This window comes from Kurthia gibsonii, assembly GCF_006539985.1.
GTDB classification, from domain to species: domain Bacteria; phylum Bacillota; class Bacilli; order Bacillales_A; family Planococcaceae; genus Kurthia; species Kurthia gibsonii.
The window spans coordinates 57,672-111,826 of record NZ_BJOB01000003.1 but is presented as its reverse complement, the minus strand read 5'-3'; the positions used below and the strand labels follow the sequence as shown (position 1 = coordinate 111,826).

Genomic DNA, 54,155 nt, shown 5'->3' with positions numbered 1-54,155 from the left:
AAAAGACATAAAAAGAGGTCTTGAAAATCCGTAGATTCTCAAGACCTTAGGATTCAAAGAGAAGCCTATTCTTCTTCTTTTAATTGCTCATCTAATGCATCTGCAAATAAGCCATACACATAGCGCTCTGGGTCAAATGGTTGTAAATCGTCCATCTTCTCACCAAGTCCTACGAATTTTACTGGAATATGCAGTTTATTACGAATAGCAATTACGATACCACCTTTAGCTGTACCATCTAATTTTGTTAAGACAATTCCTGTAACATTCGTTGCTTCTTTAAAAGTTTGCGCTTGAATTAATGCATTTTGTCCTGTTGTTGCATCAAGTGCTAATAACACTTCATGCGGTGCATTTGGCACTTCACGTGAGATGACGCGATGTACTTTTTCAAGCTCCTTCATTAAGTTTACTTTATTTTGTAGACGACCTGCTGTATCGCAAATTAATACGTCCACACCGCGGTTCTTCGCTGCATGTACAGCATCGTACATAACAGCCGCTGGGTCTGAACCTTCCGATTGCTTAATCACTTCAACACCGACACGATCGCCCCATACTTGTAATTGGTCGATTGCACCTGCACGGAATGTATCACCAGCAGCTAACATAACTGAACGTCCTTCTGATTTTAAACGGTGTGCTAATTTACCGATTGTCGTTGTTTTACCAACACCATTTACACCTACGAATAGAATCACCGTTAATTCGCCCTTTGGTTGTAAATTCAATTCAATATGGTCGTCTCCAGCTTTTTCATAAATCTCTACTAATTTTTCAGAGATTAATGCTTGGATTCCATCTGTTGATTTGATATTTTTCTTCTGTACTTCATAGCGTAGAATTTCTGTTAATTCCATAACTGTTTCAAAACCAACGTCGGCTTGTAAAAGTACTTCTTCTAATTCTTCAAAGAAATCTTCGTCTACCGTACGATAACGTGCAACTAAGTCATTTACTTTTGATGTAAATGAGTCGCGTGTTTTCGTTAATCCTGATTTGAACTTTTCAGTAATTGAGAAAGCTGAACGGAACCAACCTTTTGATTCTTTTTCTGCCTCTGGTTCGTCTTTTACTTCTTCAACAATGGCAACTTCTTGTTTTTCTTCTTGTACAGTTTCAACCGTTTCTTCTTCAACAGGTTTTGTTGTTTCTTCAACAGGTTTTGTCGTTTCTTCAACGACTTCCTGCTCTTTTACTTCTTCTACAACAGGTAATTCCGCTTTAGCCGGTTCTTCTATTTCAACAACTTCTTCTACCTGTTGTTCTGATTCTTTCACTTCTTCTTTTGATGGTCCACCCATCAATTTTTCTTTCATACGCTTTAAAAAGCTCATGTTTTATTCGCTCCTTTAGGACACTGTTTCTTGTTCTAACTTAACGGATACTAATTTAGATACACCTTGTTCTTGCATCGTGATACCATATAAGACATCCGCGCCTTCCATTGTTACCTTTTTATGTGTAATCACAATGAATTGTGTATCTTCACTGAATTTTTTCAAATATTGACTGTAGCGCGATACATTCGCTTCATCTAACGCTGCCTCTACTTCATCTAAAATACAGAATGGAACTGGGCGTGTGCGCAAGATGGCAAATAATAAAGCGATAGCTGTTAATGCACGTTCGCCACCTGAAAGTAAACCTAGATTTTGCAGTTTTTTCCCTGGTGGTTGTGCAACAATCTCAATACCTGATGTTAATAATTGATCTGGTTCTAGCAAAATTAAATCTGCTTTTCCCCCGCCAAATAATTCTTTGAACACTTCCTGGAAGTGCATGCGAATTTGTTTAAATGTTGTTCCAAAGCGTGTCGTCATCTCTTCATCCATCTCACGAATTGCTTCATACAATGTGTCTTTCGCTTCGAGTAAATCATTACGCTGTGATGTTAAAAATTCATAACGCTCTGCAACAGCCTCGTATTCTTCAATCGCAGAAATATTGACATCTCCTAGCTCCTTAATGGATTGAGATAGCATATTTACTTTACGTTTCGCTACTTCTAAATCCACTTCTAATGCCGGTTCTAGTTGCGCTTCTTCAAACGTTAAATCATAGTTTTGCTGTAATTGTTCAACAGCGTTTGCGCGCTTTACTTCTAGTTTTCCAAGTTGAATTTTCACTTGGTTTTGTTCATTGACAAATTGTTGGTGAATTCGCTGCATCTCTTTTAATGTAGTCGTTTCTTCATCAACGCGTTGCTGTAAGCTAGCACGTTTTTCAACGGATTGTTCAATCGCTGTTTCGAGTTGTTGCTTACGTTTTAATTGTTTTGCAATCTCTTGTTCGAACTGTTCTTCAGAAAGCCCCGTAGTTGCATCACCTTTTGTAACAAATTCGATTTCACGTCGAATTTTAGATACTTCTTCGGCTGCTTCATTAAAGTAACTTCTTGTTTCTTCTGTAGAAGTTTGAATACTTTCGAATTTACCCATTGCTTGTGCATGGTCTTCACGCTGATTCGCTAATTCATTTAATAATGTATCACGCGCTGTTTTCATTTGAACTTTCAATTCGTTCAAACGCTCAATTTCTTGTTCTAAGTGCTGAATTTCTTTCGCTGTTTGATCAAGTTGTTGTACTAAAGCTTCTTGCTTTGTTACAAGCATCGCATGGCGTGACGTTGTATCTTGTTGTTCAGAACCATAAATCGATAGGCTTTGTTGTAACATCTTCTCTTGCGTCACAGTCGCCTGATACGTAGCTTCTAATTCATTCTCTTGAACACGTAATTGCTCACCATGATCACGTTGTACGTCAAGTAGTGTTGCAGCAGATTGTGCTTTTTGTTGCCATTCAGCCACAACCTTTTCAGCTTGCTGAATGGTTGCTTCCATCTCGACTAAATTTGCTTGTAATGTTTCCAGTTCTGCTTTACGACTGAATACGGTATTTTGTTGCTTATTCGCACCGCCACCAGACATCGAACCACCCGCGTTCACAACATCACCATCTAATGTCACAACACGATAGCGATATTGTAAAAACTTCGCAATTTGCGTTGCACCATCTAAGTCTTTTACAACTAGAATATGCCCTAATAAGTTTTCTGCAATACTACGATAACGTTCATCAACTTGAACAAGTTCATCAGCTGTTTGAATAAATGAAGGGTGATCAAGGATTGGTTGTAGCGCTGCTTTTGATAGCTTACGCGATTTCATAATATTCATCGGTAAGAATGTCGCACGTCCTGCACGCACTTGTTTTAAATAACGAATGGCCCTTTTTGCATCTTCATCGGTTGCCGTTACAATATGCTGCATCGCTGCCCCAAGCGCTGTTTCAATCGCTTGTGTATAAGCTCCTTTTGCGTGAATCAATTCAGCAACTGCACCTTGTACACCTTGTAATTGGTTTTGTTCACGCGCCTTTAATACCGCTTTAACGCCTTGATAAAACCCTGCAAAATCAGCCTCTAGTTCAGCTAATGTATCGCGTCTTGAACGCAATTGTTGTACGTGATTATAACCTTCATAAAGCATTTTTTGCTTTTCAGCTAATTGGGTATTCGCTTTTTGTAATTCGGCTTGTGTCGCTTCATAGTCTTTTAAATGCTCTGCAATTTCTAATCGAATTGCATCTAACTTCGGCTCTACTTCTGCTAACGTTGCTTGTGCTTGTTGCAACTCAGCGGTTAATTCACTTGATTTTGATGTGATTTTTTCATCGGACTGACGCTGCTGTTGAATTTGTTGCTCGATACTTTTCAGTTCATTATTCGTTGCCGCTTGTTCATTTAAACGTTCGATATATGTACTTTTTTGATCTTCAATTTCTGCATCTAATTCATCTGTTGAGCGGTTTAAATCCGTTTCTAATTGTTTCACATGTTTTCGTAACTTGTGTACATGATTTTGCGCCTCTTTTAAAGCATGCTCTTTTTCAATAAGCGACTTCTGCCACTGATCTCTTTTAGACTGTGCTTGTTTTAAAGATTCTTTTAGCTTACTTAATTGTGCAGAAGCATTTTTTTGCTTTTCTGCAAATAGATTTTGTTCGCCCTGTAGTCGTGCGTAGTTTTCACTTACTTCTACAACTGTTTTTTGATCTGCATCTAGTTTTTGACCAACTTGAAGTAACTCGTCTTTCATTGACGCAATATGCTGCTCCAACTTTTGAATTTCGACAAGTTTTTCTTGTTGCGACGTATTCCACTGATGTTGGTCTTGTAATAACTTCGCAACGGTGTGATCGATTTGTTCAATATCATGAATTAATACACCAATATCAAATTGGCGGAGTGTGTCCTTCATCTCTAAGTAGTCTTTAGCAGTTGAAGCTTGTAATTGAAGTGGTTCAATTCGCTCATCTAATTCATGTAGAATATCAAGTACGCGATTCAAGTTATCATCTGTTTCAAACAATTTATGCTCTGCTTTTTTGCGGCGTTTTTTATACTTTAAAACACCTGCAGCCTCTTCAAAAATAGCGCGACGATCATCAGGTTTACTATTTAAAATTTCATCGACGCGACCTTGTGAAATAATCGAGAAAGCTTCTTTACCTAAACCAGAATCTAAAAATAAATCCGTAATGTCTTTTAAACGGCAAGTTTGCTTATTTAATAAATATTCACTTTCGCCTGAACGATAAACACGACGCGTTACACTAACTTCGTTATACGAAATTGGTAGACGCTCGTCTTCGTTATCAAGGATTAATGTAACTTCTGCAAAATTCAGTGCTTTTCGCGATTCACTTCCTGCGAAGATGATGTCTTCCATCTTGGCACCACGAAGTGATTTAGCTGATTGTTCACCTAATACCCAACGAATTGCATCGGTTACATTACTTTTCCCACTACCATTCGGACCAACTACCGCCGTCACACCTGGTACAAAATCAATCCCAATTCGTTCAGCAAATGACTTAAATCCAATCACTTCTAATCGTTTAAGATACACCGTAATTCACCTACCCTTTTGGGAACTGCTCTTTTAGCGCGCGCATCGCTGTTTGTGCGGCTTTTTGTTCAGCTTCCTTCTTCGATTTACCATTACCCTCTCCAAGCGTCTCACCGTTTAATGTAACACGTGAAATGAATGTACGATTATGGGCTGGTCCTTGCTCTTTAATAATCTCATAAGTCAACACACCCGAATTCGCTTGTTGAATCATTTCTTGTAGCTGACTTTTAAAATCTACAACATGAGAAAATGTGCCGAGCTCAACTTTTGGGAAAACAACTTTTTCCAAAAATGCAACAACTGTTTCTAAACCTTGGTCTAAATAAAGTGCACCAATGAATGCCTCAAAACAATCGGCTAATAATGCCGGACGTTCACGACCACCTGTCAGTTCCTCACCTTTTCCTAAAAGGACATAATGACCAAAGGATAACTCATTTGCAAAAGTTACTAATGATGGCTCACAGACAATCGCAGCACGCAATTTCGTTAGTTCACCCTCTGTCATCTTAGGAAACATTAGGAATAAAAACTTAGAAACAGTTAGCTCTAATACAGCATCTCCTAAAAACTCTAATCTTTCATTATCTTCAAATCCTTTACGTCGATGTTCGTTTACGTAAGATGAATGTGTGAAAGCATTATATAGTAGGTTTTTATTGTGAAAGCTGATTTTTAAATTCTTTTGTAATTCTTCAAACTTCTTTTTCGCATGCTCAGAAATCGCACTGTTTTTCTGAGATAATTCTTCTATTCTCATTTTATCAACCTCTTATTTTTTAGCTTTACGTACATAGTCAATTTTACTCGTTTATGCTCAATAGTGCAAAATTATTTAGCAATCTGCATAAAAAAAGCCCCCGTTCAGAAACGGGGACTTTATGATAAGTATACATACTTCTAAAGTATGTAAAATCGAATTAGCCAATTTTGCTTTCGATGAAGCTTACTGCTGATCCAACTGTAGAAATTTTTTCAGCATCCTCATCGTCGATTTGCATATCGAATTCTTCTTCAAGTTCCATTACTAGTTCAACAACATCTAGTGAGTCTGCACCTAGGTCCTCTTTGAAAGAAGCTTCTAATGTTACTTCGCTTTCGTCAACACCAAGACGGTCAACGACAACTTTTGTTACGCGTTCAAGTACTGTAGCCAAAATACTCACCTCCCCTCAATAAATTTGCATATTCATCACAACTGGTATGACCACTTTTTGTAGTATACCTTACTCTCTTGATTTTGAATATATTTTTTCGTGCATTTAATGCAAAAGTTACATTACCATACCGCCATCGACATGTAAAGTTTGACCTGTCATATAGCTTGCTTCATCTGATGCAAGGAAGGCAACAACATTTGCAATTTCTTTTGCTTGCCCTAATTTTGCAAGTGGAATTTGTGTTAACATTGTTCCTTTTACATCTTCTGGTAGTACATCTGTCATTTCTGTTTCGATGAATCCAGGCGCTACTGCATTTACACGAATATGACGCGCTGCAAATTCTTTTGCAGTTGTTTTAGTTAAACCAATTACACCTGCTTTAGATGCTACATAGTTCGCTTGACCTGCATTACCAGCCACACCTACGATAGATGCAACGTTTACAATACTACCTGAGCGTTGTTTCATCATTTGACGACTTACTGCTTTTGTACATAAGAATACTGATTTTAAGTTCGTATCAATTACTGCATCCCAATCTTCTTCTTTCATACGCATAATCAGGTTATCACGTGTAATACCAGCGTTATTCACTAAAATATCTACAGAGCCAAAAGCAGCCATTGTAGCATCAACTAAACCTTTTACTTCATCCGCATTGGCAACATTTGCTTGGTGTACGATTGCTTCGCCACCTTTTGCAATAATTTCTGCTGCTACTGCTTCTGCTTTTTCTTTTGAACCGCTATAGTTTACAACTACTTTAGCGCCTTCTTCTGCTAATTTAAGTGCGATTTCGCGTCCGATTCCACGCGATGCCCCTGTTACGATTGCTGCTTGTCCATTAAACTTCACTTGTATTCCACTCCTTCGCTGCTTCTACAACTTGTTGTAATGATGCTTCATCAAATACACAGTATGTTGTTAATTTACGATCTACTTTTTTCACTAATCCACTTAATACTTTACCTGGACCACATTCAATGAATGTATCCACACCTTCTGCTACGAGTTGACGTACTGTTTCTTCCCAACGAACAGGTGAGTATAGTTGTTCGACTAATAGTGAACGAATTTCTGTAGCATCCGTTACTGCTTTTGCTGTTACATTTGCGATAACAGGTGCTTTCGCATCATTCATCTGAATGTCAGCTAACATCTCTTGTAATTTCGAAGCTGCTGGACGCATTAATTCTGAATGGAATGGTCCACTCACAACTAATTGTAAAACACGGCGCGCACCTGCTTCTTTTGCTTTTTCACTTGCTACTTCTACTGCTTTCGCTGTACCCGAGATAACAATTTGTCCTGGGCAGTTTAAGTTTGCTAATTGTACAACTTCTCCCACTTCTTCTGAAGCAGCATCTGTTACAGTTTGTAATGCTTCTGCATCTAAACCAAGTACAGCTGCCATTGAACCTTGTCCTGCTGGAACTGCATCATTCATAAAAAGACCACGTTTATGTACGGCTACAACCGCATCTTCAAAACGCATAACGCCTGAAGCAACAAGTGCAGCGTATTCACCTAAACTGTGTCCCGCTGTGAAGTCTGGATGGACACCATGATCCATTAATTGCTGTGCAACCATTACACCTGTTGTTAATAAGGCTGGTTGCGCATGATATGTTAATGTTAATTCTTCTTGCGGTCCTTCTAACATTAATTTTGATAAGTCAAAACCTAATAATTGATCTGCTTCTGTGTAAAACGCTTTACTTGATGCATTCGCTTCGATTAATTCTGCACCCATTCCAACTGTTTGTGAACCTTGTCCTGGGAAAATAAACGCTACTTTTGTCATTATGCATTCTCCTTTGAAATCGTTTGGTCAATTGTTTGGCATACGCGGTGTTCGACCATAATATGCGTTTGACGAATCGCACTGTAGATGGCCTGTGCTTTCGATGAACCGTGCGCTTTAATAACAGGTGCTTTTAAACCGAATAATGGTGCGCCACCATATTCCGAGTAGTCCATCTTTGTTTTTAAATTCTTTAAATTATTTTTCATCATCATAGCTGCTACTTTTGTTTTTGTCGATGATAAAAACTCTTCTTTTAACATCGCAAAAATATTTCCTGCAACACCTTCGATTGTTTTTAATACCATGTTGCCCGTGAAGCCATCTGTTACAACGACATCTGCTGCGTGGTTTAATAATTCACGTGCTTCCACATTGCCGATAAAGTTGATGTCATTTTGTTCTTTTAATAATTTGAACGCTTGTTTTGTTAAGTCGTTCCCTTTTTTATCTTCTGTACCGATATTTAATAGACCAACTGTTGGTTGTTCAATACCGCGTACTTGTTTCGCATAAATACTCCCCATAATGGCATATTGTAAAATGTTTTCTGGTTTAGCATCGGCATTTGCACCTAAGTCGAGCATATCAAAACCTGCACCATCTAAAGTTGGTAGTGTCGTTGCTAGTGCCGGACGGTCAATGCCATCAATACGGTGGATAATGAATAATCCTGCTGCCATTAATGCACCTGTATTACCTGCTGATACACACGCATCTGCTTCGCCATCTGCTACAGCTTGTGCCATACGCACCATCGATGCATCTTTTTTACGACGAACTGCACGTACTGGTTCATCTGTTCCTTCAATTACTTCTGAACAATGGATGACTTTTACGCGTTCATGTTGTTTTAAATAAGGTGCCATTTTCACTTCGTCACCATATAGTAAGAACTCTACATCTTTAAAATCTTCTACTGCCTGAAACACACCTTCAACGATTTCCTTTGGTGCATGGTCGCCACCCATTGCATCAACTGCTATTTTCATTCGTTTCCACCCTTACCTTTCGTACGGAACATTTCAAAATTCCCGATAAATACCGTTTTTCCTTCAACTGTTGATGTCACAGTTACATACGTACGGTTCGTATCTGCATCCTGCTTCGTAACAACTGCTTTTGCTACAACACGGTTTCCAGCGTGTACAGGTTTTGTGTACGTTAAGTCTGATTTTACCGTTAAGGCTAAATCATCGTCAATGACCGCAACTGCTAGTGAGTTGGCTTGCGCAAAAAGATGATGTCCTCTCGCAATACCATTTCGTTGAAAAACATGTTCTTCCTTTACATCAAAAATCGAAATCGCTCGGTCATCTAAATCAATATCAATAATCTCACCAATGACTTCATCAATCGGCAATGTCTTGACTTCATTTTCAAAATTATGTGCTGCTACATCTTTAATCCGTTCGCGTAGCTCTGGGATGGATAATTCCATACGGTCCAAACGAATTGTCTGGACACTGACGTTAAATTTACTCGCCAATTGATCATCCGTAACGAATGGATTATCTTCAATGGTTTGCTTCAACAATTTTTGTCGCTCTTTTTTTGAATACTTCATTGTTTTTTCCGCCCCTTATTTTAGCACTTGGTACTAATATCAGTATATAAATATAAAAAAGAGAATGCAAGTGTTGTTTTTTAAACACCTAACATTCTCTCGCTTAATCAATTCGTTCGCCTTCTAAAATACCAGATGATTCAATCACTCGACGTAATGGTGCATAAGCTTCTTCTTGCCAAAAAGCTTCAGAAGCTACAAAGTTTGCTGCGTCTTGTCTTGCCGTTTCAAGCGCACGATAGTCATGTACCAAGTCTGCTACTTTGAATTCTGGTAAACCACTTTGTTTACGTCCGAAGAAATCCCCTGGTCCACGCAGTTCCAAATCTTTTTCAGCTAATCTAAAACCATCTGTCACTTCAACCATGGAAATCATACGTTCTTTACCCTCTTCGCTTTTTGGATCAGCAAGTAAAATACAATAGGATTGATGTTCTCCACGCCCTACACGTCCTCGCAACTGATGGAGTTGTGCTAAACCAAACCGTTCAGCATCGTAAATGACCATAAATGTTGCGTTTGGAACATTCACACCAACTTCGACAACGGTTGTAGAAACTAATACATTAAGTTTTCCTTCACTAAACTCACGCATAACAGCATCTTTTTCTTCTGATTTCAAACGCCCATGCATGAGCCCTACTTTGTATTGTCCATGGAATACCGTTGCAAGTTGTTGATAGACATCCATCGCATTTTGCACATCAAGCTTATCTGATTCTTCGATTAAGGGACAGATGACATATGCTTGTCTTCCCGCTCGTAATTCATGTGCCATCTTTTGTAGGACTTGATTAAATTGTTCATGCTTCACCCAATTGGTCTCAATTTGTTTTCGACCTGCTGGCAATTCATCAATAATCGATACATCCATCTCGCCAAAAGCAGTAATCGATAATGTACGTGGAATTGGTGTTGCTGTCATAAAGAGAACATCGGGATTGTCACCCTTCTCTTTTAAAATGCGACGCTGTTCCACACCAAAACGATGTTGCTCATCTGTAATGACTAAGCCGAGACGATTAAAAATAACAGTTGGTTGAATTAACGCATGCGTTCCCATAAGAATGTCAATTTCTCCATTTTCTAAACGACTTAAAATCTCACGACGCGCTTTCGCCTTAGTAGAGCCTGTCAATAATGCCAGTCTTACACCGAAAGGTTCCAGCCACACCGCTAAATTCTCTGCATGCTGTTCTGCCAAAATTTCAGTTGGAGCCATTAATGCACCCTGGAAACCTGCTGTAACAGCGGCATAGAGCATGGCTGCTGCTACGACTGTTTTACCCGAACCAACATCACCTTGAAGTAAACGATTCATTCGATGAGGTGCACGTAAGTCGGTACAAATCTCATTAACAACGCGTTTTTGTGCGCCTGTTAATTCATATGGTAGTGCATCAAAAAAATCACGTAATTTTTCTACATCATACGCAATAGCAATACCTTTTTCGTCTTCTTTACGCGTTTTACGAAGTGCTTGGATTTTCAATTGAAAATGAAGTAATTCCTCGTAAACAAAACGTCGTCTCGCTTGTTTTGTATCTTGGAGTTGTTTTGGAAAGTGAATACCTTCGAGTGCTTGTTGAATTGTTTGTAAACGATACTGTTCTAATAATTCAATAGGTAGTGTTTCTTCTATATAACAGCCATATTGGTCGAGTGCCTGTCGCATGAAATGTCTAAATTTCGTTTGCGATAATTTGCCCTTTACGCTATAAACGGGTTCAAAATCAGCTTGTTCATCTTTTGTACCGAATGTAATCTTTGTACCATTAATCACTTGGCGACCTCGGTCCCATTTTCCCGTTACAGTGACCATCATACCTGGCTCTAATTTGTTTTTCAAATAACCTTGATTGAAAAATACGACCTTAATTAAATGTCGCCCTGCTAACATTTGTACTTGTAGCCGCGATTTTTTATGACCTAAAAATAAGACAGTTGGGACGCTTTCAATACGCCCCTCTACTGTCACACGTTCATTATGCGGTGTTTCTGCTAGGTCTTTTAATCGAAAATCTTCATGACGATAAGGGAATGTCCAAATCAAATCTTCAATCGTATGAACATTCATTTGTTCTAGTTGTTCAGCTACTGCCTTTCCGACACCATTCAATTCAGTAACTGGTTGTGTTAATTCGTTAGCCACGACTCGCTGTTGCTGTTCCAAAAATACGTTTTTCTAACCATTTACCTGTTGGTGTCGCTGCTAATCCGCCCTGTGCTGTTTCACGTAAAGCGACAGGCATCGTTTGACCGATTTTATACATCGCATCAATGACTTCATCTGTTGGAATTCGACTTTCAACACCTGCTAAAGCCATATCGGCTGCGACCATCGCATTCGCTGCCCCCATCGCATTACGTTTAACACATGGTACTTCAACTAAACCTGCTACTGGGTCGCAAACAAGACCAAGCATATTTTTTAAAGAAATTGAAAATGCGTGTGCACTTTGTTGTGGTGTACCGCCAGCCATTTCCGTAATTGCTGCTGCTGCCATCGCTGCCGCTGAACCTACTTCAGCCTGACAACCACCTGCTGCACCTGAAATCATGGCATTATTGGCAACCACTTGACCGAATGCTCCTGCAGTAAATAAGAAGCGAATCATTTCTTCACGTGTTGGGTTTAATTTATTTTTTACCGCAAAAAGTGTACCTGGTACAACACCAGCTGATCCTGCTGTTGGTGTTGCACAAATTGTTCCCATTGCTGCATTTACTTCATTTGTTGCAACCGCTTTACTCACTGCATCTAATAAAAAATCACCTGAAAGTGCTTTACCTGTCTTCATGTAATTTTGAATTAAGACTGCATCATTTCCTGTTAAGCCTGTTACAGATTGAACACCTTTTAGTCCCCGTTCAACTGCAGCTTCCATAACTTCTAAATTACGGCTCATTTGTTCCATGATTTCTTCACGTGTACGTTCTGAGACAATTATTTCTTGCTCGATCATAATTTCAGAAATCAATTTATTTTCTTTTTCTGCGCGCTCAACTAAATCACGCACATTACGAAATAGTACTTCCATTATGAACGCCTCCTAATTTTTAATTCTCGTCACTTTTGTGATGTTTGGTAATAGTTCAATTTCAGCTAATATTTCTGGTGATACATTTTGGTCTACTTCAATGACCATTAAAGCCATATTGCCACGCTCTTTACGAGATACTTCCATATGTCCAATATTAATCGCATATTTTGCTAAACATACTGCAACATTTGCTACTGTACCTGCTCGGTCTTCATGTACAACTAAAATTGCAGCCATCCCGCCTGACATGCGTAATGGGAAACCATTCAGTTCAGCAATCTCAATCGAACCGCCACCAATAGATACACCGACCATACTCATTTCTTTTTCACCATCACCAATTTCGATGCGTGCTGTATTGGGATGTTCCACACTGCCTGTTTCAGGAATAAATTCAAACGTTAAACCTAAGCGCTCAGCTTCTTCAAATGATGTTTTAATGCGCTCATCATATGTATCATAGTCAAGCAAACCACCAATAATCGCAACATCTGTTCCATGTCCTTTGTATGTTTCAGCAAATGATCCATAAAGATGGATTTTTGCCCATGTTGGCTGTTTGCCAAATAAATCTCTTGCTACACGTCCTATGCGAGCTGCTCCTGCTGTGTGTGATGAGGACGGTCCAATCATAACGGGTCCGATTACGTCAAAAACCGATGTGAACTTCATAATTTTTCCTCCTTACATGTCTATTCTCTTACTCATATTACAACATATGCACTTAAAACCCAAACAATTTAGACAAACCCGATATTAAAAATCCGTTTTTTTCTATAGTTTTCGCTATTATGTGCAGTTTTTTTACTTTTTCAGATTATTCAGTCACAATTTTTAATTTTTAAATATAACTTATTTTTGCGCCGAATAAAGAATTCAAAGGAGGAATCGCACAATTGCACGATTCCCCCTCTGATTTCGTTCATTTTATTCTACTGAGAAAATAAATGGATAAAGTGGTTGTTTTCCATCATGTACTTCCACTTCAACATCTCCATAATTTTCTTCAATGTATGAAACAACTGCTTCTAGTTGTTCTTCATCTACATCTTCACCATGAATAACTGTAACGATTTCAGCATCTTCATCTACCATTGTATCAATGATATGTTGTGCTGCCTCTTGTAAAGAAGGTGTTGCTTTGACAATCTTACCTTCTTCCATAGCCATAAAGTCATCTTTATGGATTTCCACACCGTCAATTGATGTATCACGTACAGCAAATGTGATTTGACCTGTTTTTACTTCTTTCATTGCTTGAGACATTGTTTGTTGGTTATCTGCCACAGAAGCTTCTGGATTAAATGATAGTAACGCTGTTAATCCTTGTGGAATTGTTTTTGTTGGCACAACAGCAGCTTCAATCTCTAATAGCTCCGCCGCTTGTTCTGCTGCCATGACAATATTTTTATTGTTCGGTAAGATTAATACTTTTTCAGCACCAATCTCTTGAACTGCTTTTACGATATCTTCCGTTGAAGGGTTCATCGTTTGTCCGCCTTCAATTACATAAGAAGCACCCATACTTTCGAATAAAGCTTTAATTCCCTTACCCATCGCTACTGTTACAACAGCATAAGGCACTTTTTTAACGGCTTTATGTTCTTCGCCTACAATCGCTGTATGTTGTAAACGCATGTTATCTACTTTAATTTTTACAAGGCTACCGTATTGGTGACCATATGAAATGACTTCACCAGGTGTTTCAGAATGAATGTGAATTTTCACAACTTCATCATCTGCAATCACAAGTAAAGAGTCTCCGAAGTGACTCATATCTTCTCGGAATTTTGCTTCATCAAATGGTTTTTTATCATCTTCAAAACGAACCATGAATTCAGTGCAATAGCCATAAACGATTTCAGATGTATCCATGAAATCTTGTACTGTATGATGTTCTGCATTAATTAGGTCGTCCATTGACTTCATTTCTGTTTTAGCTGGTAGCGCTTCACCTTTTAAGCTTGCCAAAAAACCTTCATAAACGAATAGAAGACCTTGACCCCCACTATCAACTACGCCTACTTCTTTTAAAACAGGTAGTAATTCTGGTGTTTGGTTTAAAGCATCCTGTGCAGCTACAACGATTTCTTCCATTAACTGAATTAAATCATCTGTTTGTTCAGCAGATTTGACTGCTTGTTCGGCTGCTAAGCGTGCTACCGTTAAAATTGTACCTTCTACAGGCTTCATAACAGCTTTATATGCCGTATCTACACCCTGTTGGAATGCCTGTGCAAATTGTTTTGCATCTAGCACATCCTCTTGTTCTACTGCTTTACCGAATCCACGGAAAAGCTGTGATAAAATCACACCAGAGTTACCACGAGCGCCCATTAATAAGCCTTTTGATAATGCTTGTGCAGTTTTTCCAATACTTGCATTTACTTTTGCGGCTGTTTCTTTTGCACCAGATGTCATCGATAGGTTCATATTTGTACCTGTATCACCATCTGGTACTGGGAATACGTTTAGTGCATCTACATAGTCTGCATTTTGAGATAAGTGATGCGCGCCCATTTGTACCATTTCCGCAAATTTTATTCCGTCTAATGACTTCATTTGAATAAGTTCCTCCTCTTACACGTTCGCTACACGAACACCTTGCACATAAATATTAACTGAGCTTACTGACATACCAATTGTTTGATCGAGCGTATATTTTACTTTTGATTGCACTTGATATGCGACCTCAGAGATTTTTGTTCCATAACTAACAATGACATACATATCTACGTGTAGTTCTTCTCCTGATTGACGCACAACTACACCTCTAGCAAAATTCTCTTTACGCAAGATATCTGTTAAGCCATCACGTATTTGATGTTTACTAGCCATTCCTACAATTCCATAACACTCGATTGCTGCGCCGCCTGCAATTTGTGCCACAACGTCATTTGAGATCTCGATGTTACCGAATTCATTTTGTAATTCTACTGACATGATTTTGCCCCCTGAATTAAAAATTAATTAATGTTATTGTACCCTTTTTTTCAATCATTCAACAACTTCTAGACATACAGTGACTATTATACATCACTAAATACTATATATTAAGCTTATTCATACAGAACGTAAAGTAATTTCTAAAAAAACAAGACGTTCGTCACAATTTATGCTACAGAAAATGGATATTGCTTGGAAAAGGGAAGAAGTTTTGAATTTTTTTTAGGTGTAAAGGTTTTTTTCTTGAAAGGCTGCGAAAATCAGTTGCAATGTAATATCGTGTATGTTAAATTATTAAAGTATGTGAAATATCGAAGTGAAACATGAACTTTCAACTTCTTATAATAGGAGGGAAATAATATGCCAAAACAATGTGTAATTACTGGACGTAAAGCGCGTACTGGTAACAACCGTTCTCACGCTATGAACTCTAGCAAACGTACTTGGGGTGCTAACCTACAAAAAGTTCGTATCTTAGTTGATGGTAAACCGAAAAAAGTATGGGTTTCTGCTCGTGCTTTAAAATCTGGTAAAGTAGAACGCGTTTAATTCTATTTAAAAAAGGAAGTCACTCTGCTGAGCGACTTCCTTTTTTGTGGTCTTTTTAAGCATCTTTACTTTGAATCATCAAACAAGTCCCTTTTGTGAACGTTGCTGTCGCAAAGTCTGCTAAAATTTCGTTACTTGTAAAACGACTTGAACCAATCGGGATATCTAAATCTGTCGTTTCATACTTTACACCACGTAAAGTCATTTTTTCAACTGCTTCTCCAAATGGATAGAAAGATAAATAATCATATGATGCATCTTTTGTAATTTGATGTGTACCTGCAAATAAAAACTGTAAACGATTCGTTTTATTCATAATATAAATCGGCGTTTGTGGAAATTGTTTTTGCATACGATATACTGTGTGTAGATTCGATTCATAATGATCTAAACGTCCACCTGTCACACCTGTTACGTAAATACATGTTGGTGAAAATTCTAACGCTTTTAAGATGGCTAGTTCAGTATCTGTTTCATTCTTTTCAGCTTGAAAACCCTCTATCTCCTGAACACTCTCTTTTACAGTAAGCCACTCTTCTTTCGTCATCGAATCAAAATCCCCTACTGCTGCGTATGGCGTAATTCCTGCTTCTAATAAAGTGATGGCCCCATGGTCTGCACCGATGTATAATATATCTTCATGCGCAAAAAGGAAACCGTCTAAAACGATTTCCTCTGTTGGACCACCCGCTACAACATAGACAATGGTCATTTGATTGCGTCTTCTCCTGCTTTTAAAATTGATTGTAGCGCTGTTTGACGGTCTTCTTTACCGAAAATAGCCGAACCTGCTACAAAGATTGTTGCTCCCGCTTCTGCACATGGTACAATTGTTTCTGCAGTGATTCCACCATCAATTTCAATTTCTACATCTAAATTACGTTGTTTAATCATATATGATAATTCAGCAATTTTCGGAACAACTGAATCGATGAACTTTTGACCACCAAAACCTGGGTTTACAGTCATCAATAAAACAAGGTCAATATCTTCTAACACATGTTTAATTGTCTCAATTGGTGTATGTGGGTTTAAAACAACGCCTGGCTTTACGCCGTATGAACGAATTAATTGAATCGTACGGTGTAAATGACGACAAGCTTCTACGTGTACTGTAATATATTCTGCTCCTGCTTTTGCGAACTGCTCAATATATTGGTCTGGGTTCTCAATCATTAAATGTACATCTAATGGTAAGTTTGTATAAGGTTTGATTGCATCCATAACAAGCGAACCAAATGAAATATTCGGTACGAAATGTCCGTCCATTACATCAATGTGTAATAATGTTGCTCCTGCTGCTTCTACTTCTCTTACTTCTTCACCTAACTTCGCAAAGTCTGCTGCTAAAAGTGATGGGGCGATTTTAATCATCCTTAATACCTCGGCTTTCTATCGATAATTTCTTGTAAAAATTGAAGGTAATGCTCATAACGGCTTGCTTCAATTTCTCCAGATTCTACTGCGTCTTTTACAGCACATTTTGGTTCTTTTACGTGTAGACAACCTCTAAACTTACATGCTTCTGATGTACGTTGAATCTCAGGGAAGCATCCTGTTAACTCTTCCTTCTCAATTGTATCAAAATCGAATGAACTAAATCCAGGTGTATCCGCAACTAACCCACCAGCTACTTCAATTAACTCAACATGACGCGTTGTATGCTTACCACGTCCTAGATGTTCTGAGATAATCCCTGTCTTTAAATCCAACTCTGGCATAAGTGTATTTAATAACGTAGATTTTCCTACCCCCGACTGACCTGCTAAAACCGTTGTACGATTTGCTAGTAAAGGCGTAATCTTATCCAATAATGAAGAATCATCTTTAAATGTCGTCATCACATCATAACCAATAGCCTCATATTGTTTTTGATAACTTTGAATTGCAGCTATTTCATCTTCTTCTAATAAATCCATCTTTGTTAAAAGAATAACGGGTTGCACGTGGAAAGACTCAAGTACAACTAAAAAGCGATCTAATAAAATCGTATTGAAATTAGGTTCTTTAACCGAAAAAACAAGGATTGCTTGGTCGACATTCGAAATGGGCGGTCGTACAAGTTCATTTTTTCGTTCTTCAATTTCCATAATTACCCCGTCATTGTTACCTTCTACTTCGTATGTGACGAAGTCTCCAACAAGAGGAGTAATTCCACGCTTACGAAATACACCACGTCCTCTTGTTTGAATGACTTGTCCATCATCATACACATAATAAAAACCACTAAGTGCTTTTCGAATTTGGCCTGTTGCCATACAGCACCTCCCTATTTTTTATACATCATCATATTCAATTGTTTCTTCATATTCAACTTCACCGTCAATTAATACTTTATACGATGCATTTTTACCTTCTTCAATTTCAAGTGTAATGCGTTTTTCCATATCATCTTTAATACGGAATTCTTGCGCTACCTTATCTCCATTATGTGTACGATCTTGTAAATAGATTTGAACAACTTGATAACTCGCTTCCTGTCCGTTCGCATCTTCTTCAGGGTCAAAATCAAGATCGAGTTTCTTCATGTAAAGTTTTACTGGTTTTTCTTTTTGACCTTTCGAAAGTACTACATTGATTGTTGAACCTACTTTTAACGTCGTACCCGCTTCAATATTTTGCGACATCACTTTTCCAGCTTCTAGATTTTCTGAATAATCTTCACCAGTGATTTTAATATTAAAGCCTGATGAATTTGCATAGGTTTTAAGTGCCGCTTCATCAAATCCAATGAGATTCGATACAACATTTTGTTTTTCACCTTGACTAATTGTTAAAACAACATTTGTTGCACTTGGTACAATTTTTTTACCTGCTGCAGGTGTATGTTTAATAACGTCATCATATTCCTCTGTTGAATATGCTTTTTTAATCGTTACTTGTTTAAAGCCTTTTTTCTCTAGTAATGTTTTCACTTGATCTACATTTTTACCTGTATAATCTTGCATCGCTACTTTTTCTTTGCCCGAACTTACGATTAAATTAACCTCTGTGCCCTTTTTAAGCTTTGAACCTGCTTCTGGATCTGTTCCGACAATGTCACCCTCTTTGACAATATCAGAGGTTTGCGCTGTTTGTGTGCCAATTGTAAAACCAGCAGTTTGTAGTGAATCAATCGCTTCATCTAGTGTTGCATTGTGAACATCAGGTACTTCAACATTTTTACCTGTTATAATACTCGGATTCATGAATAAAACGAGTCCAATTGCAACAATAAGAGCAAAAATAGTTAATATAACATACAAACCTTTTTTCTTTTTCTTCTTTTTCAGAGGTACTTCTTGCGTTGGTTCAGGTGATACAGCGATTGTTTTTTCTAAATCTTCTTCTTGTGGAATAGGACGTTCTTTAATCGCAGGCATCGCACGTGTTGCATCATGATCTTCTGGAATCATGAATTTTGGTTCGTGTATACGCTCAGGTGATAAAACTGTTTCTAAATCTTCGTGCATCTTTTCCACTGTAAAATAGCGATGTTGTGCATCTTTAGCGGTTGCTTTTAAAACAACATTCTCTAAACTTTGTGGAATCGTCGGTACAATCGCTCGTACAGACGGTGTTTCAGACTGTAGATGTTTGAGTGCAATCGATACTGCTGACTCACCAGAGAACGGTAATTCACCTGTTAATAATTCATACAATACAATACCAAGTGAATAAATATCCGATTTCTTTGTTGCAATACCACCACGTGCTTGTTCAGGTGATAAGTAATGTACAGTTCCTAAAACTGAATTTGTCTTTGTAAAGGATGTAGCAGTTAATGCCATCGCAATACCAAAGTCAGTAATTTTCACATTACCTTCTTCATCCATCAAAATATTTTGCGGTTTAATATCACGATGAATAATTTGATTTTGATGTGCCATCGCAATTGCTGACGTCAATTGCTTCATAATTTCAACGCTGCGTGCTGGCTCTAACGGTGCATATTGTGTAATGTATTGCTTCAATGTCATTCCTTTAACATACTCCATCACAATATATTGAAGACCTTCTTCTTCACCCACATCATAAATACTAACAATATTTGGATGATTTAAGCTTGTAGCAGATAATGCTTCACGTTGAAAACGTCGATGTGCTTCTTCTTCATTACTAAAGTTATTATGTAGAATCTTAATTGCTACATCTCGATTTAAAATCATATCGTGTGCTAAATACACATTCGACATACCGCCGCCACCAATTACTTCTAGAAGTTTATAGCGACCATTAATTCTCTTACCTATCAGCAACTTCGGCACCTCCATCTCCTAGAGGCTGTGCAAGGATAACAGTAATATTATCTTCACCACCATGATCGTTTGCCAGCTGCACTAATTCTTTTCCTTTTTCGTCGATTGATTGCCAAGAGGTAATGACTTTATGTAATGCTTGCTGATTTACTTTATTCGTTAAGCCATCTGAACAAATGAGTAAATATTCATTTGGCTTAAATGTATATTCATAAAAATCAGGTTCAATTACATCTTCTGTTCCTAATGATTTAATAATATAGTTTTTTTTCGGATGCGTTTCAGCTTCTTCTTCACTAATTTCACCACTATCGACTAAAATATTCACATACGAGTGATCTCGCGTAATCATTTCAATCGTTTCGTCATCAATATGATAGGCACGACTATCGCCAACATGACAAATAGACGCTTCATTTCCTACAATTACAGCAGCAATTAGCGTCGTTCCCATACCTGTACAATTTTCATGTGTCATCGCATATTGATATACGTGACGGTTCAAATCAACAACTGTTTCAAAGAGCCAATCTTTACGATTTGCTGCGGTTGAAAATTCCTCGTCATCGACTTGTTCAAATCTTTCTTTAAAACCTTCTACAGTTAATGTACTGGCAACATCCCCAGCATTATGTCCACCCATTCCATCTGCTACGATGGCTAGGTGGATTTGATTATTGCTGCGGGAAATGACAGTTGCGCGATCTTCATTGACTGACCTTCTTTGCCCGATATCACTTTCAACGGTATACCTCACAACTTTCACCTCATTTAGTGTGCAGTTTCTTCTGTACGTTCTTGTGCACGTAATTGACCACAAGCAGCGGCAATGTCTGAACCTTGTTCACGACGAATTGTTACATTAATTCCACGATCTTTTAATGCCTTTTCAAAAGCAAAAATGCGATTACGCGATGTACGGATATAATCGCGTTCTGGCACGTAGTTAATTGGAATTAAGTTCACATGGCATTTTACATCTTGGATTAAATCTGCTAATTCATTCGCGATTTCAACTGAATCGTTTTGTTCGGACATTAAACCATACTCAAAACTTACACGACGACCTGTTTTTTGCGTGTAATATTTGACAGCTTTAATCAGTTCATCTAATTTATAAGCTTTTGCGATTGGCATTAATTTTTGACGTGCTTCTTGGTTTGGTGCGTGCAATGAAACTGCAAAATTAATTTGTAATTCTTCATCTGCAAATTCATAAATTTTTGGTACGATTCCTGAAGTTGATACAGTGATGTGACGCGCACCAATATTTAATGATTGCTTATGGTTAATAACACGTAGGAACTGCATCATATTATCGTAGTTATCAAACGGTTCACCAATACCCATAATAACGATACTTGATACGCGTTCATCTACTTCGTCTAATTGACGTTGTACTTTAACAACTTGTTCGATAATTTCACCAGCTAATAGATGACGTTTTAGTCCACCTAATGTTGACGCACAGAATGTACATCCAATACGACAACCTACTTGTGTTGTTACACAAATTGAATTTCCGTAATTATGGCGCATTAATACCGTCTCAATTGAATAACCATCTTGTAATTGGAATAGGAATTTAATCGTACCATCTGTTGATTCTTGCTTAACTAATGTCGTTAACGTACTTAATTCAAAGTTTGCAGTTAATTTATCACGTAGACCTTTTGATAAATTCGACATCTCTTCAAACGTACCGACACGCTTTACATACAACCAATCATAGATTTGTTTCGCACGGAATGCTTTTTCACCATTGGCTTTTAACCAGTCTTCTAATTGCTCTGGTAAAAGAGAGTAAATCGATTCACGTAAGACTGGTTTTTCTTTTTTTACACGTTTTGTTTCTGTTACTGGTTTTAAATTTTCTTGTTCCACTGTTGGAATCTCCTAACGTTTTGGCTTAGAGGTATTATAACCTGTTCAGCACTTCATTTATGCTTTTTTCTCAAAGGCTGCTACAAAAAATCCATCGCTATTAAAATCTTGTGGGAATACTTGCATCATACCTGTTTCACGTAATTCCGTTAAGGCTTCTGGTGCATTTACTACCGGCGCAAGTACAAGATCTGGATGCTTCTCTAAGAAAGCTTCTACCGTTCCATTGTTCTCTAGTTTATCTATTGTACATGTACTATAGACCATCTTACCGCCCACTTTTAATAGTTCATATGCTGATTCTAACAAATCAAGTTGAATCGCATGTAATGAAGCAAAATCCGCTTCACTTTTTGTATATTTAATATCTGGTTTGCGACGAATAACGCCTAAACCACTACATGGCGCATCGACTAAAATACGATCAAACGACTCTTTTTCAAAAGCTTCGGTCGATTTTCGTCCATCCATTACTTGCGTTTGAATGATTGATAAACCAAGACGATCTGCATTTTGCTGAATTAACTTCATCTTATGCTGATGTAAATCCGTCGCAATAAGTTCACCTTCGTTATTCATCTTCTCTGCAATATGCGTTGTTTTCCCACCAGGAGCTGAACACATATCATATACACGCATGCCGGGTTCGACATCTAGTGCATATGCTGGAATCATCGAACTCTCATCTTGGATTGTAATGACACCATCTTTAAATGCTTGTGATTTTGCCGGTTGTCCTTCTACAATGTGTAAACATTCTGGAATGGTTTGACTACGGCGCACGGCATATTTTTCTTCCCATAATGTTTCAAGACCTTTTGTCGTGTCTGCTTTTGTTGCATTGACACGTACAGTTTGTAATGGTGGGAAGTTGTTTTCGATTAATAAGTCTTCGGTCTTTTCTACACCGAATGCATCGATATAACGACGAACTAACCATTCCGGGTGGCTTGTTTCGATTGAAATACGTGTTGTCACATCTTCAATTTTTGTCGTATCTTGTACACCTTCACGTAAAATAGAGCGTAAAATACCATTCACTGTTGCACTGACACCGCGATGTCTCGCACGATGTTTAGCAATCTCAACCGCTTCATTTACAGCCGCATGGTCTGGAATTTTGTCTAAATACACAATTTGGTATAAAGAAAGACGTAATAACCAACGAACCCAGTCATCTAGTTTACCACGAACATACGGTTCAAGATAGTAATCAAGTGTCATTTTATATTGTAATGTACCGTAAGTTAGCTCGGTTAAAAGACCGCGATCTTTTGCATCAATTTTATATTTTTCAATTGTTTGGTGTAACAAAAGGTTACTATAGGCTTGACTTTGATCAACAGCGAGTAAAATTGTTAACGCTGCATCACGTACATTGCCATTCCAAATAGCTGACTTACCTTTTTTTGCTTGTGCGCCTTTATTTCCGTTGGCTGCTTGACGTGCACGCTTTTTTTCTGTTTTTGCTTTACTCATTCAAAGTGATCCCCAATCTCCAATTTCGACCCTACACCATTTAAATAATTGACTGCTGGCATCGCTTTTTTTCCTGCTGGTTGTAATTCTAAAATATCAATCGCTTGTCCTTCACCGGTTGCCACAGTGAAGAATTTTTTCGATTTTGAAATAACCGTACCTGGTTTTTCATTTGTTGTTTGATCTGAAGGCTTTGTTGCCCAAATTTTCACATTCTCACCATTTAATGTTGTATAAGCAACCGGCCATGAGTTTAATCCGCGTACTTGGTTGAAAATCGTACGCGCTGATTTTGTCCAATCGATGCGCTCTTGTTCACGTGAAATATTTGAAGCAAACGTCACTTGTGATTCATCTTGCACAATGCGTTCATTCGTACCTGCAATAATCGCTGGTAATGTTTCTTTTAATAAGTCGCGCCCAACCATACTTAATTTATCGAATAATTGCTCCGTTGTATGCGTATCGTGAATTGGAATTGCTTTTTGTGAAATGATATCACCTGCATCTAACTTTTCAGCCATATACATAATCGTTACGCCTGTTTCTTGTTCACCATCTAATACAGCTTGGTGAATGGGTGCGCCACCACGATATTTCGGTAGTAATGAGGCATGAACATTAATACAACCAAGCTTCGGTGCATCAAGCAATGCTTTCGGTAAAATTTGGCCAAATGCAGCTGTTACAACTAAGTCTGCACCTAAGTCAATAATCTGTTGTAATTCTTCTGAACCACGTAATTTTTCTGGTTGAATAACCGGTAAACCTAACTCAATTGCTGCTGCTTTTACAGGTGGTGGTGTTAACACACGTTTACGACCAACAGGACGATCTGGTTGTGTCACAACTGCTTTAATGTCATAACCTTCTGCATGGAGCATCTGCAAAATCGGCACAGAAAATTGAGGTGTTCCCATAAATACAATCGATGTCATACTTATTCTTCCTCCTCTTCATAAAGTGCTTCTAGTTCTTCTTTTGTCAAAATACGTGTAATTTTCGAGTCGAATAGTACACCGTTTAAATGATCAATCTCATGTTGTAAAACGCGTGCGTCATAGTCATATGCTTCGATTTCAAATAGATTACCATTACGATCTTGCGCTTCTACACGAATACCATTTGAACGTTCTACTTCGCCAAATAATCCTGGGAAGCTTAGGCATCCTTCTACATCAACATTTGTATCAACTGAGTATTCGATAATTTCAGGGTTGACGATTTCTAAAATCTCACGTTCTTCCCCAATCTCAAGTACAGCTGCTTTAATGCCTTCATTCACTTGTGGTGCGGCAATTCCTACGCCATCTGAATCAACCATTGTTTCATACATATTATCTAAAAGCGTCGCCAATTTTTCATCAAATTGTGTTACTTCTTTTGCAGGTGTTGTTAAAACATCTGCTGGATTTTTAATAATCGGTAAAATAGCCATTGTTTCCTCTTTTCTACTGCTAGATGGATGTCGGGTCTAAATCGACGGTCATTAGAACACCCTTTTTCATCCAATCTGTACGGTATATCTTAATTAATTGTTTTAATACATCATGTAATTGTGGTTCTCTTTTATATTTTATCAAACATTGATAACGATATCTATTTTGGATTCTGCTAATGGAAGCAGCGGTTGGTCCAATAATTTGTACTTGGTTCGATAGATGCTGCCCAATATATTCATGTACTAAGGAAGCATATTCTGCTGCGAGCATAACATCTTCATGGCTCACCTGAATTAAGACAACATAATAATATGGTGGATATGAAAAACGACGTCGAATACGCATCTCTTGTTCGTAAAAAGGTTCAAAAATTTGCTCTTTTGCTAATTCAATCGCATAGTGTTCTGGTTCATACGATTGAATGATCACCTCACCTTGCAATTCATGTCGACCTGCTCGTCCACTTACTTGTGTGAGTAATTGATACGTTTTTTCTGCTGCTCTGAAATCTGGTAAGCGAAGTGATGTATCTGCACTCATAACACCGACTAATGTAATACGCGGAAAATCCAAACCTTTTGCAATCATCTGCGTACCAAGTAAGATATCTGCCTTCCCTTCACCAAAATCATTCAACAAACGTTCATGCGCACCTTTTTGACGTGTCGTATCCACATCCATTCGAATAACGCGTGCCTCTGGAAAAACTTTATAAATCTCACTTTCAATCTTCTGTGTACCCGTTCCAAAGAAGCGAATATGTTCACTTTGACATTCTGGACATTCGGTCGGAACAGGCTTTTCATCTCCACAATAATGACATTTTAACTTTTCACTACTGCGGTGATATGTCATGGAGATATCGCAATTGTTACATTGAACAACTGTACCACAATCACGACATAAGACGAATGAAGAAAATCCACGTCGATTTAAGAATAAAACAATTTGTTCCTTTTTCTCTAATCGTTCTCGAATGGCATCTGCTAATGCTCTTGAGAACATCGAGCGATTCCCTGTATGCAATTCTTCACGCATATCTATGACCTGTACAGTCGGTAATGCTTGTGTTTTTGCACGTTGTTTTAATGTTAATAGATGATATACACCTTTTTGCGCGCGTGCAAAGCTCTCTAATGCAGGTGTTGCACTTCCTAAAATAACAGGACATTGATAATGCATACCACGCCAAATGGCTACATCGCGTGCATGATATCTCGGCGTATCTTCTTGTTTATATGTTGTTTCATGTTCTTCATCGAGTATAAGTAAACCGATATTCGTAAACGGTGCAAAAATTGCAGAACGAGCCCCTACTACTACTTTCACTTCACCACGTTGCATTTTTCGCCATTCATCGTATTTTTCGCCTTGTGATAAACCACTGTGCATGACTGCCACAAGTTCACCAAAACGCGCGCGAAATCGTTCTGTCATCATCGGTGTAAGTGAAATTTCAGGTACGAGCACAACCGCTTCTTTTCCTTGATCTAATGCATGTTGAATCGCACGCAAGTAGACTTCTGTCTTCCCACTACCTGTAATGCCATGTAATAAGAAGGTCTCTGGTTGCTGTTCATTCATTTTCTCTGTAATTACATCGAGCGCCACTTGCTGCTCATCCGTAAGTTGCAAAGCATAAGAAGGTGTAATCTCCTGCGTAAAAGGGTCTCGGTATAGCTCTTCTTCAACAAACTTTCCAACCCCTAGTTCCACAAGTGCTCTTTGAACAGAAGCGGATATAAAAATTTCATCTGCTAGATATTGTGGTAAAAAACGCTCACCCACATGTTCCATACACCATTCAATGGCTTGCTTTTGCTTGCGTGCGCGATTAGAAAGTTCCTCATGTTTTTGCTGTAAAAAAGTAAGATTTGCATGTACTTCAAACTTGCGAATTGATTTAATACGCCCTTGTTGCTTCACAACTGTCACAATTTGTACTTGTTTAGACTTCACTGCTTTTTTCAATTCAAGTAAGAGTGCTTCCGTTTCAAACAACTTATACGGAACACGCATCTTCTTCGCAAAATGAGCTTGTAAAGACGATGGTAGCATGGATACTTCTACTAAACATTCCACTTGTTTTTCATATTTCGCTCTCAGTGCAGATGGTAGCATCGCTTGTAGTGCGTCAATTTCATAGCAAAGTGTCTGCTTTGTCATCCACTTCGCCATCTCTAACATTTCCTCTGTTAAAACAGGTTCTAAATCAAGTAATGTGGAAATCGACTTCACCTTATTCGATGCGATCTCTGTCTCCTCTGTTACAGAAATGACAAAGCCAAGTACATCGCGATGCCCAAAAGGTACTTTCACACGACTACCTGGCTCAATTAATGATTCCATCTGTTTTGGCACTTCATAATCAAATGGTCGGTCGACTGGATACGCCGCAACATCGACAATGACTTGTGCAATCATTTCATCTGACCTTCTCGTTCTAAAATATGCAAGAGGAGTTGTTTTGCTAATGCTTCTTTTTGAAGAGACGGGAAGCTTTTTACATAACCACCATGTCCAACAAGTGTCACCGTATTTTCATCTGTTCCAAAACCGCGGTCAGTTTGTGATACATCATTCGCTACGATATAGTCTGCATTTTTCTTTTGTAGTTTACCTTGTGCATAGTGAAGGACATCATTCGTTTCAGCCGCAAAACCAATCAATAATTGATGCGTCTTTTTCTCGCCTAATGTTTTTAAAATATCGGTTGTTCGCTCAAGCTCAATGACCGAGTCGCCTTCTTGCTTCTTCATCTTTTGATTCATCGCATTTTTCGGACGATAGTCTGCCACTGCAGCTGTTTTAATCGCTAAATCACTTTGTTCATAGACAGATAATACCGCTTGTAGCATATCTTCTGCACTCTCCACTTGAACAACGGTCATACCTGTTGGTTCAGATAAATCTACAGGCCCTGAAACAAGCGTTACTTCTGCTCCTAAATCACGCGCTGCTGTCGCCATTGCATAGCCCATCTTACCTGATGAAAAATTCGTTAAGTAGCGCACAGGGTCAATTCGTTCACGTGTTGGTCCTGCTGTTACGACAACTTTTTTACCTTTTAGTGGCTGTTCTTTTGGTTCGAAAAATTTTGACACAAGTGCTGTAATTTTTTCAGGCTCTTCTAAGCGTCCTTTTCCAATATAACCACATGCAAGATATCCTTCAGATGGTTCAATAAATGAATAGCCATCTTGTGCTAAACGGTCGATATTACGTAGTACAGCTGGATGATCATACATGTGAACATTCATCGCTGGTGCAATCCATACAGGTGCAGTTGTTGCTAGTAATGTCGTCGTAATCATTTGGTCCGCAATACCATTTGCTAACTTCCCAATCATGTTCGCCGTTGCTGGTGCAACCAACACTAAATCAGGCCAATCTGCTAAATCAATATGTGCAATGACAGATGAGTCTTTTTCGTCAAATGTATCATAAAAAACATCATTTTTACTCATGACTTGAAAACTAAGTGGTTGTACAAATTCCATTGCGGATTCTGACATGATGACTTTCACTTCTGCTCCAGCTTGCGTCAGTTTACTAACAAGTGCGACTGCTTTATAAACAGCAATACCACCTGTTACACAGAGCAAAATCTTTTTATTCGTTAACATATGCTTATCTCTCCTCTATGCACAATCTATCCTAAAAAAGAAGCTCCCAAAGAATAAATCTCTCTGGAAGCTTTGGGAAGAAAATTATACTTCGTCTTCGTAAATAGCTGACTCGTCTTGTTTTTCTTTCGTTAAAACGCCAGCAGCTACTTCTTCAAGAGCTTTCCCTACGTTTTTCACTGATTTATAAGAAGATAGACGCTCTTCTTTACCTTCTTGCATTGCGCGTGCACGCTTTGCAGCTAAACTTACTAAAGAATATTTTGAATCAATTTTTGTTTTTAATACATCTACTGATGGATATAACATGTAGATTATTCTCCCTTCAACATTGCTAAATATTGTTTTTCTACGCGTTCGCGGCGACAATGCTCCGCAACGACAATTGAATTAATACGGTCACAAGCTAATGTAACTTCATCGTTTTCAACGACATAATCATATAAGTTCATCATTTCAAGCTCTTTATTTGCCGCTTCAATACGGTTTGCAATAACTTCCTCCGTCTCCGTTCCACGACCGACTAAACGGTTTTGCAGTTCAGATAAACTTGGAGGCGCTAAGAAAATAAATAGACCATCTGGAACTTTTTCACGAATTTGTGTAGCACCCTGTACTTCAATTTCTAAAAATACGTCGCGTCCTGCATCAAGTGTTTGGTTGACATAGTCAATCGGTGTTCCATAATAATTCCCTACATATTGAGCATACTCAAGTAACTTACCTTGCTCAATTAATGCTTCGAAATCTTCTTTTTCTTTAAAGAAGTAATCAACACCGTCCACTTCGCCTTCGCGCGGTTTGCGTGTTGTCATCGAAATTGAATACTCATAATTCGTATCTGGCTGCGAAAATAGTTCCTTTCGTACAGTGCCTTTTCCGACACCCGAAGGACCTGATAAAACAATCAATAATCCACGTTCTTTTCTCATTTTGTCTCCTTCATCGTTACAAATAATTAATGATACTACTAAAAAAACAATTATTCAATATTTTGAACCTGTTCTCTCATTTTTTCAAGTACCGATTTTGCTTGAACTACTGCAATTGATGCGACAGACGATTGATTTTTAGAACCAATCGTATTAATTTCACGATGTATTTCTTGTAAGAGAAACTCTAATTTACGCCCAATTGGTTGATTGTCTCGTAATGTTTCATCGAGTTGCTCAAAATGACTCGACAATCGATCGAGTTCTTCCGCAATATCGACTCTTTCTGCAAACACTGCAACTTCCGTTAAAATACGGTTCTCCACTTCTTCGGCAGAAGTGATATCTTGTAGTCTTTGCAGGAGTTTTTCGCGATATTTTTCAACTGCTTGAGAAGATACGCTGCGAATCTGTTCAATCTCTTGCATCAGTTCTTGTTTGAAGCCTTGTAATGCTTCATATAATTCCTGACCCTCTCGCTCTCTCATTTGAATAAGCGCTGTTGCAGCTTCAGTTACCGCTTCACTTACTGCTTGTAAAAGTGTTTCATGGGGGATTTCATCTGATTCTACTAAAAAAGCATCTTGCAACCCTAAAATTTCTTGCATCGACCATTCCGCTTCCACAGGCAATACTTGACTTACCTGTTCTCTCGCTTCTTTATAAGCTAGAAGAACGGGAATGTTGACATTAATTTTCGGCGCTTGCTGCTCTTCTTTTTTCAAATTCACTAAAACATCTAGCTTACCTCGTGATAGTAAAGTTGATAGGAGCTTTTTTGTATGAATTTCTGCTTCCATCCATTCTTTCGGGAACTTCGTCGATACTTCTAAAAAACGATGATTCACCGAGCGAATTTCGACGGTTAATCTAAAATGTTCCGTCGTTGTGACACCCCTGCCAAATCCAGTCATACTTCGCACCAAGGTCAGTCACACCCTTCTTTGCATAATAGATTAATTATAGCATAGGTCTGTTTTATTTTGCTTGTAGTTTTATGAAGGAACGTAAAATTCTTAAACAACTAAGCATCTAAAAAAAGAAACCCTGAATTTCCGTTATTTATCATGACAGAAATTCAGAGTGGATACTACATCGCTTCTAATTGTTTACGCAGTGCTTGTACTGCTTTTACTTCTTGTTCATTTGTTTTCTTTAACAATTGTTGTTGCGTTTGAATTGCAGCATCAATTGCTTGGATTTCTTTTGCGAAGTTGGCACCATCTTTTTTAGCTTGTAATGATGCAATGACATCATATAAATCTTCATGTCCCATCACGCGTCCTGCACCCCATTTTAAACGGTCTGCTGGTTGGTCTGTTACATAGTTTGTAAAGTAGTCATATACTTCACGGTCATAATCATATGCATACCAGTTATTATCTACTTTATACAATGATTCATCTAATGCTTTTGAAGCCTTCCCTTTTTCTAATGCTTGTTTAGCTTGTTGAAGTGCTTCGATATTATTTTGTGCATGTTCATGTGGGAAAATTACTTCGTCTTCCCAAGTAAGACGTACAAAATCATCTTGTGCTGATTTAAATGCTGCAAGTAATGCGTCATTTAATTGTTCATTCTCTTTATAAATACGCTCAGCTTCTTTCATATCACCTGCTGCATGAGCTTTTTCATATGAAGCATTCACTTCATCTACTTTGGCATTCAGTTCTTTCGCCACTTTTTTCGTTTCTGCTAATTCATTCAATAATGTTTTAGCGTCGACATCGCTCATCGTATAAATTTTTTCTTTCACGCTTTTTTCCATTTCATCTAGACGTGTTGTAAAGTGAAGTGGTGTCACAGCTTGTTTATCATACGCCATCGCTAACGTACCGTACATATTCATATGATATTTCATTACCTTTTTATTGTACGTGTCATTATTATCATATTGTGAATGATAATGCGTATGCATGAACTGACTATCTTGGAAGTCATTTCGGATTGCTGGAATACCGGCAATCGAGAATGAGAAGTCATCTGACCAAGTTTGTAATGGTGTTACGATGCGAATACCATCTTTATAAATTCCATCAATTGCTGGAACTGTTGGAATGAAATCTGTTAAGAAATCTTTAAATTCATATACCGAGCGAATTTCATTCGTATCCATATGTTCAAATGCAGGTAATTCAAAGTTAATGTTCGCAAAAGTTTGTTTTGCCCATTCTGGATGCACTTTGAAAATTTGATTGTATGCACCTGTAGACCAGTCGTAACGTGAGTTCGATACGCCCCATTCCTCTGCTGCTAATGCATTGAAGATGATGGTCTTATCTGGTTGATATCCACTGTCTTTCATCGCTTTCGCAATTCCTAACATTAAACCAATTGCCGAGTTATCATCTTGGAAACCGTCAAAGTATGAATCATAATGTCCTGATAATAGAATGTATTCATCTTTATGCTTTCCTTCGATTTTCCCGTAGTAGTTATATGTTTTTTGATTCATTTTCACCGTTGACTTCGCATCAAAATCAACCGTCATTTTATTGTTATTCTTCTTCAACGCTTTTTTTAATTCTTTTGCATCTTTTTGTGACATTGAAAATGCAGGTGCATCTTCTGGACCACAAATATCTTGTGCATTCAGTGCTGATTCATCTACTTCACCATATCCACCATTTTGTACGGCAATAACCGCTGCCGCACCTTTTAAATGCGCTTGATATGTTGGGTAGTTAATCCACCATTCTTCACGTTGATTAATATCTATTAACACAAGTTTACCTTTTACATCCAACTTCTCTAAATCATCCGCTGTTCCGCGATTTGCATACACGACTTCATACGACTTTTTACCATTTGTATTAAAGTTCGTTTGATAGCCACCTAAAACAGCTAACTGTTCTTTTCCAGATGTTGTTTTAAAAGATAAATCTGCTTTTTCAAATGTCCAAGAATCTACAGTAATCTCGTCTTTTGTTACTTCTTGTAAACCAAGTGATTTCATCTCTTTCTCAATATGCTCACCTGTTTGTAACTCTGCTTCTGAGCCTGCAGTTCTGTAACCCAACTTTTCATTCGTTTTAAATTGCTCGAGACCTTTCGCAAAGTCATAGGCGTAATTTTCATCTACTTTACTCAGGAATTGTTGTTCTGTTACAACCTCTGTACTTTTTTTCTTGTCGTGTTCAGTCTCGTCTTTTTTATCGGCTGCTGTACATGCTACCAACGACGACGTAACAAGCATTCCCAGCGCTAAAACTCCAAAAAACCTTTTCATCAATCACATTCCTTTTCTATTCAAAATTTTCAAAACAAAATAATTAAACAGTATATGTCAGGAATCGTCAATCTTTTTTGAAAATTAATTTTTAAAATCCTTTAAAAAAACATTTGTTTGCAATACGTGGTACACTAGATTTAACTATATGGAGTGTTGACAAACTCTAGAACGAAAGAGGATTTGACTATGGCTTATGATGGTTTATTTACAATCGCAATGACAAAAGAATTACAACAACTCGTTACAGGTAGAATCGCTAAAGTGCATCAACCAAATGCACAAGAAGTCATCTTTACGATTCGTGCAAATGGAGCAAATAAAAAGTTATTATTCTCAATTCATCCAACATATGCACGTGTACACATGACGGAACAAACAATTGAAAATCCGCCTGAACCACCGATGTTTTGCTCTTTATTGCGTAAACATGTGGAAGGTGGTTTCATCGAGACAATCGAACAACTCGATGCAGACCGTATTTTAAAATTGACGATTTTGAGTAAAAACGAGATTGGTGATCCGATTACACGTTATATTTATGCTGAGATTATGGGACGTCATAGTAACTTAATTATGGTCGATGCAGCGTCTGAAAAAATTGTGGATAGTTTGAAACACTTACCACCTGCTATGAATAGTTATCGTACGGTTCTCCCTGGCTCTATCTATATTGCACCGCCAAAACAAGATAAGTGGAATCCTGTTACAGTAACAGATGAACAACTAGCAGAATTCTTCACTGAAATTCGTGACGCAAAGGAAATCATGCAACAATTCATCGGTTTTTCGCCCCTTCACGCGAATGAATTATTATTTCGCGCGCAAGAACAACAAGTGCCAACGGTTTCCATCTTCCGCGATTTCGTGAATGAATTTGTAGTTGGTGGAACAAAACCAACGTATTTAGAACAAGGAAGAAAAGTGATTTTCTCACCAATTGATTTGCATAGCTTTGAAGAACCAAAAACCTATTACAATACATTGAGTGAATTACTCGATCGTGTATTCTTTGCACGTGCAGAACGTGATCGTGTAAAACAACAAGCAGGCGATTTAGAAAACTGGTTGCAAGCTGAGATTAATAAATTGAAACTGAAACTAAAAAAATTAGATCAAGATTTAAAACGCGCTCAAAACTTAGATCAGTATCAATTATTTGGTGAATTATTAATGGCAAACCTTTATCAATTCGAAAAAGGTGCGAAGTCTGTTACGGTTGAAAATTACTATAGCGAAACAGGTGATAAGATTACGATTCCACTGAGTGAACGTAAAACACCGATTGAAAATGCACAGAGCTATTATGCAAAATACAATAAGTTTAAGCATGCACTTGTCAAAGTGGAAGAACAAATTCAAATTGCGACAGCAGATATTGAATACTTCGAATTGCTTGCACAACAAGTTCAACAAGCGTCTCCTGCTGATATTGAAGAAATTCGCGAGGAATTAGCAGAACAAGGATATATGCGCTTAAAAAAATCGAAACGTCGTAAAAAACCAGTGAAACCAACACCAGAAAAATATGTATCTTCTACAGGTGTGCCGATTTCGGTTGGGAAAAATAATAAACAAAATGATTATTTAACCTTTAAAATTGCACGTAAATGGGAAACATGGTTACATACGAAAGATATTCCTGGTTCACATGTAGTCATTCACTCAGATGATCCGGATGAACAAACGATTTTAGAAGCAGCAACACTCGCTGCATATTTCAGTAAGGCGCGTGAATCTTCGTCTGTACCCGTTGACTATACAGAGGTAAAACAAGTGAAAAAGCCAAGTGGTGCAAAACCTGGTTTTGTTATTTACTTTGAACAAAAAACAGTATTTGTAACACCAGATGAAGCACTTGTGATGCAATTACAAGCAAATACTTAAATCTGAAAAAAGCCTGAGACAAAATCGTCTCAGGCTTTTTGCTTCATTATTTTGATTTCATACCAATACCTCTTTGTTCAAGAATATTTAAGATGTATTGCTTCGTGGCTTCACATTCTTCTGAGTAGTTATAATTATAAGATTCTGCTAATGGTTTTGCATAGCGTTCAAATAAGGTAATCATCGTTTGGAGAGCATCTTTTTGTGCTGTACTACTGCCTATTGCATACGTCGTTCGTAATTCTTCAAAATCCTGTTCATCCATATATTCATGTAAATATTTATAAGCATTGCCTAAATTGACACGCTCTAAATGTAGTTCACTAATCGACCAAGCTATCATACGTAAAAGTTCTTCTCGTATAATTTCAAGGTGTTTCGCTGCATACATAAATTGATGACGCAATATTCCCTTTGCTACATATGTAGCTACCCAGAAAAATTCATTCGTACATTCAAAAAAATCTTGCTCTGATGGTTTTTGAATAATAAAACTCTGTTCATTCGGAATGGGTTGAACTTGTAGACGATGATCTAAATCCATGACAATTTGAACAGTAGACTCCCAATTCAAGTACGCTTCAAATGCATATACGGATGCCATCTTTAAATCGATACGGCTCCCATCTTCAAATAACATTAAAAAAGGATATAACACAAAATCATTTTCTAACTGAATTGGTTCAGGTGTTTGCATAATAATACGTGATCCAAAAGAATCTAACCACGATGATTGTTCCAGCTAGTTAGGTAGATGTGTTGTAAACAGCGTAACATCTAAATCTGAATAGAGATCCTGTCGACCTGTTGCGACGAATCCTTCACGCTCCTTAAAAAAATACTCATTCATGTTCGCCCATGAATGAGTATAATTAGATGTAGAATTACATGTCGATTGTTTACATACGCTTCTTTTTCCACTATCTATAACGGAAAGAAATTCATGTATCCAATACAAAAAATCATTTTATAAATATGGTCACATCATTAAACCATTATTAACCTATTCCACTTTATAGCGATGGCGATCTATCAACCTAAATAGATCAACTATGAAAAATATGCACTGCCATTTTCAAATGATTTATCACTGTAAAAAATTTAAACGGTACAAGCGATTATTTTTCTCGCCTAGTGGCTATTTCACCTCCCCCTCATTTTACCTTCCTACATACGTTACCCCATAAATCCTAATTAATAACTTTTTATCCTTTCATCTCATAAAAAGTATTGAAATCACCTTTATTCTATGATTATGGAAATTCTAGTCCTTTAGTTATGAATATAAAAAGTAAATCTACTACATAATTTCTTTCACTTTTAACAAAATAACGTTCCCACTTGGATCTTTTACAAAAAATCCATTTGTTGCTTCTTGCATTAAAATAAATTGTTTTATATGGTCTTTTGCCTTTTGAAGTGCCTCTTCTGTTGGTAATGCCAACACAATATGATGAAGTCCTGTATGCATAGCTACCGGGTGTGTAATATCTGAACCCGACCAAATATTCCCTGCTAATTGATGATGGTAATCACTTGATGATACGAAAAAGACATGTTCCTCTAATTCCTTCAACTCAAAACCTAAAATATCTGTGTAAAAATCAACACATTCTTCCATACGATCTAATCGCAAGTGGACATGCCCAATTACTGTGCCTAAAGGTAATTCACCATCTGTTGTAAAATCTGCTAATGGTGCAAGCTCTTTAAAATTTAAAGGGTGATTCACGCCTCTTTCATGATTGCCCCACTGTATTTGCGGACGATCTGCATAAATTTCAATTCCATTCCCTTCTAAATCATGGATATAAAAAGATTCATTATAACCATGATCACTGGCACTATCTAAACGTGAGATTGGTATTATTTTGTCAAAATACGGCAAAAATTTCACTTGTTCCTCGGGACTATCAATCGCTTCTTTATTTTGTAGTATATGAAACAATTTAGTGGCGAAAGCTTCTCTACTTGGTAAGAGTAAAGCAAAGTGAAAGAGCCCTGTTCCTTTTGATGGTTGTTCTTTTTCAGCTACTTTTCGCATCTCGATTAAAATATGATTGTCAATTCCTAAAAACGCTTCTTCTTGTGTGCGCTTAATACATTTTAATCCTACTACTCGTTCATAAAATGCAATTTGACGCGTTAAGTCTTTTACTTTTAATACAACACGTTCAATGATTGTCTGTTCATCTAGTTTGAATGTTTCCATACTACCTCACCCTTTAAGCCGACTTTATTCGTTGACTTTATCTTCTATCGAATCTCTTTCTTTTGTCAAATAAAAAATCATTTTTCCATTACGTCTTATACGCAAAAGAAAAATGATTTTTGACTAATCCTCTTGATCATAGCCACCATTTAAAATAAATGCATTCTCAAGATCAACTAATTTATTTAAACGAATACCTTCGATAATCCAAACAATTCCTAGAATTATGAATACGTATAAACCAACTGCTAAGAATGACAAAATAAATGTAAAGAAGCCAAGTGACATAATTGCTAAACCACTACCCATACGATTTAAATAAATGCGATGTGCACCGAAAAATAAACCTAAAAATAACCATAAAACCCAAGCAACTTTTTTACTTTTTAAAGCTGGAGCTGTATCTGTCATTATGTAACCTCCCTTGAACATACATAGTCCCTTTCATCTTAATCCTTTTTTATAAAAAAAGATATGGATTCTCCTCGTCGTTCACAAGAATTACGAATTTTGTCACGTTCTTTTACGAAAAAAGGGTGAAGTACTTTATAAGCACTCCCCCTCTACTATTCGATTATTTTAAGTTACCTGCTTTTAAATCTTTATACCAAGTAAGTAAGCCCGGGATATCTTCTTTTTGAATTGCACCTGTTTCTTCTGCTGCTTCTACAAGTGCTTCAAAATCAGATAAGCTATAGTATGGTACGCCTGCTTTTTCGAAGTTCTCAATCGCTGCTGGTAATAAATAAGAGTACACTGATACAACACCTAGTACTTCTGCACCTTCACGATTTAATGCTTCAACTGCATTAATTGAAGAACCGCCTGTTGATACGATGTCTTCGATTACAACAACTTTTGCACCTTCTTGGAACTTACCTTCTGTTTGCTTTCCGCGACCATGACCTTTTGGTTTTGAACGAACATATACCATTGGTTGTTCCAAAATATCCGCCACCCATGCAGCGTGTGGAATACCTGCTGTTGCTGTACCTGCCACTACTTCACATGTTGGGAATTTTTCTTGAATTAATGCTGCTAATCCTTGCGCGATTGTTTTACGCACTGTTGGATATGAAATTGTTAGACGTGTATCACAGTAGATTGGTGATTTAATACCTGATGCCCATGTGAATAAATCATGTGGACGTAATTCTACTGCTCCTGCCTCTAACATGCCTTTTGCTACTTCGTGTTGAATTGCCATTATGCATTGCCTCCCCATAGTTGCTGTACTGTATGATATGCTTCGACTGGATTTTCAGCCTTTGTAATTGCACGACCTACAACGATTTGTGTAGAACCTTCTGATTTTGCGAAGTCTGGTGTTGCTACACGTTTTTGATCGTGTGATTCGCCGCCCGCTAAACGAATTCCTGGTGTTACTTTAAAGAATGTTTTGCCACAAGCTTCTTCAATTCCTTTTGCTTCTAATACAGAACATACAACGCCATCTAATCCTGCTTCTTTTGCTAATACGGCATAGTTAATCACCGACGCATCTAAGCTTGTTAAAATATTTTGTTCTTTTTGCATTTGTTCTTCTGTTGTAGAAGTTAACTGTGTTACCGCAATAAGTGCTGGACGTTCTTGACCAGCTGGCGTGCCTTCAATCAGACCTTCCATTGCTGCTTGCATCATGTGTGAACCACCTGCTGCATGAACGTTTACAAGATCTACACCTAGCTTTGCTAAACCTTTCATTGCGGACTTCACTGTGTTTGGAATATCATGTAGTTTTAAATCAAGGAAGATGTCATGTCCCATCTCTTTAATTGTTTCGATGATAGCAGGGCCTTCTTGATAATATAACTCCATGCCTACTTTGACAAAAAGTTTTTCATTAAATTCTTCTAGAAATTCGATTACTTCCACTTTACTTGATAAATCAAGTGCGATAATTGGATTTGTATTCATTAACGGTGACTCCTTCCGATTACTTCTGAAATGTGTGCATAACCTAGCTCGTCTAGCTTAGCTGGTAATTGCTCAATGATGTTTGGACAAACAAAATGATCAACAAAGTTTGCTGTCCCTACTGCGACTGCGCTTGCACCTGCTGATAAGAAGTCAATGACATCTTGTGCATCAGCAACGCCGCCCATACCGATAATCGGAATATTTACTGCTTGGCTTACTTCATATACCATACGAATCGCTACTGGTTTGACTGCTGGGCCTGATAAACCACCTGTTCCATTTGCAATAACAGGTTTTCCTGTTTTTTCATGTAGACGCATACCTACTAATGTATTAATCATCGTGATACCGTCTGCACCGCCTGCTTCTACTGCTTTCGCAATATCTACAACACTCGTTACATTTGGTGATAATTTCACATAGACCGGTACACTTGACACTGCTTTGACTGCTGCTGTTAATTCTTTTGCTGTTTGAGGATCTGTACCAAATTGAATCCCGCCACATTTAACGTTTGGACAAGAGATGTTCAATTCAAGCGCATGTACATTCGGCGCTTGTGAGATGCGCTTTGCCACCTCTACATAATCTTCTGTTTCTGTACCAGCTACATTTGCAATAATTGGCACATCATATTTTTCTAACCATGGTAGTTCATGTTCTAACACATGTTCTAAACCTGGATTTTGTAGACCGATGGCATTCAACATACCTGCTGAAGTTTCAGCTACACGTGGTGTTGGATTCCCACGACGTGTTTCAAGTGTTGTTGCCTTAATCATAATGGCACCTAGCTTTGATAGATCGTATAACTGCGCATACTCTTGACCGAAGCCGAAGCAACCTGAAGCTGGCATAATTGGGTTTTTAAGCGACAACCCTGGTAATTCGATATTTAAACGATTGCTCACAGTGCGACAACTCCTTTCGGGAATACAGGTCCATCTGAACATACTTTTTTGTAATCACCGTCTGTTGTGTCGCAAATACAAGCGTAGCAAGCACCGATACCACAGCCCATACGTTCTTCAAATGATAGGAAACCTTTTTTCTCTGGATAGAATTTTTCTAAAGCACTTAACATTGGTAATGGTCCACAGCTATAAAATACATCGAACTCTGGTTTTACCTCTGCTAATAAATCCGTTACAAAACCTTTTGTGCCTTGTGTACCGTCAGCTGTCACGATATATGTATCGCCTAGCGCTTGGAACTGTTGTTCATAGAATACATTCGCTGCTGATTGGAAACCAAGTACATGGATGGTTTTAACGCCACGTTCATTTAATCTCTTTGATAGCTCATAGAGAGGAGGTACACCAATACCCCCACCTACTAATAGAGCTGTGTCACCAGGTGCAGCTTCTTCGATTGGAAAACCATTTCCTAACGGTCCAAGAACATCCACTTCATCTCCGGCTTTTTTCGTAGACAATATTTTCGTTCCTTTTCCGCCTGCACGGTAAATCATTTTAAATTGCATTGCATCGTGATCAATTTCCGCGATACTGATAGGTCTTCTTAAAGAAGGCTCGTAGTGGTCTTCTACACGGATATGAACAAATTGTCCAGGCTCTTTCATTTCAAGTGTGAGTTGACCAATTAAAGTCAGCTCAAAAATATCATCTGCTATCTGCTTTTGACGAACTACTTTCATACGTTCTTGTTGGATCATGGTTTCGTGCACCTCCGCTTTTTTTACATTTGTTCTGCTGTGAATGTCATTGATTCAATTACTCGTAAGATTGCTTCTGCTGTATCAAGTGAAGTTAAGCAAGCTACACCGTTTTCTACTGATTCACGACGAATTCGGAATCCGTCACGTGCTGGTTGCTTCCCTTTTGTTAATGTGTTGATAACAAGCTGTGCGTTACCTTTTTGAATCACATCTAATAATGTTGGGCCGTTTGAGCCGATTTTATCAACTACTTGTACTTGTACACCTGCTTCTTCAAGTGCTGCCGCAGTACCTGGTGTTGCTAAAATGCTATAACCGATATTAACAAAACGTTTTGCTAGTTCTGTTGCTTCTTCTTTGTCTTTATCTGATACAGTCATTAATACTGAACCATGATCTTCAATCTTCATACCTGCTGCAACGAAACCTTTGTATAATGCTTTTTCAAGTGTTGAGTCTTTACCCATAACTTCACCCGTTGATTTCATTTCAGGTCCTAATGTTGTATCAACACGACGAAGTTTTGCAAAGCTGAATACTGGAACTTTTACAAATACGCCGTCTTTAATAGGCGCTAAACCTACTGGATATCCCTGTTCTACAATTGATTGACCTAAGATTGATTTTGTCGCAACATTTGCCATTGGAATGTTTGTGATCTTACTTAAGAATGGCACTGTACGTGAAGCACGTGGGTTGACTTCGATTACGTAAACAACGTCATCTGAGATAACATATTGGATGTTCATTAATCCTTTAATGTTTAAACCTTTTGCTAAACGTGTTGTGTAGTCTACTAATGTGTCGATATGTTTTTGTGATAAATCTTGTGTTGGATACACAGCGATTGAGTCACCTGAGTGAACACCTGCGCGCTCAATGTGTTCCATGATACCAGGGATACATACATTTTCGCCGTCACAGATTGCATCGACTTCAATCTCTTTACCTGTTAAGTAACGGTCGATTAATACTGGATGTTCTGGTGAAGCTTCTACTGCTGTCGCCATGTAGTGCTCAAGTTCTGGCGTATTATAAACAATCTCCATCGCACGTCCACCTAATACATATGAAGGACGAACAAGTACAGGGTAACCGATTTCCTCAGCAATTGCTACAGCGTCTGGTGTGTTTGTAGCTGTTTTACCAAGTGGTTGTGGAATACCAATTTCGTGTAATGCTGCTTCAAAACGGTCACGTGATTCTGCACGGTCGATATCATCTAATGATGTACCTAAGATTTTAACGCCGCGTGCTTCTAGTTTATCTGCTAAGTTGATTGCTGTTTGACCACCGAATTGAACAACAACGCCTTTTGGTTGTTCTAAATCAACGATGTGCATAACATCTTCAATTGTTAATGGTTCAAAGTATAGTTTATCTGAGATTGAGAAGTCTGTAGATACAGTTTCAGGGTTTGAGTTGATGATGATTGCCTCATATCCTGCTTCTTGAATCGCCCATACAGAGTGTACTGTCGCATAGTCAAATTCTACACCTTGTCCGATACGAATTGGACCTGAACCAAGTACGATTACAGATTCACGATCTGTTTTGATTGATTCGTTTTCGTCGCCATATGTTCCGTAGAAGTATGGTGTTTCTGATTCGAATTCAGCTGCACATGTATCAACCATTTTATAAACTGGAATGATACCATGTTCTTTACGGAAGTCATATACTTCTTCTTCTTTCATGCCCCATAATTTTGCGATTGTTTCGTCTGCAAAACCAATTTTCTTCGCATGACGTAATGTTTCGACGTCTTTTACATTGTTACGAAGTACTTCTTCATAATCTACAATGTTTTTAAATTTATTTAAGAAGAATAAATCAATTTGTGACCATTCATGAATTTGCTCGATTGTAACACCGCGGCGTAATGCTTCTCCTAGGAAGAATAAGCGCTCATCGCCTGCTTTTGTAATACGTTTTTGAATCCACTCGTCTGTTAATTCTTCTGCATGCTTCATTTCAAGATGCTTGTGTCCTGTTTCAAGTGAACGAACTGCTTTTAACATCGCTTCTTCAAAGTTACGACCAATTGCCATAACTTCACCTGTTGCTTTCATCTGTGTTCCAAGATTACGTTTTGCACCTTCGAACTTATCAAATGGCCAGCGTGGAATTTTCGCTACAATGTAGTCAAGTGCTGGTTCGAAACAAGCATATGTTTTACCTGTTACTGGGTTAATCATCTCGTCTAATGTTAAACCTACCGCAATTTTCGCTGCTAATTTTGCAATTGGGTAACCTGTTGCTTTTGAAGCAAGTGCTGATGAACGTGATACACGTGGGTTTACTTCGATAATGTAGTAGTTGAAGCTATGTGGATCAAGTGCTAACTGTACGTTACATCCACCTTCAATACCTAATGCACGAATGATTTTTAATGATACATTACGTAACATTTGGTATTCGCGGTCTGATAATGTTTGAGACGGTGCAACTACGATTGAGTCACCTGTGTGAATCCCTACAGGGTCAACGTTCTCCATGTTACATACAACGATTGCATTATCTTTTGAATCACGCATTACTTCATACTCAATCTCTTTATAACCTGCGATTGACTTTTCAAGTAGACATTGTGTTACAGGTGAGTATTTTAAACCAGAAGCAACGATTTCGTGAAGTTCTTGTTCGTTTTCACAAATACCGCCGCCTGTTCCACCAAGTGTAAATGCTGGACGAACGATTACAGGGTAACCAACTTGGTCTACGAAAGCTTGTGCTTCTTCCACTGTGTGAATGATTTCTGATTCTGGTGTTGGTACATCTAGTTCATACATTAAGTTACGGAATAAATCACGGTCTTCGGCTTGGTGAATCGCATCTAATTTTGTTCCTAAGATTTCGATATTTAGTTCATCAAGAATTCCTGAATTATGTAGCTCGATTGCCATATTCAGACCTGTTTGACCACCTAATGTTGGTAGGATTGCATCTGGACGTTCTTTACGAAGAATACGTGATACAAACTCTAAGCTGATTGGTTCGATGTAAACTTTATCAGCAATTTCTGTATCTGTCATAATTGTTGCTGGATTTGAGTTAATTAGAATAACACGGTAACCTTCTTCTTTAAGAGATAAACAAGCTTGTGTACCTGCGTAGTCAAATTCTGCGGCTTGTCCAATAACAATTGGACCTGAACCGATTACTAAAATGGATTGAATGTCTTGGCGTTTAGGCATGTTGTGATTGCTCCTTCCCAGCGTGTGTATTCATTAATTCGATAAATTCGTCAAATAAGTGATTTGAATCTTCTGGTCCCGGTGATGCTTCTGGGTGATATTGCACTGTGAATACAGGATGTACTTTATGGCGTATTCCTTCAACTGTACCGTCATTTAGTGCAACATGTGTAATTTCTAAATCTGTTCCTTCTAATGAATCTGGGTCAACTGCGTAACCATGGTTTTGAGACGTTAATTCTGTACGACCTGTTTTTAAGTCTTTAACTGGATGGTTTGCACCGCGGTGACCGAATTTTAGTTTGAATGAGTCTGCGCCACTTGCTAAAGCAAATAGTTGGTGACCTAAGCAAATACCGAAGATTGGCAATTGTCCGATTAGTGCTTTGATTGTTTCAACTGCTTCTGGTACATCTTTTGGATCCCCAGGTCCATTCGATAACATAATACCGTCTGGATTATATGATAGAATTTCTTCTGCTGTTGTATTGTAAGGTACAACGACTACATCACAGTCACGTTTATTTAATTCGCGTAAGATACCATGTTTCATACCGAAGTCCATTAAGACTACTTTTTTACCGCGACCTGGTGATGGATAAGCTGATTTTGTCGATACTTGCTCAACTTGGTTTGTTGGGAATGTTGTATTTTGTAGGCGTGTTACTACTTCTTCCACATTTACTTCTTCGCCAACAGCTGTAATATAACCCTTTACAGAACCTTCTGTACGAATCATACGTGTTAATTTACGCGTATCAATTCCTTCAATTCCAGGGATATTTTTTTGTTTACAGAATTCATCAACTGTACGCTCTGAACGGAAGTTTGATGGTGTTTTTGCTAGTTCTTGTACAACGAAACCTTTAATTGCTGGAGCAATTGTTTCAAAGTCATCACGGTTCATGCCGTAGTTCCCGATTAATGGGTATGTCATGGTTACAATTTGACCGCAGAATGATGGGTCTGTCATTGTTTCTTGGTAACCTGTCATTCCTGTTGTGAATACTACTTCACCATCTGATCCATTCTCGCTACCAAATGCTGTTCCTTCAAATACTTCACCATTTTCTAAAATTAATTTTCTCGTTTTCATTGTGCATCCTCCCAAACGATTTGTCCGTTATAAATTGTCATCACTGGCCAACCTTGTGCTGTCCAGCCATTGAACGGTGTGTTGCGACCCATTGATACAAAGCCTTCTGCATCAATTTGTTGCTCTTTTTCTAAGTCAATTAAGACTAAATCTGCTGAAGCGCCAACTTCAATTTTACCGTATGGCAATTTGAAGATTTCTGCTGGTTTTGTTGCCATCCACTCAATTAATTGTTGTAGTGTCCACTTACCTGTTTTTACAAAGTGTGTGTACAGTAATGGGAAGGCTGTTTCAAAACCAACGATACCGAATGGTGCACCAACCATACCACAGCATTTTTCTTCTACTGTATGTGGCGCGTGATCTGTTGCGATACAATCGATTGTACCGTCAAGTAATGCTGCATGTAATGAATCCTTATCTTCAATTGCACGTAAAGGAGGGTTCATCTTCCAGTTTGCATCATCTGATGGAATATCCATCTCTTCTAATAGTAAGTGATGTGGACAAACTTCTGCTGTTACATGAATGCCTGCTGCTTTTGCATCGCGTACAGCACGTACGGATTCTTTTGTTGATACGTGACATACGTGATAGTGAGCGCCTGCTGCTTCCGCAAGAAGTACGTCGCGTGCAATTTGTACAGATTCACAGATTGAAGGAATACCTGGTAAACCTAATTCTTTATTACGTGTTCCTTCATGCATAACACCGTCATAGATTAATGAGTTATCTTCACAATGTGCGACAACTGTCATACCGATTGCAGCTGCATCTTTCATTTGTTCATACATTGTTGCTGCTTCTTGTACGCCAACGCCGTCATCTGAAAATGCGACTGCACCATGTGCTTTTAATGCTGCTAGATCGGTACGCTCATCACCTGACTGTGCCACTGTTAATGAACCGTATGGTAGCACGCGAATCACTGCGCGTTCTTCGATTAATTGATTAATCATGTCTAAATGCTCTACTGAATCAGGTACTGGGTTTGTATTTGGCATCGCGCAAATTGTTGTGAAACCACCCTTTGCTGCCGATGCCGAACCTGTTGCGATTGTTTCTTTATGCTCATAACCTGGTTCGCGTAGATGTGTATGTACATCGACAAAACCTGGAGATACGACAAGTCCTTTACCATCAATTACTTCTGCACCTTCTACCGTAATCGTCGATTGGATGTCTGCTACTTTTCCATCTTCCATTAAGATATCCACTTGCTGTAATTCGCCTTGCTCGTTTAACATTTGTACATTTTTTAATAGTTTTGTCATGTTAATCTCTCCCCTTTAAAATTTGCTCCATGATCGCCATACGAATGTATAAACCATTTTTCATTTGTGCGAAGATTCTTGAGCGCTCACACTCTACTAATGATGAATCGATTTCTACACCGCGATTAATTGGTGCAGGGTGCATGATGATTGCACCGTCCTTCATTTGCTTTTCACGTTCAACCGTTAAACCGTATTGTGCATGATAACTCTCTGTTGTGAACCCTTCATATGCTGCATCACGTTCATGTTGTACGCGCAGTAACATAATCACGTCGCTCGTTTCGATTTGTTGATCCCACTCATGTTGTGCGTTAAACTCACCTTGCCATTCTGGTGGGCATACAAAGTGCACATCTGCGCCCAACTTTTCAAGTGCAATCGCATCTGACTTCGCTACACGACTATGTGAAATATCACCTGCAATCGTTACTTGTACGCCTTCAAATCGTCCGAACTCTTTATAAATCGTATATAAATCAAGTAGTGATTGTGATGGATGTTGTCCTGCTCCGTCTCCTGCATTGACAATCGCTACGTCTAACCCTTCTAGTAACTCTTCATAATACGCATCTTGTTTATGTCGAATAACAACTGCGTCAATTCCGCTCTGCTGAATTGTTTTTACTGTGTCGTATAAAGTTTCTCCCTTTAATACACTTGAAAAGCCTGTATCAAATGGAATGACTGTCGCTCCTACACGACGCTCTGCCACTTCAAATGATGTTTTCGTACGTGTACTTGGCTCAAAAAAGAGGTTTGCAACAAAGTATTCTTTCTCTAGTTGTGGTTGTGCGCCCGCCTCGAATTCAGCCGCTCTGTTTAAAATCGTCATAATTTCTTCTGTTGATACTTCATCCATTGACAGTAAATTTTTCATTTCTGCAGATCCTCCTCATTTTTCATAAGAAAAGCCTCCCTAAATTTGGTTAGGGAGGCTTAAGATGGGTATGACAAGGTAGAGAGGTAGTGTATAGACTACTTCCGTACAAATCACAGCACCCTTCTTTGCCTCTCTGGGCAATCTTTAAAAGGTTATTTATTATTTATTTTTCAAGTTGTTTTTCACGTTCTTCTTCTGCTTGTAACTCAATATCTGGCTGTGCTTTACCTGGTAAGATGACATTTAAAATCACACCGACGATTGCTGCTAAAGCCATACCTTCGATTGCAAAGTTGTAACCTTCAATACCAAATGCATTTTGCCATAAAATCTTACCGCCACCGATTCCTAAAATTAAGATTACAGAAGCGATTACTAAGTTACGTTTATGATCAAAGTCGATTTTGTTTTCGACTAACATGCGTAGACCAGATGAAGCGATAATACCGAATAATAGGATCGATACACCACCAAGTACTGGTGTTGGGATTGTACTTACAAGTGCCATTAACTTCCCTGAGAATGATAGTAACATGGCGAATACTGCCGCACCGCCGATGACCCATACGCTGAATACACGTGTTAATACTAATACACCAATGTTTTCGCCATATGTTGTTTTAGGAGGTCCTCCGACTAATGCTGAAAGGAGTGTACCTAGCCCATCACCTAGTAATGAACGATTTAGCCCAGGATTTTTAATATAGTTGCGTTTTACAATTTTACCCAATACTAATTGGTGACCAATATGTTCTGAAATCGTTACGATAACAATCGGCACCATCGCAAGAATGATCGTTGGTGTGAAGTGAATCGCATAGTCTACACCAGGAATTAAGAAGTTTGGTGCTGCAACCCATGGCGCATCAACTACTTTTGAAAAGTCGATAAAGTTTGTACCTGCAATTTTGTCTGAAATTAATGCTGCTACATAACCTGCAATTAAGCCAAGTAAGATTGGCATTGTACTTACTACACCTTTAATGAAGTTGTTCACTAAGATGGCTGCTGCTAATGTAATCAGCGCAATGATGAAATACGATGCATGATACACTTTTGTACCGTTTTGTAATGTTTCATTCATTGACATATCTACAGCGGTTGCTGCTAAACCTAAACCGATAACCATAATAACAGGTGCTACAACGATTGGCGGTAATAAACGCATTAACCATTTATAACCTGTTTTCCAAATCACTAGTGCGACTATACCGTATGTCACACCGACTAGCATGGCGCCTAGCATGGCTCCACCTGGTCCGCCAAATGACTGTGTTGCAACAATCATTGGTGCGATAAATGCAAATGATGATCCTAAGTACGCTGGAACTTGAAAGCGTGTAATTAATAAGAAGAATAGTGTTGCAACGCCACTTGTTAAAAGGGCGATTGCTGGTGATAAACCTGTTAATGTTGGAACAAGAATTGTCGAACCAAACATCGCAAACATATGTTGTAAACTAAGTGTCAAAAGTTGGCTCGTTTTCGGCTTGTCGTTAATATCTAATACTGCATTTGTCATATCTATAATGTCCTCACATTCTATCTTGCTTATTCGTAAATGGCTACTTGGTCTGTGTCGTCTACTTCTACCATGCTTACAACAATACGTTCATGACTTGCTGTTGGAATGTTTTTCCCTACGAAGTCTGCACGAATTGGTAGTTCACGATGTCCTCTGTCAACTAGAACGGCTAGTTGAATTTGTGAAGGCCTACCGACATCCATTACAGCGTCCATTGCTGCGCGTACCGTACGTCCTGTGTACAATACATCATCTACGAGTACAACTTTTTGATTCGTTACATCATCTGTAATATCTACTTGTTGTACGAGTGCTTCTCCGTTATTCGTCTTTGTTGATAAATCATCACGATAAAGTGAGATGTCTAATTCTCCTGAACGAATTTCTTTTTTCTCAATCGTATTGATTTTTTGTGCTAAACGTTTCGCTAAGTATGCACCGCGTGTTTTGATTCCAACTAAAATCACTTCATCAATACCTTCATTGCGTTCGATGATTTCATGTGCAATTCGTGTTAAAGCACGATTCATACTTGCTTGATCAAGAATTTCCGCTTTTTTTGTCACGGTTATTACCTCCCTATTTCGTGGCATAAAAAAACTCCCGAGCGTTATGCCCGAGAGGTTATAGGTATACTTATAGATATGTCAAATACACTGTACGCATACAGTAATCCCACATTCTTCGCATCCTTTTCAGCCTCTCTGGACTGTCTTTAAAGGTGAATATTAGCTTTTCACTGTTATCAGTATATGCTCTATGACTTAAAGTGTCAATTGCTTTTTTATTTTTTATCGTATGAAGATTTTAGTTCGTTCAATAATGCGTCAAACTCTTGTGGCATTGGTGCTTCAAACTCTAAATATTCATTCGTACGTGGATGAACAAAACCAAGCACACCTGCGTGTAATGCCTGACCACCAATATCCATTGTCTTTTTCGGTCCATATTTCGGATCGCCTACTAATGGATAGCCGATGTAGTTCATATGCACACGAATTTGGTGTGTACGACCTGTTTCAAGACGACATTGTACTAATGTATAGTCTACACCAAAGCGACCAATCACTTGGAAATGTGTTACAGCGTTCTTACCTTCATCTACAACGCCCATTTTTTGACGATCTTTTTTGTCACGTCCGATTGGTGCATCAATTGTACCTTTATCATGTGGAATATGCCCATGAACTAATGCAATGTATCGGCGAGTAACCGACTTATCAACTAGTTGTTGTACAAGCGACTCATGTGCTAAATCATTTTTAGCAACCATTAATAAACCTGATGTATCTTTATCAATACGGTGAACAATTCCTGGACGCATCACACCATTAATACCTGATAAATCTGTTACTTGATGCATTAAACCATTCACTAATGTACCGGTTGTATGACCAGGCGCTGGATGAACAACCATACCTTTTGGCTTATTCACAACTAATACATCTGCATCTTCATAAACGATTTCTAAGTTTAAATCTTCTGCTAAAATTTCAAGCGGCTCTGGTTCTGGTGGATTCACGACAATTTCATCGTTCTCTTTTAGTTTATATGTTTTTTTTACTTTTTCTCCATTTACTAATAAATGACCTTCATCAATAAATGTTTGAATCTGACCACGCGACCATTCTTCTTGTAAAGCTCCTAAGACTTTATCAAGACGTTGACCTTTTTGTTCTGCTGTAATTAAAAATGTTTCTGACATTACTTCACCTTTTTCTTTACTTTTCGATCTTCGAAAAGAATATATATAATTAACATAATAACGCCGAGCGTTAACGCTGCATCTGCAATATTAAAAATCGGGAATTGATAATTGATTCCTGGTATTAATACACTGACAAAATCGACAACTTCTCCACGAAATACTCGGTCGATAAAGTTACCAATTGCACCACCTAAAAGCATCATTAAACTCGCCTGTAATAACGGTTTTCTTTTTGCTTCTTTATGGTAAAAATAGATAATCCCTACGACCACGACTACTGTAATGATGGCGAATAACCAGAATTGATCTTGTAGAATTCCCCACGCAGCGCCGCGATTTCGATGCGAATAAATAGATAAATATGGGTCAAATACCGACACTTCTTGTCCAAGTTCCATATTGTCTACTACAAACCACTTCGTTACTTGGTCTAACACAATAACAAATAATGCAATAAGATAATATTTAAACACCTTGTTTCCTCCGTCTATACAATATGTTACTCATTTTACCATACCCATTCACTTTTTGAGAAATAACCGAAAGATTTTTTTATTCATGTTCTACTTCTTTCACGAATTGCACACAAAGAAAAACATCTTCCCAAACCGAATGAACGATTATAGGAAGATGTTTAAATTCTTATTATTCAGCCTCTACGTAATAAGCTTCTACTACTTCTGCACAATGTGCGCAAAGTGTTGGGTGTTGTTCATTTGAGCCAACTGTTTCTGAAATTGTCCAGCAACGCTCACATTTTTCACCTTCAGCTTTTTCTACTGTTACCGCAATACCATCTTGCTCTATAGCGCTATCAGGTGCTTCGCTTGTTAAGCCACCTACTACAAATTGAGAAACGATGCTTAATTGCGCATAGTTAACTGTAGGGTCTTGTAGCAATGCTGTTGTTTGCTCATCACAGTAAACTGTTACTTTCGCTTCAAGTGATTTACCGATAACTTTATGGTTACGCGCTTGTTCAAGTGCTTTCAACACAACACTACGAATTTCCATAATACGTGACCATTTTTCATCTAATGCTTCGAAATTGGCTTTTTCAACCGCATCTGGCATGTCTGTTAATTGAACAGAAGGTACATCTGTTTCTTCTAAATACGACCACATTTCATCCGCTGTATGTGGAATGATTGGTGATAATAGTTTTAGTAATGCATCTAATGTATCCGCAATAACAGATTGCATCGCACGACGAGCTGGTTGATCATAACCTTCAATATAGACAACATCTTTCGCAAGATCTAAGTAGAATGAACTTAAATCAGATGAGATGAAGTTGTTCATCGCTTTATACACTGTTGCAAATTCATATGCATCATATGCTTCACGAACTGTTTTGATGAACTGTTGTAACTTCATATACATGTATTGATCTACTTCACGTAAATCTTCATATGCTACATAGTCTGTTTCACGATTGAAGTCGTGTAAGTTACCATGTAAGAATTTAAGCGTATTACGTACTTTACGATATACTTCCGAAACTTGCTTTAACATATCCATTGAGATACGAACGTCTGCTGTATAGTCAACAGAAGCAACCCATAGACGTAGGATATCTGCACCGTATTGATTCATTACTTTAGATGGCGCGATGATGTTACCAAGTGATTTAGACATCTTACGACCATCACCATCTAGTACGAAACCATGTGATAGTAAACCTTTATAAGGTGCGTGACCATTAATTGCAACCGATGTGATTAATGACGAGTTGAACCAACCACGATATTGGTCAGAACCCTCTAAGTATAAATCAGCTGGGTAGCGTAATTCTGGACGCTCATCTAATACACCTTGATGTGTTGAACCTGAATCAAACCATACATCCATGATGTCATTTTCTTTTGTAAACTCACCATTTGGTGAACCAGGATGTGTGAAGCCTTCTGGTAATAACTCTTTTGCTGTTTTTTGGAACCAAATATTTGAACCGTGTTCACGGAATAAGTTTTGTACGTGTTCAATTGTTTCTTTTGTAATAATTTCTTCACCGTTCTCAGCATAGAATACAGGAATTGGAACACCCCATGTACGTTGACGAGAAATACACCAGTCACCACGATCACGAATCATATTATACAGACGTGTTTCGCCCCATACAGGTGTGAAGTTTGTCTCACGAATCGCTTGTAATAATTCGCCGCGGAAACTTTCAATTGATGCAAACCATTGTGGTGTTGCACGGAAAATAACTGGTTTTTTTGTACGCCAGTCATGTGGGTACGAGTGCTCGAAGAATGTTTTGCTTAATAAAGCACCTACTTCTTCTAACTTATCACAGATTGGTCCATTTGCTTTTTCATAGAATAAACCAGCAAATTCACCTGCATCTTCTGTCATCATACCTTTGTTATCAACGATTGATAATGTTTCAAGACCATAACGTTTACCAACTTGATAGTCATCTTCACCATGGCCTGTTGCTGTATGAACACACCCTGTACCAGCTTCTGCTGTTACGTGGTCACCTAACATCACTAATGATGTGCGGTCAAATAAAGGATGTTTCGCTGTTACGTTTTCTAAATCTGCACCTGAGATTTCACGATCAATCTCCACATTTTCAAAACCTAGTTTTTGTGCAACGTCCTCTAATAAATCTTTTGCTACGATATATTTTTGATCGTTTGCTTTCACTACAACATATGTGAATTCAGGATTTACTGAAATACCTAAGTTCGCTGGGATTGTCCATGGTGTTGTTGTCCAGATGATGAACTTTTCATCTTGGTTCACAACGCCTTTTCCATCTTCTACAGCGAATGCTACATAAATTGATGGTGATGTTACATTAGCATATTCGATTTCAGCTTCTGCTAATGCTGACTCACTTGAAGGTGACCAGTAAACAGGTTTTAAACCTTTATAGATATAACCCTTTTCAGCCATACGACCAAATACACCAATTTGACGAGCTTCAAACTCAGGGTTTAATGTGATATATGGGTTTTCCCAATCACCACGAACACCAATACGACGGAATTGTTCACGTTGGTTATTTACTTGTTCATATGCATATTGCATACATAACTCACGGAATTCTGCTACCGACATTTTTTTGCGGTCATGTCCTTTTTTAGTTAATGCTTGTTCAATTGGTAAACCATGCGTATCCCAACCAGGAACGTACGGTACAAAATAACCTGTCATTGAGCGGTGACGGTTAATCATATCTTTTAATACTTTGTTTAAAGCATGACCCATGTGTAAATCGCCGTTCGCATACGGAGGTCCATCATGTAAGATAAATGGTGTACGATCTTTTGTACGTTCAAGAACAAGTTTATTAATATCCATCTCGTTCCATTTATCTTGGATTTTTGGTTCGTTGTTTGGTAAATTTCCACGCATCGGGAAATCAGTTTTTGGCATCAATAGTGTATTTTTATAATCCATATTGAAGTTCCTCCTCTAATTCATCTCATATTTTCCCTAGGAAATTTCCCAGGAAATAAAAAAACTCCCCATCCCAAAGGGACGAGGAGGAGTATTCTCGCGGTACCACCCTAGTTGCAAACTAATTCTACTTAATTTGCCTCTTAGAACACAGTAACGGTGTGCGCCCGAGATTGCTTACTAAATCTGTTCAGCAATCTAGTTCAAGAGTGATTTTCTCTTATGATTACGTTGTCCGAGCTTACACTATCCTCGAATCGCTTTACTGCTCTCATAAAATACTGTCTCTATCAATACTTTTATACATATAATGCGATTATAAAAAAACGTTTCGCATTCGTCAAGTAGTACTCAACTATTCTTGTGGTAAATTTAAATGTTCTAGCTCTGATGTATCTGCTTCATATTCCATCAAATGATCCCAATCATCATTCTCGATTAAGTCCAATTGTGCTTCTACAATCATTTTAAAGCGATTGCGGAATACTTTTGATTGTTTTTTCAGTTCTTCAATTTCCATCGCAATGCGACGCGCTTTT

47 protein-coding genes and 1 other annotated feature (1 of these 48 only partly in view) are annotated in these 54,155 nt (G+C 38.1%); of the genes, 2 read left to right on the top strand and 45 right to left on the bottom strand.

What is annotated here, in order from left to right; translation table 11 throughout:
- Window positions 1–65 precede the first annotated feature (65 nt).
- From ftsY to KGI01_RS01785, 13 genes are all read right to left on the bottom strand, one after another.
- Window positions 66–1,337 carry a signal recognition particle-docking protein FtsY gene (ftsY, locus tag KGI01_RS01845; protein WP_141272781.1) on the bottom strand — a complete coding sequence of 424 codons (1,272 nt, stop codon included), beginning with the start codon at window positions 1,335–1,337 and terminating at the stop codon, window positions 66–68.
- Between the two features lie 15 nt (window positions 1,338–1,352).
- A complete protein-coding gene (gene smc, locus KGI01_RS01840; protein WP_141272779.1) occupies window positions 1,353–4,913 on the bottom strand; it encodes a chromosome segregation protein SMC in 3,561 nt (1,186 codons plus the stop codon).
- Between the two features lie 10 nt (window positions 4,914–4,923).
- The gene (gene rnc, locus KGI01_RS01835) at window positions 4,924–5,676 is read right to left on the bottom strand and encodes a ribonuclease III (RefSeq protein ID WP_068454959.1); all 753 of its coding nucleotides are present in this window, start codon (window positions 5,674–5,676) and stop codon (window positions 4,924–4,926) included.
- Between the two features lie 160 nt (window positions 5,677–5,836).
- Window positions 5,837–6,073 (bottom strand): acyl carrier protein, encoded by a 237-nt coding sequence (acpP, locus tag KGI01_RS01830; RefSeq protein ID WP_068454961.1) that lies wholly within the window; start codon window positions 6,071–6,073, stop codon window positions 5,837–5,839.
- Window positions 6,074–6,190: 117 nt separating this feature from the next.
- Window positions 6,191–6,934, bottom strand: a complete 744-nt coding sequence (gene fabG / locus KGI01_RS01825; protein WP_141272777.1) for a 3-oxoacyl-[acyl-carrier-protein] reductase — start codon at window positions 6,932–6,934, stop codon at window positions 6,191–6,193.
- Window positions 6,924–7,883, bottom strand: a complete 960-nt coding sequence (fabD, locus tag KGI01_RS01820; protein ID WP_141272775.1) for an ACP S-malonyltransferase — start codon at window positions 7,881–7,883, stop codon at window positions 6,924–6,926. The genes fabG and fabD overlap by 11 nt, the downstream gene beginning before the upstream one ends.
- Window positions 7,883–8,875: a phosphate acyltransferase PlsX gene (gene plsX, locus KGI01_RS01815; RefSeq protein WP_141272773.1), complete on the bottom strand. Its 993-nt coding sequence runs from the start codon at window positions 8,873–8,875 to the stop codon at window positions 7,883–7,885. Before plsX ends, fabD begins: the two co-directional genes overlap by 1 nt.
- On the bottom strand, window positions 8,872–9,450 hold the full coding sequence (gene fapR / locus KGI01_RS01810) for a transcription factor FapR (RefSeq protein WP_068454973.1): 579 nt from the start codon (window positions 9,448–9,450) through the stop codon (window positions 8,872–8,874). Before fapR ends, plsX begins: the two co-directional genes overlap by 4 nt.
- A gap of 103 nt (window positions 9,451–9,553) precedes the next feature.
- A complete protein-coding gene (gene recG / locus KGI01_RS01805) occupies window positions 9,554–11,602 on the bottom strand; it encodes an ATP-dependent DNA helicase RecG (RefSeq protein ID WP_141272771.1) in 2,049 nt (682 codons plus the stop codon).
- Window positions 11,595–12,491 (bottom strand): L-serine ammonia-lyase, iron-sulfur-dependent, subunit alpha, encoded by an 897-nt coding sequence (gene sdaAA / locus KGI01_RS01800; protein ID WP_141272769.1) that lies wholly within the window; start codon window positions 12,489–12,491, stop codon window positions 11,595–11,597. The genes recG and sdaAA overlap by 8 nt, the downstream gene beginning before the upstream one ends.
- Window positions 12,492–12,503: 12 nt before the next feature.
- Window positions 12,504–13,166: an L-serine ammonia-lyase, iron-sulfur-dependent subunit beta gene (gene sdaAB / locus KGI01_RS01795; protein ID WP_068454981.1), complete on the bottom strand. Its 663-nt coding sequence runs from the start codon at window positions 13,164–13,166 to the stop codon at window positions 12,504–12,506.
- A 255-nt stretch (window positions 13,167–13,421) separates the two neighbouring features.
- Window positions 13,422–15,056, bottom strand: a complete 1,635-nt coding sequence (locus tag KGI01_RS01790) for a DAK2 domain-containing protein (RefSeq protein WP_141272767.1) — start codon at window positions 15,054–15,056, stop codon at window positions 13,422–13,424.
- Between the two features lie 18 nt (window positions 15,057–15,074).
- Entirely contained in the window at window positions 15,075–15,437 is a 363-nt protein-coding gene (locus tag KGI01_RS01785) for an Asp23/Gls24 family envelope stress response protein (RefSeq protein ID WP_068454983.1), read from the bottom strand.
- Between the two features lie 363 nt (window positions 15,438–15,800).
- Here KGI01_RS01785 and rpmB point away from each other — a divergent pair, with 363 nt between their 5' ends.
- A complete protein-coding gene (gene rpmB, locus KGI01_RS01780; RefSeq protein WP_068454984.1) occupies window positions 15,801–15,989 on the top strand; it encodes a 50S ribosomal protein L28 in 189 nt (62 codons plus the stop codon).
- 55 nt (window positions 15,990–16,044) lie between these two features.
- Here the strand turns inward: rpmB and KGI01_RS01775 are convergent, their stop codons facing one another.
- The 15 genes from KGI01_RS01775 to KGI01_RS01705 all read right to left on the bottom strand — a co-directional run bounded on the left by KGI01_RS01775 (window position 16,045) and on the right by KGI01_RS01705 (window position 32,819).
- A complete protein-coding gene (locus KGI01_RS01775) occupies window positions 16,045–16,701 on the bottom strand; it encodes a thiamine diphosphokinase (RefSeq protein ID WP_141272765.1) in 657 nt (218 codons plus the stop codon).
- Complete coding sequence (gene rpe / locus KGI01_RS01770) at window positions 16,698–17,363, bottom strand: ribulose-phosphate 3-epimerase (protein ID WP_068454988.1); 666 nt, start codon at window positions 17,361–17,363, stop codon at window positions 16,698–16,700. The genes KGI01_RS01775 and rpe overlap by 4 nt, the downstream gene beginning before the upstream one ends.
- A 2-nt stretch (window positions 17,364–17,365) precedes the next feature.
- On the bottom strand, window positions 17,366–18,247 hold the full coding sequence (rsgA, locus tag KGI01_RS01765; RefSeq protein ID WP_141272763.1) for a ribosome small subunit-dependent GTPase A: 882 nt from the start codon (window positions 18,245–18,247) through the stop codon (window positions 17,366–17,368).
- Between the two features lie 18 nt (window positions 18,248–18,265).
- Entirely contained in the window at window positions 18,266–20,227 is a 1,962-nt protein-coding gene (pknB, locus tag KGI01_RS01760; RefSeq protein WP_141272761.1) for a Stk1 family PASTA domain-containing Ser/Thr kinase, read from the bottom strand.
- Window positions 20,214–20,984 carry a Stp1/IreP family PP2C-type Ser/Thr phosphatase gene (locus tag KGI01_RS01755; protein WP_141272759.1) on the bottom strand — a complete coding sequence of 257 codons (771 nt, stop codon included), beginning with the start codon at window positions 20,982–20,984 and terminating at the stop codon, window positions 20,214–20,216. Before KGI01_RS01755 ends, pknB begins: the two co-directional genes overlap by 14 nt.
- A gap of 14 nt (window positions 20,985–20,998) precedes the next feature.
- Window positions 20,999–22,111: a dual-specificity RNA methyltransferase RlmN gene (gene rlmN / locus KGI01_RS01750; RefSeq protein WP_141272756.1), complete on the bottom strand. Its 1,113-nt coding sequence runs from the start codon at window positions 22,109–22,111 to the stop codon at window positions 20,999–21,001.
- Window positions 22,112–22,168: 57 nt separating this feature from the next.
- Window positions 22,169–23,590: a 16S rRNA (cytosine(967)-C(5))-methyltransferase RsmB gene (gene rsmB / locus KGI01_RS01745; protein WP_141272754.1), complete on the bottom strand. Its 1,422-nt coding sequence runs from the start codon at window positions 23,588–23,590 to the stop codon at window positions 22,169–22,171.
- Complete coding sequence (fmt, locus tag KGI01_RS01740; RefSeq protein ID WP_141272752.1) at window positions 23,587–24,528, bottom strand: methionyl-tRNA formyltransferase; 942 nt, start codon at window positions 24,526–24,528, stop codon at window positions 23,587–23,589. Before fmt ends, rsmB begins: the two co-directional genes overlap by 4 nt.
- A 2-nt stretch (window positions 24,529–24,530) precedes the next feature.
- Window positions 24,531–25,028, bottom strand: a complete 498-nt coding sequence (gene def, locus KGI01_RS01735) for a peptide deformylase (RefSeq protein WP_141272750.1) — start codon at window positions 25,026–25,028, stop codon at window positions 24,531–24,533.
- Between the two features lie 19 nt (window positions 25,029–25,047).
- The gene (gene priA / locus KGI01_RS01730; RefSeq protein WP_141272748.1) at window positions 25,048–27,456 is read right to left on the bottom strand and encodes a primosomal protein N'; all 2,409 of its coding nucleotides are present in this window, start codon (window positions 27,454–27,456) and stop codon (window positions 25,048–25,050) included.
- Window positions 27,453–28,658 (bottom strand): bifunctional phosphopantothenoylcysteine decarboxylase/phosphopantothenate--cysteine ligase CoaBC, encoded by a 1,206-nt coding sequence (coaBC, locus tag KGI01_RS01725; RefSeq protein WP_141272746.1) that lies wholly within the window; start codon window positions 28,656–28,658, stop codon window positions 27,453–27,455. The genes priA and coaBC overlap by 4 nt, the downstream gene beginning before the upstream one ends.
- An 84-nt stretch (window positions 28,659–28,742) precedes the next feature.
- Window positions 28,743–28,967 carry a DNA-directed RNA polymerase subunit omega gene (gene rpoZ / locus KGI01_RS01720; protein ID WP_068455013.1) on the bottom strand — a complete coding sequence of 75 codons (225 nt, stop codon included), beginning with the start codon at window positions 28,965–28,967 and terminating at the stop codon, window positions 28,743–28,745.
- A 5-nt stretch (window positions 28,968–28,972) separates the two neighbouring features.
- Window positions 28,973–29,590 carry a guanylate kinase gene (gene gmk, locus KGI01_RS01715; protein WP_068455018.1) on the bottom strand — a complete coding sequence of 206 codons (618 nt, stop codon included), beginning with the start codon at window positions 29,588–29,590 and terminating at the stop codon, window positions 28,973–28,975.
- 50 nt (window positions 29,591–29,640) lie between these two features.
- The gene (locus KGI01_RS01710; RefSeq protein ID WP_307723173.1) at window positions 29,641–30,504 is read right to left on the bottom strand and encodes a YicC/YloC family endoribonuclease; all 864 of its coding nucleotides are present in this window, start codon (window positions 30,502–30,504) and stop codon (window positions 29,641–29,643) included.
- Window positions 30,505–30,680: 176 nt separating this feature from the next.
- Complete coding sequence (locus KGI01_RS01705) at window positions 30,681–32,819, bottom strand: M28 family peptidase (protein WP_218026234.1); 2,139 nt, start codon at window positions 32,817–32,819, stop codon at window positions 30,681–30,683.
- 189 nt (window positions 32,820–33,008) lie between these two features.
- Between KGI01_RS01705 and KGI01_RS01700 the strand changes: the two genes are divergently transcribed.
- The gene (locus tag KGI01_RS01700; protein WP_141272742.1) at window positions 33,009–34,706 is read left to right on the top strand and encodes an Rqc2 family fibronectin-binding protein; all 1,698 of its coding nucleotides are present in this window, start codon (window positions 33,009–33,011) and stop codon (window positions 34,704–34,706) included.
- A gap of 46 nt (window positions 34,707–34,752) precedes the next feature.
- On the opposite strand, the gene KGI01_RS01695 is transcribed toward KGI01_RS01700, so the two are convergent.
- The 17 genes from KGI01_RS01695 to KGI01_RS01615 form a co-directional block, all read right to left on the bottom strand.
- Window positions 34,753–35,448: an aminoglycoside 6-adenylyltransferase gene (locus tag KGI01_RS01695; RefSeq protein WP_255314705.1), complete on the bottom strand. Its 696-nt coding sequence runs from the start codon at window positions 35,446–35,448 to the stop codon at window positions 34,753–34,755.
- Between the two features lie 558 nt (window positions 35,449–36,006).
- Complete coding sequence (locus KGI01_RS01690; RefSeq protein WP_141272738.1) at window positions 36,007–36,918, bottom strand: VOC family protein; 912 nt, start codon at window positions 36,916–36,918, stop codon at window positions 36,007–36,009.
- Between the two features lie 123 nt (window positions 36,919–37,041).
- On the bottom strand, window positions 37,042–37,329 hold the full coding sequence (locus tag KGI01_RS01685; protein WP_068455031.1) for a TM2 domain-containing protein: 288 nt from the start codon (window positions 37,327–37,329) through the stop codon (window positions 37,042–37,044).
- A 163-nt stretch (window positions 37,330–37,492) separates the two neighbouring features.
- Complete coding sequence (gene pyrE / locus KGI01_RS01680) at window positions 37,493–38,125, bottom strand: orotate phosphoribosyltransferase (protein ID WP_087682424.1); 633 nt, start codon at window positions 38,123–38,125, stop codon at window positions 37,493–37,495.
- Window positions 38,125–38,835, bottom strand: a complete 711-nt coding sequence (gene pyrF / locus KGI01_RS01675) for an orotidine-5'-phosphate decarboxylase (protein WP_141272736.1) — start codon at window positions 38,833–38,835, stop codon at window positions 38,125–38,127. The genes pyrE and pyrF overlap by 1 nt, the downstream gene beginning before the upstream one ends.
- Entirely contained in the window at window positions 38,835–39,749 is a 915-nt protein-coding gene (locus KGI01_RS01670) for a dihydroorotate dehydrogenase (RefSeq protein ID WP_255314704.1), read from the bottom strand. The genes pyrF and KGI01_RS01670 overlap by 1 nt, the downstream gene beginning before the upstream one ends.
- On the bottom strand, window positions 39,746–40,513 hold the full coding sequence (locus KGI01_RS01665; RefSeq protein ID WP_068455040.1) for a dihydroorotate dehydrogenase electron transfer subunit: 768 nt from the start codon (window positions 40,511–40,513) through the stop codon (window positions 39,746–39,748). Before KGI01_RS01665 ends, KGI01_RS01670 begins: the two co-directional genes overlap by 4 nt.
- A 23-nt stretch (window positions 40,514–40,536) precedes the next feature.
- Window positions 40,537–43,713 (bottom strand): carbamoyl-phosphate synthase large subunit, encoded by a 3,177-nt coding sequence (gene carB, locus KGI01_RS01660; RefSeq protein WP_141272732.1) that lies wholly within the window; start codon window positions 43,711–43,713, stop codon window positions 40,537–40,539.
- Entirely contained in the window at window positions 43,706–44,809 is a 1,104-nt protein-coding gene (locus tag KGI01_RS01655) for a carbamoyl phosphate synthase small subunit (RefSeq protein WP_141272730.1), read from the bottom strand. The genes carB and KGI01_RS01655 overlap by 8 nt, the downstream gene beginning before the upstream one ends.
- Window positions 44,806–46,083: a dihydroorotase gene (locus tag KGI01_RS01650; RefSeq protein WP_087682418.1), complete on the bottom strand. Its 1,278-nt coding sequence runs from the start codon at window positions 46,081–46,083 to the stop codon at window positions 44,806–44,808. Before KGI01_RS01650 ends, KGI01_RS01655 begins: the two co-directional genes overlap by 4 nt.
- Window position 46,084: 1 nt before the next feature.
- Complete coding sequence (locus KGI01_RS01645) at window positions 46,085–46,963, bottom strand: aspartate carbamoyltransferase catalytic subunit (RefSeq protein WP_141272728.1); 879 nt, start codon at window positions 46,961–46,963, stop codon at window positions 46,085–46,087.
- Window positions 46,964–47,129: 166 nt separating this feature from the next.
- Entirely contained in the window at window positions 47,130–48,488 is a 1,359-nt protein-coding gene (locus KGI01_RS01640) for a uracil-xanthine permease family protein (RefSeq protein ID WP_141272726.1), read from the bottom strand.
- 29 nt (window positions 48,489–48,517) lie between these two features.
- Window positions 48,518–49,057, bottom strand: a complete 540-nt coding sequence (gene pyrR, locus KGI01_RS01635) for a bifunctional pyr operon transcriptional regulator/uracil phosphoribosyltransferase PyrR (protein WP_141272724.1) — start codon at window positions 49,055–49,057, stop codon at window positions 48,518–48,520.
- A 218-nt stretch (window positions 49,058–49,275) separates the two neighbouring features.
- Window positions 49,276–50,196: an RluA family pseudouridine synthase gene (locus tag KGI01_RS01630; protein WP_141272722.1), complete on the bottom strand. Its 921-nt coding sequence runs from the start codon at window positions 50,194–50,196 to the stop codon at window positions 49,276–49,278.
- Window positions 50,196–50,672, bottom strand: coding sequence for a signal peptidase II (gene lspA / locus KGI01_RS01625; RefSeq protein WP_068455058.1), 477 nt, complete (start codon window positions 50,670–50,672; stop codon window positions 50,196–50,198). The genes KGI01_RS01630 and lspA overlap by 1 nt, the downstream gene beginning before the upstream one ends.
- 172 nt (window positions 50,673–50,844) lie before the next feature.
- Window positions 50,845–53,616, bottom strand: a complete 2,772-nt coding sequence (ileS, locus tag KGI01_RS01620; protein WP_141272720.1) for an isoleucine--tRNA ligase — start codon at window positions 53,614–53,616, stop codon at window positions 50,845–50,847.
- Window positions 53,617–53,690: 74 nt separating this feature from the next.
- Window positions 53,691–53,919: a binding site (T-box leader), on the bottom strand.
- 52 nt (window positions 53,920–53,971) lie between these two features.
- Window positions 53,972–54,155, bottom strand: the end of a protein-coding gene (locus tag KGI01_RS01615) for a DivIVA domain-containing protein (RefSeq protein WP_068455061.1). Its footprint extends 326 nt past the window's final position; the window shows 184 of its 510 coding nt (coding positions 327–510); its start codon lies beyond the right edge, outside the window; the stop codon is at window positions 53,972–53,974.

Coding starts and splice junctions, on each gene's coding strand:
- ftsY (WP_141272781.1), bottom strand. CDS start 1,337: ATGAGCTTTTTAAAGCGTATGAAAGAAAAATTGATGGGTGGACCATCA.
- rnc (WP_068454959.1), bottom strand. CDS start 5,676: ATGAGAATAGAAGAATTATCTCAGAAAAACAGTGCGATTTCTGAGCAT.
- fabD (WP_141272775.1), bottom strand. CDS start 7,883: ATGACAAAAGTAGCGTTTATTTTCCCAGGACAAGGTTCACAAACAGTT.
- plsX (WP_141272773.1), bottom strand. CDS start 8,875: ATGAAAATAGCAGTTGATGCAATGGGTGGCGACCATGCACCAAAGGAA.
- fapR (WP_068454973.1), bottom strand. CDS start 9,450: ATGAAGTATTCAAAAAAAGAGCGACAAAAATTGTTGAAGCAAACCATT.
- sdaAA (WP_141272769.1), bottom strand. CDS start 12,491: ATGGAAGTACTATTTCGTAATGTGCGTGATTTAGTTGAGCGCGCAGAA.
- sdaAB (WP_068454981.1), bottom strand. CDS start 13,166: ATGAAGTTCACATCGGTTTTTGACGTAATCGGACCCGTTATGATTGGA.
- KGI01_RS01790 (WP_141272767.1), bottom strand. CDS start 15,056: ATGAAGTCATTAGACGGAATAAAATTTGCGGAAATGGTACAAATGGGC.
- KGI01_RS01785 (WP_068454983.1), bottom strand. CDS start 15,437: ATGTCAGTAGAATTACAAAATGAATTCGGTAACATCGAGATCTCAAAT.
- rpmB (WP_068454984.1), top strand. CDS start 15,801: ATGCCAAAACAATGTGTAATTACTGGACGTAAAGCGCGTACTGGTAAC.
- KGI01_RS01775 (WP_141272765.1), bottom strand. CDS start 16,701: ATGACCATTGTCTATGTTGTAGCGGGTGGTCCAACAGAGGAAATCGTT.
- rpe (WP_068454988.1), bottom strand. CDS start 17,363: ATGATTAAAATCGCCCCATCACTTTTAGCAGCAGACTTTGCGAAGTTA.
- rsgA (WP_141272763.1), bottom strand. CDS start 18,247: ATGGCAACAGGCCAAATTCGAAAAGCACTTAGTGGTTTTTATTATGTG.
- rsmB (WP_141272754.1), bottom strand. CDS start 23,590: ATGAGTAAAGCAAAAACAGAAAAAAAGCGTGCACGTCAAGCAGCCAAC.
- fmt (WP_141272752.1), bottom strand. CDS start 24,528: ATGACATCGATTGTATTTATGGGAACACCTCAATTTTCTGTGCCGATT.
- def (WP_141272750.1), bottom strand. CDS start 25,028: ATGGCTATTTTACCGATTATTAAAAATCCAGCAGATGTTTTAACAACA.
- priA (WP_141272748.1), bottom strand. CDS start 27,456: ATGATTGCACAAGTCATTGTCGATGTTGCGGCGTATCCAGTCGACCGA.
- coaBC (WP_141272746.1), bottom strand. CDS start 28,658: ATGTTAACGAATAAAAAGATTTTGCTCTGTGTAACAGGTGGTATTGCT.
- rpoZ (WP_068455013.1), bottom strand. CDS start 28,967: ATGTTATATCCATCAGTAGATGTATTAAAAACAAAAATTGATTCAAAA.
- gmk (WP_068455018.1), bottom strand. CDS start 29,590: ATGAGAAAAGAACGTGGATTATTGATTGTTTTATCAGGTCCTTCGGGT.
- KGI01_RS01710 (WP_307723173.1), bottom strand. CDS start 30,504: ATGACTGGATTTGGCAGGGGTGTCACAACGACGGAACATTTTAGATTA.
- KGI01_RS01705 (WP_218026234.1), bottom strand. CDS start 32,819: ATGAAAAGGTTTTTTGGAGTTTTAGCGCTGGGAATGCTTGTTACGTCG.
- KGI01_RS01700 (WP_141272742.1), top strand. CDS start 33,009: ATGGCTTATGATGGTTTATTTACAATCGCAATGACAAAAGAATTACAA.
- KGI01_RS01690 (WP_141272738.1), bottom strand. CDS start 36,918: ATGGAAACATTCAAACTAGATGAACAGACAATCATTGAACGTGTTGTA.
- KGI01_RS01685 (WP_068455031.1), bottom strand. CDS start 37,329: ATGACAGATACAGCTCCAGCTTTAAAAAGTAAAAAAGTTGCTTGGGTT.
- pyrE (WP_087682424.1), bottom strand. CDS start 38,125: ATGGCAATTCAACACGAAGTAGCAAAAGGCATGTTAGAGGCAGGAGCA.
- pyrF (WP_141272736.1), bottom strand. CDS start 38,835: ATGAATACAAATCCAATTATCGCACTTGATTTATCAAGTAAAGTGGAA.
- KGI01_RS01665 (WP_068455040.1), bottom strand. CDS start 40,513: ATGATCCAACAAGAACGTATGAAAGTAGTTCGTCAAAAGCAGATAGCA.
- carB (WP_141272732.1), bottom strand. CDS start 43,713: ATGCCTAAACGCCAAGACATTCAATCCATTTTAGTAATCGGTTCAGGT.
- KGI01_RS01655 (WP_141272730.1), bottom strand. CDS start 44,809: ATGAAAACGAGAAAATTAATTTTAGAAAATGGTGAAGTATTTGAAGGA.
- KGI01_RS01650 (WP_087682418.1), bottom strand. CDS start 46,083: ATGACAAAACTATTAAAAAATGTACAAATGTTAAACGAGCAAGGCGAA.
- KGI01_RS01645 (WP_141272728.1), bottom strand. CDS start 46,963: ATGAAAAATTTACTGTCAATGGATGAAGTATCAACAGAAGAAATTATG.
- KGI01_RS01640 (WP_141272726.1), bottom strand. CDS start 48,488: ATGACAAATGCAGTATTAGATATTAACGACAAGCCGAAAACGAGCCAA.
- KGI01_RS01630 (WP_141272722.1), bottom strand. CDS start 50,196: ATGTCAGAAACATTTTTAATTACAGCAGAACAAAAAGGTCAACGTCTT.
- ileS (WP_141272720.1), bottom strand. CDS start 53,616: ATGGATTATAAAAATACACTATTGATGCCAAAAACTGATTTCCCGATG.